Origin of the sequence: Nocardiopsis protaetiae (assembly GCF_045446735.1) — a bacterium.
Taxonomy (GTDB): domain Bacteria; phylum Actinomycetota; class Actinomycetes; order Streptosporangiales; family Streptosporangiaceae; genus Nocardiopsis; species Nocardiopsis protaetiae.
Genome location: NZ_JBJJBV010000028.1, coordinates 1 through 40,610, shown reverse-complemented (window position 1 = coordinate 40,610; position 40,610 = coordinate 1). Strand labels below are relative to the sequence as shown.

Annotated in this window: 32 protein-coding genes and 1 pseudogene; 19 read left to right on the top strand and 14 right to left on the bottom strand. The window is 75.3% G+C overall.

Annotated elements, in window-relative coordinates:
* The 6 genes and pseudogenes from ACJOT3_RS07135 to ACJOT3_RS07110 all read left to right on the top strand — a co-directional run.
* Positions 1-352, top strand: a pseudogene (locus ACJOT3_RS07135) (CDP-alcohol phosphatidyltransferase family protein); the annotation flags it as partial.
* A gap of 42 nt (positions 353-394) precedes the next feature.
* On the top strand, positions 395-1,378 hold the full coding sequence (locus tag ACJOT3_RS07130; RefSeq protein WP_406970065.1) for a zinc-dependent alcohol dehydrogenase: 984 nt from the start codon (positions 395-397) through the stop codon (positions 1,376-1,378).
* 10 nt (positions 1,379-1,388) lie between these two features.
* Positions 1,389-1,772, top strand: a complete 384-nt coding sequence (locus ACJOT3_RS07125; protein ID WP_406970063.1) for a 6-pyruvoyl trahydropterin synthase family protein — start codon at positions 1,389-1,391, stop codon at positions 1,770-1,772.
* On the top strand, positions 1,769-2,800 hold the full coding sequence (locus tag ACJOT3_RS07120; protein ID WP_406970061.1) for a glycosyltransferase family 4 protein: 1,032 nt from the start codon (positions 1,769-1,771) through the stop codon (positions 2,798-2,800). The genes ACJOT3_RS07125 and ACJOT3_RS07120 overlap by 4 nt, the downstream gene beginning before the upstream one ends.
* Positions 2,797-3,582, top strand: a complete 786-nt coding sequence (locus ACJOT3_RS07115) for a class I SAM-dependent methyltransferase (protein ID WP_406970059.1) — start codon at positions 2,797-2,799, stop codon at positions 3,580-3,582. The genes ACJOT3_RS07120 and ACJOT3_RS07115 overlap by 4 nt, the downstream gene beginning before the upstream one ends.
* Positions 3,579-4,796 (top strand): lysylphosphatidylglycerol synthase domain-containing protein, encoded by a 1,218-nt coding sequence (locus ACJOT3_RS07110; RefSeq protein WP_406970057.1) that lies wholly within the window; start codon positions 3,579-3,581, stop codon positions 4,794-4,796. The genes ACJOT3_RS07115 and ACJOT3_RS07110 overlap by 4 nt, the downstream gene beginning before the upstream one ends.
* On the opposite strand, the gene ACJOT3_RS07105 is transcribed toward ACJOT3_RS07110, so the two are convergent.
* Both ACJOT3_RS07105 and ACJOT3_RS07100 read right to left on the bottom strand, forming a co-directional pair.
* Positions 4,683-5,408, bottom strand: coding sequence for a creatininase family protein (locus tag ACJOT3_RS07105; RefSeq protein ID WP_406970055.1), 726 nt, complete (start codon positions 5,406-5,408; stop codon positions 4,683-4,685). The genes ACJOT3_RS07110 and ACJOT3_RS07105 overlap by 114 nt on opposite strands.
* An 11-nt stretch (positions 5,409-5,419) precedes the next feature.
* Positions 5,420-6,025 carry a TetR/AcrR family transcriptional regulator gene (locus ACJOT3_RS07100; protein WP_406970053.1) on the bottom strand — a complete coding sequence of 202 codons (606 nt, stop codon included), beginning with the start codon at positions 6,023-6,025 and terminating at the stop codon, positions 5,420-5,422.
* Positions 6,026-6,187: 162 nt separating this feature from the next.
* Here ACJOT3_RS07100 and ACJOT3_RS07095 point away from each other — a divergent pair, with 162 nt between their 5' ends.
* From ACJOT3_RS07095 to ACJOT3_RS07085, 3 genes are all read left to right on the top strand, one after another.
* Positions 6,188-7,774 carry an MDR family MFS transporter gene (locus tag ACJOT3_RS07095; protein WP_406970073.1) on the top strand — a complete coding sequence of 529 codons (1,587 nt, stop codon included), beginning with the start codon at positions 6,188-6,190 and terminating at the stop codon, positions 7,772-7,774.
* A 188-nt stretch (positions 7,775-7,962) separates the two neighbouring features.
* On the top strand, positions 7,963-8,055 hold the full coding sequence (locus ACJOT3_RS07090; RefSeq protein ID WP_406970051.1) for an SAM-dependent methyltransferase: 93 nt from the start codon (positions 7,963-7,965) through the stop codon (positions 8,053-8,055).
* Positions 8,051-8,239, top strand: a complete 189-nt coding sequence (locus ACJOT3_RS07085) for an SAM-dependent methyltransferase (protein WP_406970071.1) — start codon at positions 8,051-8,053, stop codon at positions 8,237-8,239. The genes ACJOT3_RS07090 and ACJOT3_RS07085 overlap by 5 nt, the downstream gene beginning before the upstream one ends.
* 43 nt (positions 8,240-8,282) lie before the next feature.
* On the opposite strand, the gene ACJOT3_RS07075 is transcribed toward ACJOT3_RS07085, so the two are convergent.
* Positions 8,283-9,569 (bottom strand): RNA-guided endonuclease InsQ/TnpB family protein, encoded by a 1,287-nt coding sequence (locus ACJOT3_RS07075; RefSeq protein WP_421536134.1) that lies wholly within the window; start codon positions 9,567-9,569, stop codon positions 8,283-8,285.
* Positions 9,570-9,612: 43 nt separating this feature from the next.
* On the opposite strand from ACJOT3_RS07075, the gene ACJOT3_RS07070 reads away from it, so the two are divergent.
* The 3 genes from ACJOT3_RS07070 (at position 9,613) to ACJOT3_RS07060 (ending at position 10,822) form a co-directional block, all read left to right on the top strand.
* Positions 9,613-9,771: an Arc family DNA-binding protein gene (locus tag ACJOT3_RS07070; protein WP_406970049.1), complete on the top strand. Its 159-nt coding sequence runs from the start codon at positions 9,613-9,615 to the stop codon at positions 9,769-9,771.
* A gap of 65 nt (positions 9,772-9,836) precedes the next feature.
* The gene (locus ACJOT3_RS07065) at positions 9,837-10,121 is read left to right on the top strand and encodes an SAM-dependent methyltransferase (protein ID WP_406970048.1); all 285 of its coding nucleotides are present in this window, start codon (positions 9,837-9,839) and stop codon (positions 10,119-10,121) included.
* A 149-nt stretch (positions 10,122-10,270) separates the two neighbouring features.
* Positions 10,271-10,822, top strand: coding sequence for a dihydrofolate reductase family protein (locus ACJOT3_RS07060; RefSeq protein WP_406970046.1), 552 nt, complete (start codon positions 10,271-10,273; stop codon positions 10,820-10,822).
* Here the strand turns inward: ACJOT3_RS07060 and ACJOT3_RS07055 are convergent.
* Together ACJOT3_RS07055 and ACJOT3_RS07050 are read right to left on the bottom strand one after the other, a co-directional pair.
* Positions 10,807-12,330 carry a DUF2207 domain-containing protein gene (locus ACJOT3_RS07055; protein WP_406970044.1) on the bottom strand — a complete coding sequence of 508 codons (1,524 nt, stop codon included), beginning with the start codon at positions 12,328-12,330 and terminating at the stop codon, positions 10,807-10,809. The two genes, ACJOT3_RS07060 and ACJOT3_RS07055, sit on opposite strands and share 16 nt — an antisense overlap.
* A gap of 110 nt (positions 12,331-12,440) precedes the next feature.
* Positions 12,441-13,070, bottom strand: coding sequence for a LysE/ArgO family amino acid transporter (locus ACJOT3_RS07050; RefSeq protein WP_406970042.1), 630 nt, complete (start codon positions 13,068-13,070; stop codon positions 12,441-12,443).
* A gap of 72 nt (positions 13,071-13,142) precedes the next feature.
* On the opposite strand from ACJOT3_RS07050, the gene ACJOT3_RS07045 reads away from it, so the two are divergent.
* A complete protein-coding gene (locus ACJOT3_RS07045; protein WP_406970041.1) occupies positions 13,143-14,030 on the top strand; it encodes a LysR family transcriptional regulator ArgP in 888 nt (295 codons plus the stop codon).
* Between the two features lie 6 nt (positions 14,031-14,036).
* Here the strand turns inward: ACJOT3_RS07045 and ACJOT3_RS07040 are convergent, their stop codons facing one another.
* Both ACJOT3_RS07040 and ACJOT3_RS07035 read right to left on the bottom strand, forming a co-directional pair.
* On the bottom strand, positions 14,037-14,948 hold the full coding sequence (locus ACJOT3_RS07040) for a serine hydrolase (RefSeq protein ID WP_406970039.1): 912 nt from the start codon (positions 14,946-14,948) through the stop codon (positions 14,037-14,039).
* Positions 14,945-15,868, bottom strand: coding sequence for a LysR family transcriptional regulator (locus ACJOT3_RS07035; protein WP_406970037.1), 924 nt, complete (start codon positions 15,866-15,868; stop codon positions 14,945-14,947). Before ACJOT3_RS07035 ends, ACJOT3_RS07040 begins: the two co-directional genes overlap by 4 nt.
* A 148-nt stretch (positions 15,869-16,016) precedes the next feature.
* On the opposite strand from ACJOT3_RS07035, the gene bla (ACJOT3_RS07030) reads away from it, so the two are divergent.
* The 6 genes from bla (ACJOT3_RS07030) (at position 16,017) to ACJOT3_RS07005 (ending at position 23,192) form a co-directional block, all read left to right on the top strand.
* Complete coding sequence (bla, locus tag ACJOT3_RS07030) at positions 16,017-16,916, top strand: class A beta-lactamase (RefSeq protein ID WP_406970035.1); 900 nt, start codon at positions 16,017-16,019, stop codon at positions 16,914-16,916.
* Between the two features lie 85 nt (positions 16,917-17,001).
* Positions 17,002-17,916 (top strand): class A beta-lactamase, encoded by a 915-nt coding sequence (gene bla, locus ACJOT3_RS07025; protein ID WP_406970033.1) that lies wholly within the window; start codon positions 17,002-17,004, stop codon positions 17,914-17,916.
* 402 nt (positions 17,917-18,318) lie between these two features.
* Entirely contained in the window at positions 18,319-18,759 is a 441-nt protein-coding gene (locus ACJOT3_RS07020) for an SRPBCC family protein (RefSeq protein ID WP_406970031.1), read from the top strand.
* A 118-nt stretch (positions 18,760-18,877) separates the two neighbouring features.
* Complete coding sequence (locus ACJOT3_RS07015) at positions 18,878-19,480, top strand: PadR family transcriptional regulator (RefSeq protein WP_406970029.1); 603 nt, start codon at positions 18,878-18,880, stop codon at positions 19,478-19,480.
* Complete coding sequence (locus ACJOT3_RS07010) at positions 19,477-20,247, top strand: ABC transporter ATP-binding protein (protein WP_406970027.1); 771 nt, start codon at positions 19,477-19,479, stop codon at positions 20,245-20,247. Before ACJOT3_RS07015 ends, ACJOT3_RS07010 begins: the two co-directional genes overlap by 4 nt.
* Positions 20,244-23,192: an FtsX-like permease family protein gene (locus ACJOT3_RS07005; RefSeq protein ID WP_406970026.1), complete on the top strand. Its 2,949-nt coding sequence runs from the start codon at positions 20,244-20,246 to the stop codon at positions 23,190-23,192. Before ACJOT3_RS07010 ends, ACJOT3_RS07005 begins: the two co-directional genes overlap by 4 nt.
* 70 nt (positions 23,193-23,262) lie before the next feature.
* Here ACJOT3_RS07005 and ACJOT3_RS07000 read toward each other — a convergent pair whose 3' ends face one another.
* The 7 genes from ACJOT3_RS07000 to ACJOT3_RS06970 form a co-directional block, all read right to left on the bottom strand.
* The gene (locus ACJOT3_RS07000) at positions 23,263-24,075 is read right to left on the bottom strand and encodes a siderophore-interacting protein (RefSeq protein ID WP_406970024.1); all 813 of its coding nucleotides are present in this window, start codon (positions 24,073-24,075) and stop codon (positions 23,263-23,265) included.
* Positions 24,076-24,105: 30 nt separating this feature from the next.
* Positions 24,106-25,374, bottom strand: coding sequence for an enterobactin transporter EntS (entS, locus tag ACJOT3_RS06995; RefSeq protein ID WP_406970067.1), 1,269 nt, complete (start codon positions 25,372-25,374; stop codon positions 24,106-24,108).
* 142 nt (positions 25,375-25,516) lie between these two features.
* Positions 25,517-25,723 carry an MbtH family protein gene (locus tag ACJOT3_RS06990; protein WP_406970022.1) on the bottom strand — a complete coding sequence of 69 codons (207 nt, stop codon included), beginning with the start codon at positions 25,721-25,723 and terminating at the stop codon, positions 25,517-25,519.
* A gap of 32 nt (positions 25,724-25,755) precedes the next feature.
* On the bottom strand, positions 25,756-26,748 hold the full coding sequence (locus tag ACJOT3_RS06985) for an ABC transporter substrate-binding protein (protein ID WP_406970021.1): 993 nt from the start codon (positions 26,746-26,748) through the stop codon (positions 25,756-25,758).
* Positions 26,749-26,902: 154 nt separating this feature from the next.
* A complete protein-coding gene (locus ACJOT3_RS06980) occupies positions 26,903-30,874 on the bottom strand; it encodes a non-ribosomal peptide synthetase (RefSeq protein WP_406970019.1) in 3,972 nt (1,323 codons plus the stop codon).
* A 44-nt stretch (positions 30,875-30,918) separates the two neighbouring features.
* Entirely contained in the window at positions 30,919-34,107 is a 3,189-nt protein-coding gene (locus ACJOT3_RS06975; protein ID WP_406970017.1) for a non-ribosomal peptide synthetase, read from the bottom strand.
* On the bottom strand, positions 34,104-40,610 hold a 6,507-nt coding region (locus tag ACJOT3_RS06970; RefSeq protein WP_406970015.1), incomplete at its 5' end, for a non-ribosomal peptide synthetase. The genes ACJOT3_RS06970 and ACJOT3_RS06975, both read right to left, overlap by 4 nt.

Sequence of the window (40,610 nt, the reverse complement as noted above, 5' to 3'; positions counted from 1 at the left end):
CACCGCCACCGGGTTCGGGGCGCGCTTCGACATGGAGTCCGACGCGTTCCTGCTACTGGTCCTCAGCCTGGCCGCCGCCCCGCTGCTGGGCCCCTGGACCCTGGGCATCGGCGCCATGCGGTACGTGTTCGCCGCGGCCGCCCGGTGGGCGCCCTGGCTGTCGGCGCCGCTGCCGCCCGGCCGGGCCCGCAAGGCGGTGGCCGCCGTCCAGGGGGTGGCGCTGGTGGCCGCCCTGGCACCGGCGGTCCCGCCGCCGGCCGGTGCCCTGGTGGTCGCCGCCGCCCTGGCCCTGCTGGTGTGGTCCTTCGGCCGGGACGTCCGGTGGCTGCACCGCCACCGGCCCGCGGGCTGAAAGGCTGGGGGCCCGATGTCCACAAACACGACGAGGAGGACCATGGCGCGGACCGCGCGGGCGTTCTGGACCCGATCCCCCGGCCACGGGGAGATCCGCGAGGAGCCCCTGGCCGACCCCGGGCCCGGCGAGGTGCTGGTGCGCACCCGCTACTCCGGGATCAGCCGGGGCACCGAGACCCTGGTGTTCGGCGGCGGGGTCCCGCCCGGCCAGTACCGGGTCATGCGCGCCCCCTTCCAGGAGGGCGACTTCCCCGGCCCCCTCAAGTACGGGTACCTCAACGTGGGCACCGTCGAGGAGGGCCCCGCCGACCTGGTGGGGCGGACGGTGTTCACCCTCCACCCCCACCAGGACCTGTTCACCGTCCCCGCCGCGGCGGTCTCCCCCGTTCCCGACGGGGTGCCCGCCGAGCGCGCGGTCCTGGCCGGGACCGTCGAGACGGCCGTCAACGCCCTGTGGGACGCCTCCCCCCTCATCGGCGACCGCATCGCCGTGGTGGGCGCCGGCATGGTGGGCTGCTGCGTGGCCCGCCTGGCCGCGCGGATCCCCGGGGTACGGGTGCAGCTGGTGGACGTCGACCCCGGACGCGCCCGCACCGCCGCCGCGCTGGGGGTGGGGTTCGCCGCGCCCGACGACGCCGACGCCGACTGCGACCTGGTCTTCCACGCCAGCGCCACCGAGGCCGGGCTGACCCGCTCGCTCGAACTGCTCGCCGCCGAGGGCGAGGTCGTGGAGCTGAGCTGGTACGGGGACCGACGGGTCATCCTGCCGCTGGGCGGGGAGTTCCACTCCCAGCGGCTGGCCGTGCGCGCCAGCCAGGTCGGGATGATCTCCCCCGCCCGGCGCTCCCGCTACGACCACGCCGAACGCCTGGGGCTGGCGCTGCGGCTGCTCGCCGACCCGGCCTTCGACGCCCTGCTGACCGGCCAGAGCCGTTTCGAGGAGCTGCCCTCGGTGCTGCCCCGGCTGGCCGACGGATCCCTGCCCGCCCTGTGCCACCGCATCGTCTACCCGGTCGTCGACTAAAGGAGTCCCGGTGTTCAGTGTGACGGTCCGCGACCACATGATGGTCGCCCACAGCTTCCGCGGCGAGGTGTTCGGGCCCGCCCGGGCCCTGCACGGCGCGACGTTCGTCGTGGACGCCACCGTGCACCGCGAGGAGCTGGACGCCGACGGCATCGTGGTGGACATCGGCGAGTTCTCCCGGGTCCTGGCCGGGGTCGTCGGTGAGCTGAACCACCGCAACCTGGACGACGTGCCCGAGTTCGCCGGGGTCAACACCACCACAGAGTTCCTGGCCCGGGTGGTGGCCGACCGGCTGGTGGAGCGGCTGGACGCACCGGCCCGGGGACTGGCGAAGGTCACGGTGACCCTGCACGAATCCCACGTGGCGTGGGCCTCCTACGAGCGTGGGCTGTGAACGTGTTCGTGGTGCCCGAGCCCGCCGCGCCCAGCGGCGGCCACACCTACGACCTGCGCCTGGCCAAGGCCCTGGGCCTGGACCGGGTGGAGGTGCCCGGGGCGTGGCCGCGGCCGGGCCCGCGGGACCTGGCGGGTCTGGAGGGCCTGCTGGCGGGCCTGCCCGACGGGTCGGCGGTGCTGCTGGACGGGCTGGTCGCCTGCGGTGCGCCGGAGGCGGTGCTGCCCCAGGCCGGGCGGCTGCGGGTCGTGGTGCTGGTCCACCTGCCGCTGGCCGACGAGACCGGTCTGGGCCCCGCCGCGGCCGCCGAACTGGAGCTGCGGGAGCGGGCGGTGCTGCGCGGGGCGGCGGCCGTCATCGCCACCGGGGAGGCGGCCGCCCGGGACCTGGCCGCCCGCCACGGCCTGGACCGGGTGGACGTCGCCCCGCCCGGGGTGGACCCGGCCCCCGAGGCCGGGCCCGGCGACGGGACGCGGCTGCTGTGCGTGGCCTCCCCCACCCCCCGCAAGGGCCACGACCTGCTCTTCACCGCCCTGGACCGGGTGCGCGACCTGCCCTGGACCTGCGTCTGTCCCGGCCCGCCCGCCCGCGGCGGCGACGCGTGGGAGACCCTCGTCCAGCGCGGGGCCCGCATCCTGGGCGAGCGCGTGGAACTGCCCGGCCCGCTCACCGGCGCCGCCCTGGACACCGCCTACGCCACCGCGGACCTGCTGGTGCTGCCCACCCGTGCCGAGACCTACGGCATGGTCGTCACCGAGGCGCTGGCCCGCGCCGTCCCCGTCCTGGCCACCGACGTGGGCGGGGTGCCCGAGGCCCTGGGCCTGGACCCGGAGGGCGGGCGGCCCGGCCTGCTCGTTCCACCCAACGATCCGGGCGCTCTGGCCCGCGCACTGCGCCGTTGGCTCACCGACCCGCCGCTGCGGGAACGGCTTCGGCGTTCGGCCCGCCGACGGCGCACCACCTTGACAGGATGGGAGGAGACGGCCCACTCGGTGAGTGCCGTCCTCGACCGGGAGGGGACCCCGTGAGCACCGCAGACACCCAGGAGTTCACACCGCACTGGCTGGCCGCCCGCGAGGACGCCGACACCCGCGCCCGCTCGCGCGGCCCGCTGGCCGCCCTGGCCGCGCACGGCGGCGCCGTCGCCGACCTGGGCTGCGGCACCGGGGCCCTGGCCCGCTGGACCGCCCCGCGCCTGCCCGGGGTGCGCAACTGGATGCTGTTCGACCGCGACCCGCGCCTGCTGGCCCTGGCCGGCGGACAGGTCCCGGTGCCCCGGGTGGAGACGCACCTGCTGGACCTGGGCCGGCTGCGCGCCGAGGACCTGGCGGGGGCCACCCTGGTGGCCGGTTCGGCCCTGCTGGACGTCCTCACCGAGGCGCAGGTGCTCACCGTCGCCGACGCGGTCGCGGGCACCGGCCTGCCCGCCTGGTTCACGCTGTCGGTGGCGGGCCGGGTGGTGCTCACCCCGGAGGATCCGCTGGACGCGGAGGTGGCCGCGGCGTTCAACGCCCACCAGCGCCGGGACGGGCGGCTGGGCCCCGACGCCGTGGAGGCCGCGATCGACGCGTTCGCCCGCCGCGGTTACCGGGCGACGACCTTCCCCAGCCCCTGGCGGCTGGGCCCGGACCCGGAGCCGGTCACCCGGATGTGGCTGGAGGGCTGGGTGGGCGCCGCCGCCGAACAGGATCCGCGGCCGCCGCTGGAGGGCTACCTCACCCGCCGCCTGGAGCAGCTGGACGCGGGCCTGCTGGCCGTCGTCGTCCACCACGACGACCTGCTGCTGATGCCTCCGGAGGACCGCCCATGACCCTGCGCGAACCCCCGCCAGCCCCGGCCGTTCCGACCACTGCGGCCGTACCGCCCGCCCCGACCGCGCACGGCGGCACCACCGCCGCGGGCGCCACCGCTACGGGCGCCACTATCGCGGGCGCGACCGCCGTGAGGGTCACCGCCGCGGACACCACTGCCACGGGTGTGACCGTCAGCGGTGCCGCCGACGGCCTCCGCGCAGCGGCCCCGGACCCCGGTGTGCGGGAGTGGTGGCGGCGCCGCCGGGGCGCGGTGCTGCGGGCGGTGGCGGGCGCCCTCATCCTGGCCGGGGTGCTGTGGTGGTACCCGCTGGAGGCGTTCACCGCCGCGCTGGCCGTGGTGGACGCCGGCGCGGTCGCCGCGGCCCTGGCCCTGGGCGCGGTCACCACGGTGCTGTGCGCGGCCCGGTGGCGGGTGGTGGCGCGGGCGGTGGGCCTGCGCCTGTCCCCGGCCCGGGCGGTGGCCGACTACTACCTGGCGCTGCTGCTGAACGCGCTGCTGCCCGCCGGGATCCTGGGCGACGCCCACCGCGCGATCGGCCACGGCCGCGCCAACGGCGACCTGGGCCGCGGGGTGCGGGCGGTGGTGCTGGAGCGCCTGGCCGGGCAGGCCGTGCTGTCGCTGGCCGTGGCGGTGCTGGTGCTCACCCTGCCCTCGACCCTGTGGGGCCCGGGCTGGGGCACCGCGGTGCCCTCCCTGCTGCTCCTGGCGACGGCCGCCGCGCTGCTCGCCGCCCTGGCCCGCGTGCCCCGGCTGCGCGCCTCCCGCGCGGGCCGGTTCCTGGCGGCGACGGTCCGCGACGTGCGTACCGGGCTGCTGGGGCGCGCCCCGGCGGTGCTGGCGCTGTCGGCGGCGGCGCTGGCCGGGCACGTGTCCCTGTTCCTGGTGGCCGCCCACCTGGTGGGCGTGGACGCCCCGCCGCTGCGGCTGGTGCCGCTCGCGCTGCTGGCGCTGGCGGCGATGAGCCTGCCGGTGAACGTGGGCGGGTGGGGCCCGCGCGAGGCCGCCACCGCGGCGGCGTTCGGCGCCGCCGGGCTGGGCGCCGAGCAGGGGGTGACGGTGTCGGTGGTCTACGGGCTGCTGGCGCTGGTGGCGGCGCTACCGGGCCTGGCCGTGCTGGTCGCGCGCCTGTTCCAGGGCTGCCAGATGCCCGGCGGCCCGCTGCGTGAGGAAGGCCAGCGCGGCCTCCCCCTTGGCGGCGCTCGCCCGTGAGGGCAGGCCCACCACGCCGTTGACGGTGTAGGCGGCCAGGCCCAGGGTGCCCATGTGGTCGCGCTCGTCGGCGCGGTGGTCGGCCTGGGCGTGGTCGGGGCTCACCAGGCCGGGGTGGGTGTGCAGCAGCACGGAGGTCTCCAGCTCCCCGGCGTGCATGTCCTGGTCGTTGGTGGTGGTGACGCCCGCGGCGGTGCGGGCGGCCTCCCACTCGCCGGGGCCGGGGAACAGGGCCATGCGCCCGCCCGACTGCTGGACGGTGTTGGCGAGCACGTGGTTGCCGCCGTGGCCGTTGACGAGCAGCAGGGGGAGCCCGCCCAGGGAGTCGGCGATGTCGGTGACCAGGGCGTGCAGGGTGGTCGCCGAGACGCTGACGGTGCCGGGCCAGGCGGCGTGCTCGTGGGAGCAGCCGAACGCCAGCGGGGGCAGCAGCCGCAGGTCGTGGGCCTCGGCGACGCGTTCGGCCAGGGCGCAGGCGATCAGGGTGTCGGTGGTGAGCGGCAAGTGGGGGCCGTGCTGTTCCAGGCTCCCCACGGGCAGGACGGCGGCGGCGGGGGTGCGCGCGCCCTCCTGCGGTGCGGTGGTGGCGGGCGGCGGCGGGAGTTCGTGCATGCCCCCAGTATTCAGGGGGACGGGGCAGGGTCTGCGAAGGCGGCGCCCACCTCGTCCAGGACGGCGTCCACCACCTCGTCCAGGGGGCCGGTGCCCTCCTGGGTCCACTCGTGCAGGCCGTGCAGCAGCGCGGACACGAACACCGACGCCAGCAGCCCGGGGCGGCTCATCCCGGCGGGCAGGGCGCGGTCCCCCAGCAGCCCGGTCATCTCGTGCAGGAACCCGCGCTGCCCGGCCAGGCGCCGCCCCAGCAGGGCGGGGTGCTTGAGGGCCAGGCGGGTGCTCTGCGCCCACTCCCGGTCCGGCGACAGGTCGCGGGCGGCGTAGACGGCGCGGACGGTGGCGCGCAGCGCGGTCCAGGCCGACTCGTGCGCGGGGCGGGCGCGCAGGGTGGTGAGGAACTCCTCCATGTGGGCGGTGTCGCCGTACAGGCAGGCGTCCTCCTTGCCCGCGAAGTAGTTGGAGAAGGTGCGCCGGGAGACCTCGGCGCCGGCGGCGATCTCCTCCACGGTGACCGCGTCCAGGCCGTGTTCGACGACCAGGCGCAGGGCGGCCTCGTGGATGCGCAGCCGCGTCCGCTCCTTCTTGCGTTCGCGCAGTCCCGGGGAGTCGTCCATGGTGACATGTTACACGGACTGAAAAATTGCCTAGAAGGCATCTTTGCGCACCATGCATGTATGCTGATGCGCGCAGGTCAACTCCGTTTACTTTTCTTCGCAGGAGTGCATGTGAGCGCGTCACGTCCGTTATCCGACACCGCCGGGACCCGGCCGCCCGTCATGCGGTCCCTCTCCGGGCTGCTCCTGGTCCTGGGTGTCACGATGCTCAGCGGCACGATCGTCTCGGTGGCGCTCCCCCAGATCGTCGGCTCGCTGAACGGCACCCAGTCGCAGTACACCTGGGTCGTCACCGCCGCGCTGCTGGCCTCCACCGCCTCCACGCCCGTCTGGGGCAAGCTCGCCGACCTCTTCGACAAGAAGCGGCTGCTCCAGATCTCCATCGTCATCTTCATCGTCGCCTCGCTGCTGTGCGGCCTGGCGCAGACCACCGGCCAGCTCATCGCCTTCCGCGCCCTCCAGGGCCTGGGCATGGGCGCCTCCCAGGTCCTGGTCCAGGTCGTCATCGGCAGCCTGGTCAGTCCCAAGGAACGCGGTAAGTTCAACGGCTACATCGGCGCCATCATGGCCGTGGCCACCGTCGGCGGCCCCCTCATCGGCGGCGCCATCACCGACATCTCCTGGCTGGGCTGGCGCTGGTGCTTCCTCATCGGCGTGCCGTTCATGCTCGTCGCCCTGGTCGTCCTGGCCCGCACCCTGCACCTGGAGGACGTGCGCCGCCCCGACACCAGGGTCGACTACGCGGGGGCCACCCTCATCGCCGCCGGGGTCAGCGTCCTGCTGCTGTGGATCACCTTCGTCGGCGGGGACTTCGCCTGGATCTCCTGGCCCAGCGCCGCCATGGTCGGCGGGGCCGCGGCCCTGCTCGGCCTGGCCGTGTGGGTCGAGTCCCGGGTGGCGGAGCCGGTCATCCCGCTGCACCTGGTCGTGCGCCGCGAGACCGCCGTCGCCATCCTGGCCAGCGTCGCCGTGGGCATGGCCATGTTCGGCGGCGCCGTGTTCCTGGGCCAGTACTTCCAGCTGGCCCGCGGCTACTCGCCCACCGAGGCCGGGCTGCTGACCATCCCGCTGATGCTGGGCGTCCTGGTCTCCTCCACCGTCTCCGGGCGCATGGTCTCCCGCTCCGGCCGGGTCAAGTCCTACGTCATGACCGGGTTGGTCACCCTCACCGCCGGGTTCCTCCTGCTGTCCACCATCGACGCCCACAGCTCCCTGGTGTACGTGGGCGCGGGCATGGCGCTGGTCGGCACCGGTGTGGGCCTGTCCATGCAGAACCTGGTGCTGGTGGTGCAGAACTCGGTGCCCCTGAGCGAGCTGGGCGCCGCCAGCGGCGCCATCACGTTCTTCCGCTCCCTGGGCGGCACCATCGGCGTGTCCGTCCTGGGCGCCGTCCTGGCCAACCGGGTCGCCACGAACATCACCGAGGGCCTGACCGCTGCCGGGGTGGACGCCTCCGGGGCCGCCGCATCCGGCAGCGGCACCCTCAACCTGGAGGCCATGCCGCCGTTCCTGCGCGACATCGTCGCCGACGCCTACGGCTCCGCCACCGGCGACATCTTCCTCGTCGCCACCGGCATCGCCGTGGTGGGCGTGCTCGTGGGCATCCTGCTGCCGCGGGTGCGCCTGCGCGACAGCCTGGACCTGCCCGAGCCGGTCGGGCAGGTCATCGCCGAGGCGGAGGAGGCCGGCACCTCGGACACCGGCACCGCGGGAACCGGCACCGCCGGGACCCGCCCGGCCACCGGCTGAGACCACCGGCCGAAACCACCGTGAAGCGCCCCGCCCCGGACCCCGGAGCGGGGCGCTTCACCGTTCGCAAAGCCCGACGGGGCAAGGGATTGCGCATTCGCATAACGGGTAATCTCGTGACGCGTCCTCCCCGGAGGAAAAAGGCCCCTCATCGGCACCGACCTGCCCACCGCCAGCAACACCATAAAGTGGCGCAGCGACTCGCACCCGACGCCCGCGTCGTCTACGTCGACAACGACGCGCTCGTCCTCGCCCACACCCTGCTGAAGGACACCGATTGAGGGCGCCACCCGGTTCATCGGCGCGGACCTGCGCGAGATCGACACCATGTCGGCCGCCGCCCGCGAGACCCTCGACTTCAACCGGCACATCGGCCTCACCCTCATGGGCACCATGGGCCACTTCGGCGACGTGGAGGAGACCCTCGGCATCGTCCGCACCTACTTGACATCCTCCCCCGCCTGAAGACGGGGGATTCCGGCTGACTCCGACTCAGGTCGAGTTGGAGTCACCGAGGTTCACGGACGCTCGACCGCTGGTGCGGTGTCGTCCCTCCGGCACAGGCCTCAGGGCCCGAGGTGGGGAGGCCCGCCCTGTCCTGCCGCGACGTTGCGTGAGGCGTTGGTGTCGGCGTTGCAGGTGAAACCGCAGCGGGAACAGACGAACTCGGCTTGGCTCTTGCGCGAGTTCTTGTCGATCCACTGGCAGTCGCTGCACCGCAGACTCGTGTACTGGGGTGGGATATCCTCCACCCGACCAGGGGCTTGTGCCCGGTCCGCGCCCGGAGCAGCCCCCACCCCTGGGCGAAGACCACCCGGTTCAACCCCGCCTTCTGCGCGACCCGCCTGCCCGGCTCCTCAACGGTGCCGCGCGCGGAACGGGTCATGTTCTTGATCTTCAGGTCTTCGAACCGGATCGTGTCGAACGAGCGCGCGAGCGTGGTGCTCGTCTTCTCGCACCAGTCCTTACGCCGGTTGGCCTCACTCTCCCGCAGTCGAGCGACCTCGGCATGCGCGGCCCTGCGCTGCGGGCTGCCCTTGGGCGCGCGGGCCGCGCGCCGCTGGTATTTGCGCACCTGTGCACGCTCCCTGGCGGTGAGCTGCGGGCAGTTCAAGGTGCGACCGTCCGACAGGGCTGCGGTAATGACCACGCCCCGGTCGATCCCGACCAAGCTGCCGTCACCGGGGGCGTCGACCGGGTCCGGCACGACGGCGAAGGACACATACCACCGCCCGGCCCGGTGGGTGACCCGGAACGTCTTGGCGTCAGGGAGGGCCCGGCGGGTGTTGCGGAATTTGACCCACCCGCATCCAGGGACCTGGATCTGTGCCCACTTCTTGTTGAGCTTCTCGACCCGTACCTGCCGGGACACGACCTGTTTGCCCTTGGCATTGAGCACCGCTTCACCGTCGGCGGTCCAGGCGGGGGCCCGGCCGGTGCCGATGACCCGGAACCCCTCGTGCCGGTACTTTTTGCGCCTGCCGGGATAGCCGTGGCTGCCGTTGAAGAAGTTGGCCAGAGCCTGGTCGAAGTCGCGCAGCGCCTGCTGCTGCACCTCGGCGTTACCCGAGGCCACCCACACGAAATAGTCGGCCTCCTCCGTGGTGAGGTCACCGGTGGGGGTACGGCGGACATCGGCGAGCATCGCCGCCATCCCCACATAGCGGACCGGCTTGGTGGTGCGGGCACCGCCCTTGCGGTAGGTGGAGTTGACCTCCCACGCCAGGTTCCAGGCATGCCGCGCCTGCGCGCAGTGGCCGAACATCACGGCCTCCTGCGCGCGGGTGGGATACAACCGGAACCTGGAAATGGTCTCATTGTAGTCCGATAATGGGACCATGAAGCATGTGAACCTCAGACTTCCCGACGACCTGAACGACAAGCTCAAGGAAGCCGCCGCCCGTGACGACCGGTCCGTGAACTCCTACCTTGTCGCCCTCATACGACGAACCGTCGAACAGCAGGGTGCGCCGGATTCCCGGAGGGAATCCAACTGACCTTGTCCTGTTTCACAGGAGACCGTATTCACCCCCGACTCGAAGGCGCCCTGCGAAAAACCCAGATGGACGCGCTGCCCCCGGGCAGCTTCCTGGCCGTCTGCGACGGGGTCGAGGCCCACCTCGAACCCGTCCAGGAGGAGAACCTCGCCGAGGCCATGGAGCTGTGGCAGCAGGGGGTGGCGCAGAACTACCACATGTGCTCGGTGGAGGACTTCACCCGCTACTTCGACGGTTTCGAGCTCCTGGACCCGGGCGTGGTCACGGTGATGCGCTGGCGCCCCGAGCCCGCCGAGATCGGCGACATCCGCGACCTGCCCCAGTACTGCGGCCTGGCCCGCAAGCCCTAGGGATCCCCGGGGACGGGCCGCCGCCGACCGGGCGGCGGCCCGTCACACGCCCGCCGCGCCGGGGAGCCCGCCGAACGTCGCAGGCGCGGGTTACGGTGGGCCCGCGCCCGGCGTCCGGGACCGGGCGCCCGAACAGCGGGAGCCCCCCCATGGCCGAGCTCGTCCACTTCGTCCACCAGTCCCTCGACGGCTACATCGAAGGCCCCGACGGGGAGTTCGACTGGCCCCTCATGGGGCCGGAGCTGTCCGAGGACTCCCGCGCCCTGAGCGAGCGCGCCGACGCCTACCTCTACGGCCGCGTCGTCTGGGAGATGATGTCGTCCTTCTGGCCCCACGCCGAGGACTTCTCCGACGACCCCCACGACCTGGCCTACGCCCCGCTCTGGCGGGCCAAACCCAAGGTCGTGGTGTCGCGCACCCTGGACAAGGCCGACTGGGACGCCCGCGTCGTCGACGGCGTCGAGAAGGTCGCCGACCTCAAGGCCGCGGGTGAGGACCTCGTCCTGTTCGGCGGCTCGTCCCTGGCCGCCGACCTCACCCGCCACCACCTCATCGACGAGTACCGGGTCTTCGTGCACCCGGTCGTCCTGGGCGGCGGCAAGCCCACGTTCCCCGACTCCGTCGGGCGCCTGGGCCTGACCCTGGTGGAGTCCCGGGTGTTCGACTCCCAGGTCGTCCTGCTGCGCTACCGCCGCGCCTGACCGCGGCGCGGTGCCTGACCTCGGCGGGGCGACGGAGCCACCCGGGGACCCACCGCCGCGTTCCACCGCGCCAGGAAGCCCGCCTCCCGCAGCGGCGGCGCCACCGGGGCGGCCGCCTCGCCGTAGGGGCCCTGCTCCAGCAGCCGCTTGACGTGCTCCCCGTACCGGGTGCGCCCCGACGGCAGGCACATCCCCCAGGCGGCGACGCCGACCACGACGATGCCCGCGACGGCGAGCGGCTCCAGGTCCCAGCCCAGGCGTCCGGCCACGGGGAACGCCACCAGCAGCGCCGCGGCCAGGGGGAGCAGGGCGAGCACCGACCGCGCCCACCAGAGCGCGGCGGAGGTGTACACCCCCGCGTTCCGGCCCTCGTGCTCGAACGCCTCCCGCAGGCCCCGCACCCGCTCCTCGGTCAGGAACGCCGCGAGGGCGTCCACGCCCACCGGCCCCGGACCGGCGCCGAACACCGCCTCCAGGAGGCCCGCCTGGACGGGCGAGGCCGGCGGGACCCGCGGGTCGCGCTGGAAGACCGGGGCGCCCTCGCCGGGTCGGCCCCCGTGCGCGGTGACGGCCCCGGAGCGGAGCAGGTCGTCCAGGACGGCCAGGAGTTGCCCCGCCGAGAGCGACCCCTCCACGAGGTGCCCGGCCAGCGCCCGGGACAGGCCCGGCGGCGGGCCCTCGCCGGCGTGCGCGGCCAGGCGGCGCCGCTCCCAGCGGTCGTGGACCGACAGCAGCAGGAAGGCCGCCACCAGGGCGGCGGCCAGCGCCCCGGCCCCGCTCCAGGTGATCCAGCCCGGCAGCGGCACCCACCGCGTGTCCGTCCGTGCGGGTGCCACCCGGTCGGCGGGCACCACCGCCTGCACCCGCAGGAACCGGCCCGCGCCCAGGTCGGCGTGGGAGAACGTGTGCGTCCCGGCGTCCACGCGCTCGCCGGCGTCGCACGCGCTCGGGAACCTGGCGCTGCCGTCGTGGAAGCAGTGGGCCCGCACCGTCTCGGGGGCGGTCAGCGAGACCCGCACCGACTCGACCGGATACCCATGGGAGCCCTGGACGAAGTCCCAGGTCAGCGTGGTGCCCTCGGGACCCTCCTCGGGCAGCCCCTCCAGGGTGTAGGACAGCACGTAGGTGCGCTCCCCGGTGGCCGGGGCCCCGGGTTCGCCCGCCAGCAGGGAGTGGCGGCCGCGGTGCTCTCCCTGTTCGATGATCCGCACCGGCGCCCCGGAGGGGTCCGACACCTCGACGTCGCGGATCCGCGCCACGTCGTAGCGCAGGTTGTGCTCGTTGACCGCCAGCGGGATCTCCCGGTACAGGCCCGGGGCCGCCTCGGCGCCGAAGTCCTGCACGACGGTCTCGGTGACGTGCAGGGCGCCCTCGCCGTCCAGGACGGCGTCCACGGTGAGCGAGCGCACCACCGGCCCGCCGTCCTCCGGCGCCGCGCACGCGGTCGGCGGTAGGGCCAGGGCGGCGGCCGCCAGGAGCGCGCGCGTCCGCTTGAGGCGCAGGGGCATGGGGGTCCTTCACGACGGGGGACGGGGAGAGGGGATCACGAAACACTAGCGACCCCTCGCCCCCGGCCGGGACCGCCCCTGCCCTCGGCCGCCCGTCCCGGCCACTCGCCTCAGCCGCCCAGGGCCATCCGCACGCCCAGCGCCAGCATGACCACCGCGATCACCCCGTCCAGCACCCGCCAGGCGCCCGGCCGGGAGAACACCGGCCGCAGCAGCCGGGCGCCGAACCCCAGGGAGAAGAACCACAGGAAGCTGGCGGTGACCGCGCCGGCCGCCCACCACCAGCGGGCGCCGTCGTACTGGTTGGCCAGGGAGCCCAGGAACAGCACGGTGTCCAGGTACACGTGCGGGTTGAGCCAGGTCAGCACCACCGCGGTGGCGATGGCCGCGCCGCGCCCCACCGCCTCGCCCGCGCTCGCGCCCGCCTCCAGCGCCCCGCCGCCCGGGCGCAGCGCCCGCCGGGCCGCCAGCACCCCGTACACGAGCAGGAACCCGGCGCCGAGCACCCGGACCACCGCCACCAATCCCGGCAGGGCCGTGACCACCGCGCCGATGCCCAGCACGCCCAGCGTGATCAGCAGGGCGTCGGACAGGGAGCAGACCAGGACCACCGGCAGGACCGTGGCGGTGCGCCCGGCGATGCCCAGGCGCAGGACGAAGGCGTTCTGGGCGCCGATGGCGATGATGAGGGCGAGCCCGGTACCCAGGCCGAGCACCGCGGGGAGAAGAGTCGCGTTCACAGGGGGAACGCTAGGACCGCGCCCGTGTGCAGTAAAGCTAAACTTTCTTAGAACCCCTAAGAGAGGCTTAATATGCCTTTTCAGTTCGAGCACCTGCGCACCCTCACCGCCCTGGTGGACGAGGGCACCTTCGAGGCCGCCGCCCGGGCCCTGCACGTGACGCCCTCGGCGGTGTCGCAGCGGGTCCGGGCCATGGAGCAGGCCGTGGGCAAGGTGCTGGTCCGGCGCACCACGCCGGTCACCACCACCCCCGCCGGGGACGTGGTCCTGCGCCACGCCCGGCAGGTCCTGGTGCTGGACGAGGACGTGCTGGGCGAGCTCGGGGCCGACGACGGCGACCGGCTGCTGCCGGTGGCGGTCAACGCCGACAGCCTGTCCACCTGGTTCCTGGAGGCGCTGGCCGTCGTCACCGAGGAGTTCGCGGTGGCGTTCGAGGTCCACCGCGAGGACGAGGAGCACACCACGTCCCTGCTGCGCTCGGGAACGGTGATGGCCGCGGTCACCTCCACCCCCGAGGCGGTCCAGGGCTGCACGGTGGAGGGGCTGGGCACCATGCGCTACCTGGTGGTGTGCACCCCCGAGTTCAACGACCGGTACCTGGACGGCCGCGGCGACCACGGGCTCCTGGCGCGCTCGCCCATGCTGAACTTCGACCGGCGCGACGACCTCCAGGACCGGTTCCTGCGCGAGGTGCTCGGCCACGAGCCGCGGGGGCCGCGCCACTACATCCCCGCCTCGCAGGACTTCGCCCGCGCCGTCCACCTGGGCATGGGCTGGGGCGCCGTACCCGAGGGGCAGTGCCGGGAGGCGCTGGCGGCCGGGGAGCTGGTCCCGCTCGCCCCCGACCACCCGGTCGACGTCCGCCTGTACTGGCAGCGCTGGAACCTGCGCTCCCCCGCCCTGGACCGCCTCACCGAGGTGGTCCGCCGCCACGCGGCCGCCCGCCTGCACCCCCTCTGACGCGGGTCAGGCGGAGCGGAGGCGGTCGCGGAGGGTGCGCGCCACGCGCGCCATCAGCGCCTCCGCCCCGGGCTGGTAGACCGCCGGGACCCGCGACTCGGTCAGGGCCGCGACGGCGAACACCGCGCCGTCGGCGTGCTCCACCACCCCCACCTCGTGGCGCAGGTTGAGCAGGCTCCCCGTCTTGGACGACCAGGTCGTCGCGTCCGACACGAAGTCCGGGGCCAGCCGGTGCCGCAGCACGTTGTTCCCCATCAGCCCGCGCACCCGCGCCGCCACCTCCGGGTGGATCTTGGACGGCGTCCACAGCGCCTGCAACAGGTCGGTGAAGGCCCGCGCGGTCCCCGTGCTCGCCCGCGCCACGTCCAGCTGCGGGATCCGGTGCCCCCGCCCCGCCGTGCCCGCGTCGATCGCCAGGCTGTGCGCCAGGTGCCCCTCGTCCGGGTCGAGCCGGTCCACCACCGTGTGGTGCAGCTCCCCCATCGCGTGCCGGACCGTGATGCCCGCGATCCCCGCCGCCCGCAGCGAGGCGGCCACCCGCTCCGGCGGGGTCAGCGCCAGCAGGGCGTCGGCGGCGGAGCCGTCGCTCAGGCAGGTGCTCAGGTACACCAGGTCCTCCAGCGCCACCCGGGCCGGGTGGCGGAACCGGGAGATGCCGATGGGCCCGGACGTGGTCACCCGCCCCGGGTCCACGAGGACCTGCTCGGCCCCGTCCAGCTCCCCGGCCTGCACCCGCTCCAGCACCGCGATGGCCAGCGGCACCTTGACCAGGGACGCCGAGGGGAACTCCACCTCGGGGTCGATCCCGATCTCGTCCCCCGTCCGCAGGTCCCGCACCAGGAACGACCCGCGCAGGCCGCCCTCTTCCAGCTCACGGCGCAGCCCGCGCAGCAGGGCGGTGGTGGTGGCGACGTTCACGGGGTCCTCCCGGGGTCGGGGACGGCGGCGGTGCCGGGGGCGGGATCGGGGTCGGCGTCCAGGCAGTGGGCCAGGGCCGCGGCCAGCGGGGCCAGCAACCGCTCCGCCTCCTCCGGTCCCTCGGCCACCAGATCGTAGCCGCGCTCCACCACCGGCTCCCCCAGCGCGCACCAGTACAGTCCCAGCGCCTCCGCCTGTCCCGCCGGGCACAGCAGCAGGTCGTCGCGGGCCAGCACCTCCGTCGCCGCGTCCGCCAGGGACGACGCCACCAGCACCTGCCCGGGTCCCAGCCCCAGGGCGTCGCGCGCACGCAGCAGGGGGTCGCGCACGTGCGGCACGTCGTCCTCGGGCTGGATCCACAGCCGGCGGCCGCCGCCCGCGCGCTCCCCGCGCCCCACCCGCAGCGTCTCCAGGTACAGGGTCCGCACCTGCGGCGCCGCCGCCGAGCCCACCCCCAGCGGGACCCGCCACGCGGCGCCCGCCGCGGGCACCGCGGCCACCGCCGCCCGCACCTCCCGGTCGCGCAGCGCCGCCGCCCGCACCGCGGGCGGTCCGGGCCGGAAGTCCAGCCGCAGCCCGGCGTCGCGCCCGGCCGCGCCCAGCGCCGCCAGGTCCCGGGTCGCGCACGTCTCGGGCACCGCCAGCCGCAGCGGGCTGTGCCGGGCGCGTTCGGCGTCGTACTCCAGCTCCTCCGCCAGCCGCACCAGGCGCCGCGCCGCGGGCAGCACCTCCCGCCCGAACGGCGTCAGCACCGCCCGGCGCGTCGACCGGTCGAACAGCAGGCCGCCCAGGTGGCGTTCCAGCGCCGCCACCCGGCGGCTGGCCACCGGCTGCGGAATGCGTGCGGCGGCCGCACCGGGGGTGAAACCTCCCCGGTCACTCACGTACACGAAGGCCCGACAGGCACCGACCAGATCCATGAACCGAGATTATGCCCGGAACGCATGGAAACGGCGGTTTCCGTCTTGGACGGCATGAGGTCCCGCGGGACAGACTGCCGATGAGGCCGCACCGGCCCGGCGTCCCCGGACCCGGCACGTCCCCATCCGCAGATGAAAGGCACCACTGATGCTCACCCGCACCGGCCTGCGACCGGCCGCCGCCACCCTGGCGCTGCTGGCCCTGACCGCCTGCACCACCCCGGCGGCCGAACCCCAGAGCGCGGCCGCGCCCTCGGCGGCGCCCTCCGCCGACGCCGGGTTCGCCGCCCTGGAGACCGAGTACGAGGCCCGCCTGGGCGTCTACGCCATCGACACCGGCACCGGCGAGGAGATCGCCTACCGGGCCGACGAGCGCTTCGCCTACGTCTCCACCCACAAGGCCCTGTCCGCGGGGGCGCTGCTCGCCGAACTCGACCTGGAGCAGATGGAGGAGGTCGTCACCTTCACCGAGGACGACCTGGTGGAGTACTCGCCCATCACCGAGCAGCACGTGGACACGGGGATGACCCTGATGGAGGTCATCGACGCCTCCGTGCGCTACAGCGACAACACCGCGGGCAACCTCACCCTGGACGCCCTCGGGGGCATCGACGGGTTCACCGAGGACCTGCGCGCCATCGGCGACGAGGTCACCGAGCCCGCCCGCTACGAGACCGAGCTCAACGAGGCCACCCCGGGCGACATCCGCGACACGAGCACCCCGCGGGCCATGGCCACCAGCCTGCGGGCGTACACCCTGGGCGACGTCCTGCCCGAGGACCGCCGCGAGGTGCTCATCGACCTGCTGGTCCGCAACACCACCGGCGACGCGACCATCCGCGCGGGCGTCCCCGAGGGGTGGATCGTCGGCGACAAGACCGGCTCGGGCGGCTACGGCACCCGAGCCGACATCGGGCTGGTGTGGCCGGAGGAGGGCGCCGACCCGATCGTGATCGCCGTGTACAGCTCCCAGGACGCCCAGGACGCGGAGCCGATCAACGAGATCCTGGCCGACGCCACCGAGATCGTGGTCGACGAGCTGGGCTGATCCCCCCGGGGGGTGCGGGGCGTCCCAACGGCCGCCCCGCACCCCCTTTCCGCCACCCTCCGAGCACGAAGGGATACCTCACGTGATGGAACTCTCCGTCCGCCACCTGGCCCCGGCGGCCCTGGCGGTCCTGCTGCCCCTGGCCGGCTGCGGGGGCGCCGACCCGGAACCGGCGGCGGCGCCGTCCTCGCCGCCGTCCGCCTCCGTGGCCGCCGTCGACGTCTCGGCGGAGCTGGCCGCCCTGGAGGAGGAGTTCGACGCCCACCTGGGGGTGTACGCGATCGACACCGGCACCGGGGCGGAGATCGCCCACCACGCCGACGACCGGTTCGCATACGCATCCACCCACAAGGCCCTGTCCGCGGGCGCCGTCCTGGAGCGCAACACCCTGGAGGAGATGGAGCGGGTCGTCACCTTCACCGAGGACGACCTGCTGCCGTGGACGCCCGTCACCGAGCGGCACGTGGACTCGGGCATGACGCTCCTGGAGGTCGCCGACGCCGCGGTCCGGTACAGCGACAACACCGCGGCCAACCTGCTGCTGGAGGAGCTGGGCGGGCCGCAGGGGTTCGAGGACGCGCTGCGCGGGATCGGCGACGAGGTCATCGAGGCCGAGCGCTGGGAGCCGGACCTGAGCGAGCACACCCCGGGCGAGGTCCGCGACACCAGCACCCCGCGGGCGATGGCCGCCAGCCTGCGGGCGTACACGCTGGGCGGCGTCCTGCCCGAGGACCGCCGCGAGGTGCTGGTGGACATGCTGCTGCGCAACACCACCGGCGACGCGACCATCCGCGCGGGCGTGCCCGAGGGCTGGATCGTCGGCGACAAGACCGGCGCGGCGAACCACGGGACCCGCAACGACATCGGCCTGCTGTGGCCGTCGGAGGGGGACGACCCGATCGTGCTGGCGATCATGTCCAGCCGCGAGGCCCCGGACGCCGAACGCCGCGACGAGCTCATCGCGGCGGCCGCGGGGGTCGTGGCGGAGGCCCTGGGCTGAGGTGTGCGACCGGGAGCGGCACGGCCTTGGCATCGGTCAGATTCTCTGCCTGATTTGGCCAGAGAGACTGAATACCAGGATGCCTCCCGATCGGAGCACCGCCACTCTTTTCCATCCCTTCATACGCCGCCGGAAAACCCGCGGCCGATGAAACCGGGGCCGTGGAGGGCACCCGGCGCCACCGCCGCCCGGCGCTCTCCCGCGGTCCGACCGGCGGTCCCGGGTCCGCGGCCCTCCCCGGCCCCCGGGGAGGGCCCGCAATCCACTTGACGGTGCGGCGGGGGTTCGTGTGTATTGGGGCGTCGGTTCCCGTTCGCACCCTCGGGGCGCCGCACTCCCGGATGCACGTCCACCGTCATCGCCGGGCGCCGCCGCGCGCCCGCTCCTCGGAAGAGGCCCCCTGTGAACGGCATCGACCTCGACGCCCCCGTCATCTCCCGCCGCGGCCTGACCATCGCCGCGCCGCTGCGCACCGTGTGGGGCCTGCACGCCGCCCACACCTCCTGGCCGGACTGGCACCCCGGCATCGACGAGGTGCTGGGCGCCGAGCCCGAGCTGACCCCGGGGATGACCCTGCACTGGCTCGTCGGCGACTCCGACATCGTCTCCACGGTCCACGAGGTGGTGCCCGAGCGGCGGACCCTGTGGAGCGGGACGAGCTTCGGCACCACCGGGGTCCACGCCTGGATCTTCACCCCCGTCGACGGCGGGGTGCGGGCCGAGAGCCAGGAGTCCTGGAGCGGTGAGCGGGTGCTCGCCGACGTGGCGGCGGCGCAGCGGGATCTGGACGCCGCCCTGGACGCCTGGCTAGGCCACCTCAAGGCGGCCGCCGAGGCCGCCTGACCCTCCGCAGGCACCCCGCAGGACCGCCCTCGTGAGTTGAAGGGCGGTCCTTTTTGCGCTTAAGGTTACCGAGTAACCCGGTTACCGGGTAACTCCTCGAACGAACCCGGAGGTCCACGTGCCGGTCAAGTACGGGCTGCTGGCGCTGCTCTCCCGCGCCCCCGCCACCACCTACCAGCTCAAGAAGGACTTCGACCTCACCACCGGCCGCACCTGGCCGCTCAACATCGGCCAGGTCTCCACCACCCTGCGCCGCCTGGAGCGCGACGGCCTGCTCGAACGCGACGGCGGCACCGCGGACGGCACTACGGGCGACGCCGCGGCCGAGCCCTGGCGCCTCACCGACGCCGGCCGCGACGAGCTCGCCCGCTGGTGGCTCAGCCCGGTGTCCCGCAAGCACCAGGGCCGCGACGAGCTGATGGTCAAGCTCACCATGGCCGTCGTCGTCCCGGGCGTGGACGTCACCGCCCTGGTGCAGCGGCAGCGGTCGGCGATGCAGCGGCTGCTGCACGACGTCACCCGCGCCCGGCGCGCGGTCGAGCCGGGCGACCTGACCGCCCGGCTGGTGCTGGACCACCACATCTTCGCGACCGAGGCCGAACTGCGCTGGCTGGACGCGGTCGAGGGCGAGGTGGCCCGCGCGGGCCTCGACCTGCCCGCCGCCCCCGCCCCCGCCGACGCCCCCACCGGTACCGACGCGCCCTCCGAGGTGAACCGATGAGCCGACCCTCCCCCGCCCCCTCCCCGGCCGACGCCGGCACCCCCGACCCGCCCGCCCCCGTCCTCGCCCTGTCCGGGGTGACCCGGGTCCACGGCGAGGACGCCCGGCGCGTGAGCGCCCTCGTCGACGCCGACCTGGTCCTGCACCCCGGCGAGTTCGTCGCCGTCATGGGCCCCTCCGGCTCGGGCAAGTCGACCCTGCTCCACCTGGCCGGCGGCCTGGACGCCCCGACCTCGGGCCGGGTCCTGGTCCAGGGCACCGACCTGGGCACCCTCTCCGCCGCAGACCGGGCCGTGGTGCGCCGCCGCTCGGTCGGCTACGTGTTCCAGGACTTCAACCTGCTGCCCGCCCTCACCGCCGCCGAGAACGTCGCGTTCCCCCTGGAGCTGGACGGCCTGGCCGCGCGCAGAGCCCGCCGCGCCGCCCTGGACGCCCTGGCGGAGGTGGGCGTGGCCGAGCTGGCCGACCGCCGCCCCGAGGACATGTCCGGCGGGCAGGCCCAGCGCGTGGCGATCGCCCGGGCCCTGGTGGGCCCGCGCCGCCTGCTGCTGGCCGACGAACCCACGGGGGCGCTGGACTCGGCGACCGGGACCGCCGTGCTGCGGCTGCTGCGCGACCGCGCCGACGCGGGCGCGGCGGTGCTGATGGTCACCCACGAGGCGCGGTTCGCCGCCTGGGCGGACCGGACGGTGTTCCTGCGCGACGGCCGGATCATCGACGAGACCGGCCCCTCCGACGCCGACGAGCTGCTGGGCGGTGCCCGGTGACGCTGGAGTCCCCCCGCGGGCCGGCGGCCCGCTGGAACCGGTGGCGCCCCCTGCTGCGGCTGGCCGCCCGCGACGCGGCCCGCCACCGCGCGCGCACCGCGCTGGCCTCGCTCCTGGTCTCCCTGCCGGTGGCCGCGCTGATCGCGGGCACCTCCCTGACGGAGTCGGGGCCGCCCGCCCGGGAGACCGCGCTGGCGGGCGTCCCGGACGGGGCGCAGGCGGTGGTGACCGCCACCGCCGTGCACCGCACCGGCGAGCCGTTCCCGCAGCTGCCCGAGGGCGCGCCGGGCCCGTGGGCCGACGACACCGAGCAGATGCCCGCCACCCCGGAGGAGGTGGCCGCGCACCTGCCCGCCGAGAACCGGCTGCTGCCCTACTGGAACTCGCCGGAGCTGCTGGCCACCACCGGCATCGACCTGGAGCCGGGTGAGGAGGCCCTCGCGGGCGCCCACGTGGTGGAGGGCATCGACCTCGCCGGGGTGGCCACCGTGCGGATGACCGAGGCGGGCGGCGAGGCGCTGGACCTGCTGCTGCCCGAACCCGCCGAGGGGGCCGCCCCGGCGGACGCGGCCGAGGTCGTGGTCACCTCCGCCCTCGCCGACCGCCTGGACCTGGGGGTGGGGGACGCGGTCACCTTCGTCGCCCCGCCGTTCAACGGCTGGTTCGGCGTGGACGGGCGGATCGGCGACGCCGTGCAGGACTCCCAGCGCGCCTTCCGGGTGTCGGGCGTCGTGACCGACGCCGAGCCGCGGGCCTGGGCGCACGACACCTGGGTGTCCCGCCTGGCCGAGGCGGACCCGCGGGGGATCGACCGGCGCTGGCTGGTGGTCGGCCCGGCCCCGGTGACCTGGGAGCAGGCGCGGGCGCTCAACCCGCTCCAGGCGTTCGCGGTGTCCCGGCACGTGCTCACCGACGGCTACCCGGACCGGGCGGACCTGTACCCGGTGCCGGTCGACCCGCGGCAGGTGCTGCTGGGGGCCGTCTCGGTGGCCCTCACCGCGGCGCTGGGCGCGATGCTGGTGCTGTTCCTGGTCACCCCGGCGTTCGCGGTGTCCACCGACCAGGCCCGCCGCACCCTGGGCCTGGCGGCGGCGACCGGCGCCGCCCCGGCGGACCTGCGGCGCACCATCACGGCGCAGGGGCTCCTGGTGGGCCTGGCGGGCGGTGTGCCGGGCGCGGCCCTGGGGGCGGGCCTGGCGTTCGCCGCCGACCTGGTGCTGGCGCGGATGCGACGGGCGGACCCGGGGGTGATCGACCCGGGCGTCCACTTCTCCTGGTGGGTGTTCCCGGCGGCGATCGGGGTGGCCGTGCTGCTGGGGGTGCTCGCCACCCTGGTCCCGGCCCGCACCGCGGCGCGCCTGCAACCGGTGGAGGCGCTCAAGGACCGGCCGGCCCGGCGCCGCCGCCGCGGGGCGGACCGGCCCGCGTTCCGCCTGCTGTCCGCCGCCGCGGGTCCGCTCCTGCTGGCGGCGGCGGTCGCGGCGGGGGCGGCGAGCCTGGCGCTCCCGGTGCCCGAGCGCCCGCAGCACCTGCCGCCGATGGGGATGCCCCCGGGCTCGGGTCCGATCCTGGGCCTGCTGGTGCTCACCCTCGGGTGCGCGGTGGCGGGGCTGATGCTGTGCGTGCGGTCGATCACCATCTCGGGGGCCCGGTTCGCGGGCCGGCTCCCCCTGGCTCCGCGGCTGGCCCTGCGCGACGCCGCCGACCACCGGTCCCGGTTCCTGCCGGCCGCCCTCGCGGTGCTGGTCACGGTGTGCGCCGCGTCCTACCTGGCGGTCATGGCCGGTTCCACCACGGCCAACGAGAAGAACCGGACCGGTGAGGCGGTCGCGGGCGGGCGACTGGTGCTGGGCGCCGAGGTCCCCGTCGGCGAGGAGTTCGACCGCCTGGTCCTCACCGACACCATCGACGCGCTCGCCGGGGAGCTGCCCGTGGTCGGCCACGAGCCGATCCACTCACCCAGGTCCTCCGGGGAGGTCGAGGCCGTGTACTTCGGCCCGCTGCCGCCCGAGGGCCGCGCCTGCCCCGCGGACCGGTACCCCGACACCGCCGCGTCGATCGAGGTCGGCGCGCCCCTGGATTGCACCGGCTGGGAGCGGGCCTACGCGCCGGGGATGTCCACCGCCTGGTGGGGCGGCTCCAGCGGCTTCGTCCTGACGGGGGACGCGCTGCGCGCCTCCGGGCTGCCCGGGGCGGAGGAGGCCGCGCGGGTGCTGGACTCCGGGGGTGTGGTGGTCAACAGCGCGGCCGTGCTGTCCGCGGACGGCACGGTGCGGGTCGCCCTCTCCTCGGAGGCGCTGCCCACCGAGGACACCGCCGAACGCGTGGTGGAGCTGCCCGGCGCGTTCCTGCGCGGGTTCGCCGCGGAGTCGTCCCTGTCCCCGGAGACGGCGCGGGAGCTGGGGATCACCGGCCTGGAGTACATCGCCGAGTACCCGGTCCTGTCCCGGGAGCTCACCCACGCCGAGCTGGACCGGGCCCGGGAGATCGTCCAGGGGCACACGACGCTGGTGAGGATGGCCGAGCCCCGGCACCGGTACCCGTGGGGGTACACGCAGTCGCTGGTCCCCATCGCCCTGCTGGCCGTCCTGGCCGTGGCGGCGGCCGCGATCTCGCTGCTGCTGGCCCGCACCCAGTCCCGGCGGGACTTCGCCACCATGAACGCGGTCGGGGCGGCCCCGCGGTTCCTGCGCCGGTTCGCGTTCACCCAGGCGGCGCTGGTCCTGGCCGCGGGCCTGCCGCTGGGCCTGGTGTCCGGCATCGCCCTGGGCGCCTACCGGATCTCCTGGAACCGTTCGGTGCAGGTGGACGGCGCCTGGCTGGACACCGTCCCGCTGTGGGGCGTGCAGGCGGTGCTGGCGCTGGCGGTGACCACCGTGGGGCTGGCGGCCGCGACCCTGGCCGGGCGCCCGCCGCGGCGGATCACCCGCCGCGCCATCGACTGACCCCCGGCACACGACCGCGCCCCGGACGGGTTCCCGTCCGGGGCGCGGCGCGCACACGCAGAGGTCCGGGCTACTCGTCGTCCTCGGCCTCGTGGTGGTCGAGGTTGGAGGTCCCGCGCCGCCAGTACCCGTCCACCTCGCAGGTGACGTTGCGGACGAACCCGCGCTCCTTGAGCAGGCGGCGGATCGGCTTGAGGGTGGTCGCCTCCCCGGCCGCGTACACCATCCCGTCGCCCTCGGGCAGCTCCAGGTCCCGGAACGCCTCGAACAGCAGCTCGGTGGTGCCGGGCTCGGCGTCGCCCCGGTGCAGCCAGGTGATCCGCGCGTTCTCGGGCGCGTTGAGCTTCTGCTCCTCGGCGGCGTCCACCACCTCGAAGAACGCGAACACCCGGGCGTCGGCGGGCAGCTCCTCCACGTAGCGGGCGGCGGCGGGCAGCGCCGTCTCGTCCACCAGCAGCACGTGGTAGTCGAACTCCCCGGTGATCCACGCGGTGCCGCGCGGGCCCAGCACCCCCAGCCTGTCGCCGGGCCGGGCGGCCTGCGCCCAGCGCCCGGCGGGGCCGTGGTCGTGGGACACGAAGTCGACGGTGAGGCGCTCGCCGTCCAGGGCGCGCACCGTGTAGTCGCGGAAGATCACGCCGGGGGCGCGGAAGTTGAGGCAGCGGTCGTCCTCCACCCGCGGCAGGACGTGCTCCCCGTCCTGGCCGGGGAACCACAGCTTGACGTGGTCGGCGAAGTTGTCGCTGCGCATCCCCTCCAGGTCGGGGCCGGACAGGTGGACGCGGATCATGCGCGGGGTGACGCGCTCGACCTCGGCGACCTCCAGCACACGCGGCCGCAGCGGGTACATCTCGACGCGGCGCTCGTGGGTCGGGGTGGTCATTGTCGATAACTCCTAGCGGTTGGGACTCCGTTACGGGACGGAGGGGTCGGAGGGGCTGCCGGAGGGGCTCTCGGGCCGGGCGGTGAGCACCCGGCCGGTGCGCAGGCCGGCGAAGCCCAGGGCGATGAGGGCGGTCGAGGCGAGGGTGAGGACACCGCCCGCCATGAGGGCGCCCGCCGCGCCGATGAGCGGGGCCAGGGCGCCCAGGGTGAGGGCGCCGGTGGAGTCGCCGACGGTGGCCTGGGCGGTCCACACGGCGTTGACGCGTCCGCGCAGCCGGTCGGGGGTGTGCGACTGGAGCAGGGCGTAGCGCAGGATCTCCTCCACGACCTGTCCGAATCCGAGCAGGACCAGGAACGCGAACGCGAGCGGCGCCCAGGGGGACGCCCCCAGGGCCAGCACGGCCGCCCCGCACAGGGCGACGGCGGCGAGCAGCAGCCCGCCGGTGCGGTGGGCGCGCCCGGCCCAGCCGCTGGTGAGCGAGCCGATGAGCGCGCCCAGGGCGGGCGCGGTGTAGAGCAGGCCGACCAGGGCCTCTCCCCCGCCCAGCACCTTGTCGGTGAACTCGGGGATGAGCACGGCGGGTGCGGCGAAGAGCATCTGCACCAGGCCGAGCAGCAGCAGCGGGCCCACCACGCGGTGGCGGACCGCGAACACCGCGCCCTCGCGCAGGTCGGCCGCCACCGAGGGGCGCCCGCCCTCGGCGGGGGGCGCGTCCAGCCGGGGCAGCCGCCACACCAGGGCGGTGGTGACCAGGGACAGCGCGGCGGTGACGACGTAGTTGGTGCCGATCCCCCAGGCGGCGATGACGACGCCGCCCAGGGCCGGGGCCAGCACGGAGCCGAGTTCGGCGTTGAGGGCGAGCAGGGCCCCGGCGGCGGGCAGCCGCTCGGGGGGCACGAACCCGGGGGCGGCGGCCTGGAGGGCGACGGCGCTGAAGGAGCCGAACATCCCGTTGACGACGGCGGCCGCGTAGATCACCCACAGCCAGGGGGTGTCGGGGAGCAGGGTGTTGGCGGCCAGGGCGCCGAACCCGATGACGGCGGAGGCGCGGCCGATGACGATGAGCCGCCGCCGGTCGCCACGGTCGGCGAGCAGGCCGCCGACGAGCGTCCCGGCCAGGACGCTGACGGCGGTGGTGGTGTGCACGGTGGCCACCATCAGGGAGGACCCGGTGAGCTGGTACACCTGTAGCGGCAGGGCGACGGCGGCGAAGCCCAGGCCGAACACGGAGATGAGCCGGGCGGTGAAGACGATCCTGAATTCACGGCTCAGGCGCAGGGGGCTGGTGTCGACCATCAGCCGGGAGAGCTTCACGGGTTCCTTCACGGGAGTGTCGGGGGCGGTGGGCGGCGGGGACGGCGGTGTCCCGGGCCGTCCTCGGGGAACGGGGGGCGGTGGGGGCCGGGGCGACGCCGGCCCCCATCGCGTCGGGGGCGGGTCAGGCCATGGCCTCCCGCAGGCTGCGGGGACGCAGGTCGGTCCAGTGCGTGTCGACGTACTCCAGGGCCTCGTCCCGGGTGACCGGTCCGTACACGGTGGTCCACCCGGCGGGGACCGGGGCGAACTCCGGCCACAGCGAGTGCTGGTCCTCGTCGTTGACGACGACGAGGTAGCTGCCGTCGGGGTCGTCGAACGGGTTGGTCATGGCCTTCTCCTTTGCGGGGGTCGGGGTCGGGGTCACAGGTCCTTCAGGACCGTCTCCACCTGGTCGAGGGCGTCGTTGGCCTGCCCGTAGGTGCGCGAGAAGCTGTAGCGCAGCGGAAACACCCTGTCGTTCTCGGCGGCGGGCAGGGAGGCCCACAGCTCGTTGCCGATGAGCTCCTCGGTGATGGGGTCGGCCTCCAGGGTCACGTCGGTCTCGTAGAAGATGACGTCGGCGTCGTTGAGGACGTCGATCTCCTCCAGGGAGTACCAGGCGGCGAAGTCGTCGCCGGCGGGCTCGATGGCGCCGGTGAGGTTCGCGCCGAGGCTGTCCAGGGTGTAGGCGCCCCAGGCGTTGGAGTTGACGACCGCGAACTGGCCCTCGACGGCGAAGATCACCGCGAAGGTGGTGTCCTCCAGCTCCTCGGCGTAGGTCTCGGCGATCTCCGCCGAGCGCGCCTCGAAGTCGGTCTTGGCCTGGGTGGCGCGCTCGCCGTCGCCGACGACCTCGGCCAGCTTGAGCGACATCTCGCGCAGTTCGTCACCGGCGCCGTCGAAGTCGAAGAAGACCGTCGGGGCGATCTCCTCCAGGTCGGCCTTGTGCGCTTCGAAGTCGGCGTGGCTCTGCTCGCGGACGCCGCCGATGATCAGGTCGGGGGCGGCGGTGGCGACGGCCTCGATGTTGATGGTGAGGTCGGTGGCCTGGACGACGGGGACCTGCTCCAGGATGCCGAGCTGCTCCTCGGTGTAGAGGGCGGGGCCGGGCTCGATGGCGCCCGCCGGGGTGATCCCGGCCTCCAGCAGGACCTCGTTGCCGAACTCCAGGGCGACGATGGCCTGGGGGTCGGCGGGGATCTCGACCGGCCCGTAGTCGGTCTCGACGGTGACGGTCTCGCCCGCGGCGCCGTCGGTCGCGCCGTCGGTGTCCCCGTCGGCCGTGTCGCTCCCGCAGGCGGTGAGGGCCAGCAGGAGGGAGAGACCGGCGGCGGTCAGGGCGCCGCCGCGCAGGTGGGTCGTCCGGTGTGTCACGGTGGTTGCTTCCTGTGTGTCGTGATGGGGGAAGGGTCGGGGGGTCGGGCCGGCGAGCGAGCGACCCGTCTCACCCCGAGCACCCAGGCCGGATAAGGATAGCCTCACCTAATAGCCTGTGGGTGCCGGGGGTCGCTTTTCCGTTAGGAGAGCCTCACCCGCGCGTTCCCGGACGGGCCGCGCGCAGTGCCGCGTCCAGGACCGGGCCGACCACGGCGAGCGCCGCCGGGCCGGTGAGGTCGTTGTGGTGGTGGTCCACGGCGGTCTCGACGATCCGGCCGTCCACGTGCTCCTTCCACAGCTCCGCGGTGATCCCCGAGGACGGGTCGCGCCCGGCGGTGGCGGTGAAGAAGTGCAGGTCGCCGCGGAAGACCCGGTAGCGGGGGTCGTGCATGACCTCGGTGGTGTACATGCGGGCGCGCACGACGCGGTCGATGGTGGCCGCGTCGAAGTCGGCCCACACGCCGTCGCTGTCGCGCAGGAACTCCACCACGTCCTCGCGCCGGTAGGGCGGGACCAGGCGTTCGGGCAGGTCGCGCTGGCCGCTGGCGAGCAGGAACTCCAGCGCCTCCTGCTCGGCCTCGGCCTCGCTCATCGGCCCCCCGGCGGCGCGGACGGGCTCGGAGTCCATGGGGTAGGTGTCCAGCAGCGCCAGGAACGCCACCTCCTCGCCGTCGGCCTGGAGCCGGGTGGCCAGGGCGTGGGCGATCTGCCCGCCGAAGGACCAGCCCAGCAGGTGGTAGGGGCCGTCGGGCTGCACCGAGCGGACGTGCCGCAGGTAGATCTCGACCAGGTCGTCCAGGGCGGGCGGCACCTCCTCGCCGCGCAGGCCCGGGAACTGGAGGCCGACGATGGGCCGCTCCCGGTCCAGGTGCGGGGCGAGCCCGGCGTACCCCCAGGAGAAGCCGCTGGCGGGGTGCAGGCAGAACAGGGGCCGCCCGCGGCCGCCCTCGCGCAGCCGCAGCACGGTGGCCAGCAGGTCCTCACGGCGCGGCGAGTCCAGGTAGTCGCGCAGGCGGGCGACGGTGGGTGCGGCGATCAGGTCCCCGGCGCGCAGCCGCTGCCCGGTGCGCTTGCGGACGCGGCCGACCAGCCGCATGGCGAGCAGGGAGTGGCCGCCCAGGTCGAAGAAGTCGTCGTCCACGCCCACCTCGGGCACGCCCAGGACGGCGGCGAAGTCGGCGCACAGGGCGCGGTCGACGTCGTCGCGCGGCGGGCGCCCCGCCGGGCCGCGGTCGGCCGGGGCGGGCAGGGCGGCGCGGTCGAGCTTGCCGTTGACGGTGAGCGGCAGCCGGTCCAGGGCGACCAGGACGGAGGGCACCATGGCGTCGGGCAGCACGCCGCGCAGGTCGCGGCGGACGGCCTCGGCGTCGAAGGCGTCCCCGGCGGGGACGAGGTAGCCGACCAGGCGCTTGAGCCCGGGGGTGTCCTCGCGGACCACGACGGCGGCCTGCACCACCGCGGGGTGGTCCTCCAGGGCGGCCACCACCTCGGCGGGTTCGATGCGCACGCCGCGGATCTTGACCTGGTCGTCGGCCCGGCCCAGGTAGTCGATGAGGCCGTCCTCGGTCCAGCGCACCAGGTCGCCGGTGCGGTACATGCGCGACCCGGGCGGGCCGTAGGGGTCGGCGACGAAGCGCTCGGCGGTCAGGTCGGGGCGCCCGGCGTAGCCGCGGGCCAGGCCCACGCCCGTCACGTACAGCTCGCCGGGGACGCCGGCCTCGACGGGGCGCAGCGAGGTGTCCAGGACGTGCACGTCGGTGCCGGAGATGGGCCGCCCGACGGTGGGGGTGTCGCTGTCGGCGGTGCCGCCGCCCAGGGTGTTGATGGTGTACTCGGTCGGCCCGTACAGGTTGTAGCCGAGCACCCCGGGGGTGTCGCGCAGGGTGTCCCACACCGTGGTGCCCACGGCCTCCCCGCCCAGCAGCACCAGCGGGGGCCGGTGGTGCCCGGCGTCGAGCAGCCCGTCCTCCAGCAGCTGGCCGCAGTAGGAGGGGGTGACGTTGACGACGTCGATGGCGTGCCGGGCGCAGTAGGAGACCAGGCCCGCGGAGTCGCGGCGCAGTTCCTCGTCCATGAGGTGGACCTCGTGGCCGTCGATCAGCCACAGCAGCTCCTCCCACGACATGTCGAAGGAGAACGACACGGTGTGGGCCACCTTCAGCACCCGGCCGCCCTGCTCGGCGACCACCGGGCCGAAGATCTCGGCGCGGTGGTTGACCAGCATGTTCACCAGCCCCAGGTAGGGGATCTGCACGCCCTTGGGGCGGCCGGTGGAGCCGGAGGTGTAGATGACGTACGCCAGGTGGTCGGGCCGGTGCGCGAAACGCGGCGCGGGCTCGTCGGAGGCGGCCAGGGCGGCGGCGACCCCGGGGTCGTCCAGCAGCAGCCGGTGCCCGCCGGGGCCGTCGGGGAGGCCGGTGGCGGCGGCCGCGGTGGTGACGGTGACGCCGGGGCCGGCGTCGTCGAGCATATGGCCCAGGCGCTCGGCGGGGTGCTCCAGGTCCAGGGGGACGTAGGCGGCGCCCAGCTTGAGCACGGCGAAGAGGGTGGCGACCCAGTCGGCGGAGCGGGGCAGGGCGATGGCGACCCTCGTCTCGGGGCGCACCCCGTGCCCGGCCAGCAGGCGGGCGATGCGCTCGGCGCGCCCGTCCAGGTCGGCGAAGGTGAGGGACTCGTCCCGGGTGACCAGGGCGGTGCGGTCCGGCCACCGCAGGGCGGACTCCTCGAACAGCTCGGCCAGGGTGGACCCGGGCAGCTCCCGGTCGCGGCCGCGGCCCGGGGCCAGGGCGGCCCGCTCCCGGGCGTCGGTGAGCGGGCGCAGGGCGCCCAGCGGCGCGCCGGGTTCGGCGGTGACCTGCTCCAGCAGCCGCACCACCCGGTCGAAGAGGTCCTGGGCGGTGTCGGCGGTGACGACGTCGGTGCGGTAGGCCAGGCTGAGCCGGAACTCCTCGCCGGGCTGGGCGACGAACGTCAGCGGGTAGTGGGTGGCGTCGGCGCCGGTCACCGACTCCAGGCCGGTGGCCGCGCGCACCTTTTGGTACCCCTCGTCGTCGCGGGGGATGTTGCGCTGCACGTACAGGGTGTCGAACAGGCGGCGGCCGCCCACCGCGCCCTGGATGTCGGCCAGGCCGACGTGGTGGTGGGGCAGCAACTCGGCCTGCTCGCCCTGGACGCGCACGAGCAGGTCGCGGACGGTCTCGGCGGGGTTCAGCCGGACCCGGACCGGGATGGTGTTGAAGAAGACGCCGATGATGGCGTCCACCCCGTCGATCTCGGGCGGGCGCCCGGCGACGGTGCTGCCGAACACGACGTCGTCGCGGCCGGTGTGCGAGCGCAGGGCCAGGCCCCAGGCGGTGAGCAGCACGGTGTTGACGGTGACGCCCAGGGTGCGGGCCAGCCCGGACACCCGGTCCACCAGGGCGGGCTCCAGCACACCGTCGACGGTGCGGGGCATGAGGGTGGCGTCGCCGCCCTCGCCGGGGCTGACCAGGGTGCCCTCGTCCACCCCGTCCAGGGCGGTGCGCCAGGCGGTCAGGGAGCGGGCGCGGTCCTGGCGGGAGAGCCACACCAGGTAGTCGCGGTAGGGGCGGGGCTCGGGCAGCCCGGCGGGGTCGCCGCCGCGCAGGTACAGCTCCATGAGCTCGGCGTTGTAGAGCTCGCCCGACCAGCCGTCCATGACGATGTGGTGGAAGGTGAGGATGAGGGCGTCGCGGTCCGGGCCCAGGCGCACCAGGACGTGCCGGATCAGGGGCGGGCGGGCCAAGTCGAAGCGGCGTTCGCGCTGGGCGACGCGGAGCAGGTCGAACCGGCGGCGGGCCTCGGTCTCGGGCAGGTCGGACAGGTCGACCTCCTGCCAGGCGACGGGGAGCGACCGGGGGATGAACTGGACGGGCCGCTCCACGCCCTCGTGCATGAACCCGGCGCGCAGCGCGGGGTGGCGGTCCAGGACGGCCTGGGCGGCCGCCCTGAGGGCGGTGGCGTCCACGCGGCGGGTGAACTCGAAGACGTTCTGGACGGTGTAGACGTCCAGGGGCTGCTCGTCCTTGACGGAGTGGAACAGCAGCCCCTCCTGGAGGGTGGCCAGGGGGAGCACGTCCTGGATCTCGCCGGGGTTGGTGGACATGGTGCCCTTTCCTTGCTGGGTGGGAGTGCTGCCGGGTCGGTCGCTCATGCGTCCCCGCCCCACAGCCGGTGGAGTTCGTCCACGCCGTCGGCGTCGAGCAGGTCGGCGAAGGGGTCGCCCGCGTCCTGCGCGGGGGCGGGTTCGGGGGCGGCGGGGGCCGCGTGGGCGGCCAGGCGCTCGGGGGTGCGGTGGTCGAACACGTCGCGGACGGTGAGCTCCAACCCGGCGCCGCGGGCCCGGCCCACCAGGCGGATGGCGGTGATGCTGTCGCCGCCCAGGGCGAAGAAGTCGGCGTCGGCGTCGGCCCCGGGCAGCCCCAGGACCTCGGCGATCGCGGCGCACAGGGCCTTCTCGGCGTCGGTGCGCGCGGGTCGGCCCGCCGCCCCGGCGGCGGCCGGGTCGGGCTCGGGCAGTGCGCGGCGGTCGAGCTTGCCGTTGACGCTCAGCGGCAGCGCGTCCAGGAGCAGGACCGCGGCGGGGACCATGGCGGCGGGCAGGTCCCGGGCCAGTGCCGCCCGCAGGACGGCGGGGTCGGGGGCCGCGCCCGGGGCGGGGACGGCGTAGCCGGTGATCCGGGGGGTACCGCCGGGCCCGGGGCGGACGGCGACGGCGGCCGCGGCCACCCCGTCCAGGCCGGCCAGGGCGGCCTCGATCTCGCCGGGCTCGACGCGCACCCCGTTGACCTTGACCTGGTCGTCGGTGCGGCCCAGGTGGACGACGGTGCCGTCCTCCCGGCGCAGCACGAGGTCGCCGGTGCGGTAGAGGCGGCCGCCGTCGCCGAAGGGGTCGGCGACGAAGCGCTCCGCCGTCAGGTCGGGGCGGCCGGCGTAGCCGCGGGCCAGCTGGACGCCGCCCAGGTACAGCTCGCCGGGGACGCCGGGGGGCACGGGGCGCAGCCAGGGGTCCAGGACGTGCAGGACCGTGTTGTGCACGGGGGCGCCGATGGGCACGGTGACGCCGTCCACGGGGCCCGCGGTGTGCGAGGTGACGTCGATGGCGGCCTCGGTGGGGCCGTAGAGGTTCTCCAGTACCGCCGCCGGGAGCACCCGGCCGAAGTCCCGGGCCAGATCCGCGGGCAGGCCCTCGCCGCTGGCGATGACCAGCCGCAGCCCCCGAAGCCGGGCGGCCGCGGGCTCGTCCAGGAAGGGCCGCAGCATGGACGGGACGAAGTGGCAGACCGTGACGCCTCGGGCCGCGAACAGGTCGGTGAGCAGCGCGGGGTCGCGGTGGCCGCCGGGCGGCACGGTGACGATCGCGGCGCCCGCCGCCAGCGGCCAGAAGAACTCCCACACCGCCACGTCGAACCCGACGGGGGTCTTCTGGGCGACCCGGTCGCCGGGGGTCAGCCGGTAGCGGTCCTGGGTCCACTCCAGCCGGTTGGCCAGCGCCCGATGGCCGACACCGACGCCCTTGGGCCGCCCGGTGGAGCCGGAGGTGAAGATGGTGTACGCGAGCGTGTCCGGGTGCGGCTCCACCCAGGGGAGGGGGTCGGCCGCCGCCAGTCGCTCCCGCGTCCCCGCCGCGTCGATTTCCAGTACCGGGATCTCTCCGGCGAGGTCGGGGGCGGTCGCGGTGTCGGTGACCAGGGCGACGGCACCGGCGCGGGCGGCCATGTCGGCCAGGCGGGCGGGCGGGTGGTCCAGGTCCAGCGGCAGGTAGGCCGCGCCGGTGCGGACCACGGCGAGCAGGGCCACGACCAGGTCGGCGCCGCGCGGCAGGGCGACAGCGACGACCTTCTCGGGTCCGGCGCCGTGGCCGGTGAGCAGGGCGGCCAGCCGGCCGGCGGCGTCGTGCAGCTCCGTGTACGTCAGCTCGCGGTCGCCGTCGACGACGGCGGTGCGGTCGGCGTGCACGACGGCCGCCGGGGCGAGCAGCGCGGTGAGCGTGGTGCGCGCGCCCAGGGCGGCGGTGTCGTTGTGGCGGCGCAGCACCGCGTGCTGGTCGGCGGTGAGCGGGTCCAGCGTGCGCAGCGGCGCGTCCGGCGCCTCCAGCACGCGTTCCAGCAGGTGGGCGAAGAGCGCGAAGATCCCGCGGGCGTCCTCCCCGGGCACGCCCCGGTGGTCCAGGTACAGCACCCCCTCCTCGGGCAGGGCCGTGAGGACGACGGGGTAGTGGGTGGCGTCGCGCACCCGCACCCGGCCGGGCCGCACCTCGGCGGCGGTCTCGGGTTCGAGCGGGTAGTTCTCGACCACGAGGAGGGTGTCGAACAGGGTCCCGTGCCCGGCGGCCCGCTGGATCTCGGCGAGCCCCGCCCACTGGTGGTCGAGCAGGTCGGCCTGCTCCAGGTGCAGGCGCCCCAGCAGGTCGAGGGCGCTCTCGGCCGGGCGCGGGCGCACCCGCACCGGCAGGGTGTTGGTGAACAGGCCGATCATGTCCTGCACGCCGGGCAGGTCGGCGGGCCGCCCCGAGAAGGGCTGGCCGAAGACCGTGTCGGTGCGGCCGGTGGCGGCGCCCAGGGTGAGCCCCCACACCGCCTGGAGGACGGTGTTGACGCCGGTCCCGGCCCGCGCGGCCAGGGCGCGCAGCCGCTCGCCCGTCCCCGCGTCCAGGGTGCGTTCGATCCGGTGGACCGCCCCCGCGGGGTCGGCGGCCGGGGCGAGCAGGGTGGGCCCGTCCAGGCCGTCCAGGGCGTCGCCCCAGGCGGCCAGGTCGGCGGCGCGGTCGCGGCGCACCAGCCGGGCCAGGTGGTCCCGGTAGCGGGGCGCGGGCTCCAACTCGGCGCCGTCGGCGGTGTGGAGCCGCAGCAGGTCGCGGACCAGCAGCGGCAGCGACCACCCGTCCAGCAGGATGTGGTGCGCGGTGACCAGCAGGACCGTGCGTTCGGGCCCGCCGGTGAGCGCGTGGAAGCGCAGCAGCGGCGGGGCCGCCAGGTCGAAGCGGTGGCCGAACTCGGTGTCGGCGATCCGGTCCTCGGCCGCGTCCGCCCTCTCGGCGGGCAGCGCGGTCAGGTGCCAGTCCACGTCCACGTCGGCGGGCACGAACTGTACGGGCTCGTCCAGCTCCTCGTGCCAGAACCCGGCCCGCAGGTGCGGGTGGCGCTCCAGCAGCGCCCCCGCCGCCCGGCGCAGCCGGTCGGGGTCGGCCGGGCCCAGCAGCTCCAGGCGGACCTGGATGTTGTAGACGTCGCCGGTGCCGTCGCCGTCGGCCAGCACGTGGTGGAAGAGCAGCCCCTCCTGGAGCGGCCCCAGCGGCAGGACGTCGGCGATCGCCCCGGTGTTCTCCTGCGCCGTCATCGCCGCTTCCTCCACATCGATGCGAGTCGGTCCATCTGGTCGGGGGCCAGGGAGATCAGGGGTTCCTCCGGTGCGGCGGGTTCGGGCGGGGTGTCGGCGGCGGGTGCGGCGACGGCGGCCAGGTCGGCGGCCACGGGGTGGCGGAAGACCTGGCGGCCGGTGACCTCCCAGCCCGCCTTGCGGGCGGCGCCGACCAGGCGCAGGGTCAGGACGCTGTCGCCGCCCAGGACGAAGAAGTCCTCGTCGGCGCCGACCCGGTCCAGGCCCAGGACCTCGGCGTAGACCGCGCACAGGGCGCGTTCGGCGTCGGTGGCGGGCTCGCGGCCGACGGTGCGGCCGGTGTCGGGCGCCGGGTCGGGCAGGGACTTGCGGTCGATCTTGCCGTTGGCGGTCAGCGGGAACGCGTCCACGGACACGAACGCCGAGGGGATCATGTAGTCGGGCAGGGTGGCCGCCAGCGCGGCGCGCAGCCCGGTGTCGGTGACGGCGGCGTCGGCCAGCACGTGGGCGATGAGCCGGTGGTGCCCGGCGGCGTCCTCGCGGGCGGAGACGACGGCCTGGGTGACGCCGTCGACCTTGCCCAGGGCGGTCTCGATCTCGCCCAGTTCGATCCGGAAGCCGCGCACCTTGACCTGGAAGTCGGCGCGGCCCAGGAAGTCCAGGGTGCCGTCCGGGTTCCAGCGCGCCAGGTCGCCGGTGCGGTACATCCGGGTCCCGGGCGGACCGAAGGGGTCGGGCACGAACCGCTCGGCGGTCAGCGCGAACCGGCCGTGGTAGCCGAGCGCCACCCCCTCACCGGCGATGTACAGGTCGCCGGGCACCCCGATCGGGACCGGGGCCAGGTCGGCGTCCAGGACGTGGACCTGCGTGTTGGCCATGGGGCGGCCGATGGTGACGGGGCTCTCGGGGCGCACGGGCGCGGTGGTGGACCAGATGGTGGTCTCGGTGGGCCCGTACACGTTGGTGACCGCGGCGGCGCGCGAGGCCAGCACCTCGCCCAGGTCCTGGGGCAGCGCCTCGCCGCCGACCAGGACGCGCAGGCCGGTCAGGGCCCCGGGCCCGGTCTCCAGGAGCATCCGCCACAGGGTGGGCGTGGCCTGCATGATGCCGATGCGGCCGGCGGCGAGCATCCCGCCCAGGGCGGCGCCGTCGCGGACGGTGTCCTTGTCGGCCAGGACCACGGTGGCGCCGAAGAGCAGCGGCAGGTACAGCTCCAGGGCGGAGATGTCGAAGCTGACCGTGGTCACCGCCAGCCAGCGTTCGCCGGGCTCCAGCGGGAACCGCTCCCCCATGTCGGTGAGGAAGTTCGCCAGGTTGCGGTGCGAGACCACCACGCCCTTGGGGCGGCCGGTGGACCCGGAGGTGTAGAGGATGTACGCGGTCCGGTCGGGGTCGGCCTGCGCGTCCCACACCTCGACGGCCTCCCCGGCGTCCGGAACCGGCTCGGCGGTGTCCAGGTCCAGGACCGGGGTCGCGGCCCCCTCGGGCGCGCTCGTCCCGCCGCCGGTCACCAGCAGCACGGCCCCCGAATCCTGGAGCATGTACGCGAGCCGGTCGGCCGGGAACTCCGGGTCCAGCGGCAGGTACACGCCGCCGACCCGCTGCACGGCCAGCAGCGACGCCACCAGGTCGGCGGTGCGCGGCAGCGCCACCGCCACCACCTCGCCGGGCCGCACCCCGCGGGCGCGCAGCAGCGCGGCGACCTCCCCCGTCCGGGCGTCCACCTCGGCGTAGGTGTGCTCCCCGGCGGCGTCCTGCACGGCGGCCCCGCCGGGGGTGCGCCCGGCCCAGGCGGCCAGCGCGTCGCAGGGGCGGGCGGCCGTGATCTCGCGGCCGGTGGTGTTGAACCCGGCCAGCCGCTCCCGCTCCTCGTCCTCCAGCACCTCGATGCCCGAGACCGGCAGCCCCGGGTCGGCGGCGGCCGCGGCGAGCACCCGCACCAGCCGGCGGGCGATCCGCTCGGCGCTGTCGGGGTCGAACAGGTCCGCCGAGTGGTTGAGCGCCAGCCTGCTCCCCTGCCCCGGGTCCTCGATGTAGGCGAACTCCAGGTCGAACTTGGCGGTGTCCAGCGGGGTCTCCACCAGCCGCGTGGACGACCCGAACAACTCACCCACCCCGGCCGGGCGCCGCTGGTGGGACACCATCGTCTGGAACAGCGGGTGGCGGCTGACCGACCGCTCGGGGGCCAGCGCCTCCACCACCGCGTCGAAGGGGGCGTCGGCGTGGGCGAACCCGGCCAGGTCCACGGCCCGCACCCGCTCCAGGAGTTCGGCGAAGGTGGGCCGCCCGCTCAGGTCCAGGCGCAGGACCAGGGTGTTGAGGAAGAACCCGACGGCGTCCTGGGTGCCCTCGTCGGCCCGGTCGGCCACGGGGCTGCCCAGCGGGATGTCCTCCCCGGCGCCGAGCCGGTGCAGCAGCACCGCCACGGCGGCCTGGACGACCATGAACACGGTGACGCCGTGCTCCACGGCCAGCTCACGCAGCGCGGCGTCCAGGCCGGGGTCGACCGGGACCTGGGCCAATCCGCCGCGGTGGGAGGCCAGGGCGGGGCGGGGCCGGTCGACGGGCAGGGACAGCTCGTCGGGCAGGCCCTCCAGGGTGCGCTTCCAGTGGTCCAGGTGGGCGGCGAGCGGGCTGCCGGGGTCGGTGGCCCCGCCCAGCCAGTCGGCGCGGGCGGCGGCGTAGTCGGAGTAGCGCACCGGCAGAGGCGCCCATTGCGGGGCGTGCCCGTCCAGGCGGGCCCGGTAGGCGGTGTCCAGGTCGGCGAGCAGCGGGCCGAAGGACCACTCGTCGGCGGCCAGGTGGTGCAGCACGATCAGCAGCACGCACCCCTCCCCCACCCCGGGGCCGGTGAGCAGGCGCACCCGCAGCGGCGGCCGGGCGGCCAGGTCGAAGGGGATCGCGGTGATCCGGGCCAGTTCGTCCTCCACCGAACCGTCCACGCGTTCGGCGCGCACGTCCCCGGCGACGGCGGCGGCCTCCAGCAGCACGGGTTCGGGCTCGTCCGCGACCGCGCGCACGACGGTGCGCAGCACCTCGTGGCGTTCCGCGAGGTCGACGACGGCGGCGCGCAGCGCGGCCTCGTCCAGTACGTCGGCGACGCGCACGGCCAGCGGGACGTTGTAGGCGCCGCCGGGTTCGTGGACCCGGTCGATCAGCCACAGCCGCCGCTGGGCGTGGGACAGGCGCGGGCGGCCGTCGGCGAGCGGCACCACCGGCGGGCGGCCCGCCCCGGACTGTTCGGTGCGCCGGGCCAGGGCGGCCGGGGTGGGCGCCTCGAAGAGGTCGCGCACGCCCACGTCGGAGCCGAGCAGGGTGCGGGCGCGGGCGGCCACGCGCGTGGCCAGCAGCGAGTGCCCGCCCAGGGCGAAGAAGTCGTCGTCGGGTCCGACCCCGTCGCGGCCCAGGACCTCGCCGAACAGGCGGCAGAGGATCTCCTCGCGGTCGGTGGCCGGGGCGCGGCCCGCGCCGCGGCCGTCCCCGGTGCCCTCCGCGGAGTCCGGGTCGGGCAGGGACTTGCGGTCGATCTTGCCGTTGGCGGTCAGCGGGAACGCGTCCACGGACACGAACGCCGAGGGGACCATGTAGTCGGGCAGGCTCCGCGCCAGGTGGGCGCGCAGGGCGGCCGGGGCGGGCGCGGGCCCGTCGGGGTCGGGGACGACGTGGGCGGCCAGCCGGGCGTTCCCGGCCGGGTCGGTGCGGGCGGTGACGACGGCCTGGGCGACGCCCTCGGCGGCGGCCAGCGCGGTCTCGATCTCGCCCAGTTCGATCCGGAAGCCGCGCACCTTGACCTGGAAGTCGGCGCGGCCGAGGAAGTCCAGGGTGCCGTCCGGGTTCCAGCGGGCCAGGTCTCCGGTGCGGTACATGCGGGCGCCCGGGGCGCCGAAGGGGTCGGGGACGAACCGTTCGGCGGTCAGCGCGAACCGGCCGTGGTAGCCCAGGGCCACGCCCTCACCGGCGATGTACAGGTCGCCGGGGACGCCGACGGGCGCCGGGCGCAGCGCCGCGTCCAGGACGTACACCTGCGTGTTGGCCATGGGGCGGCCGATGGTGACCGGGCCGTCCGCGGTGAGCGGCGCGGTGGTGGACCAGATGGTGGTCTCGGTGGGCCCGTACACGTTGTGGGCGGCCGCCGCGCCGGCGGCCAGCAGCGCGGCCAGGTCGGCGGGGACGGCCTCGCCGCCGACCAGCACGCGCAGGCCGGCCGGGACGGCGGGGTCGTGCTCGGTCAGGGAGCGCCACAGCGAGGGGGTGGCCTGGGCGATGGTGGCCCCGCTGCGTTCGAGCAGGTCCGCGAGGAGCCGGGGGTCGCGGACGGTGTCCTTGTCGGCGAGCACGACCGTGGCGCCGAACCGCAGCGGCAGGTACAGCTCCAGGGCGGAGATGTCGAAGCTGACCGTGGTCACCGCCAGCCAGCGCTCGCCCCGGGCCAGCGGGAACCGCTCCCCCATGTCGGTGAGGAAGTTCGCCAGGTTGCGGTGGGACACCACCACGCCCTTGGGGCGGCCGGTGGACCCGGAGGTGTAGAGGATGTAGGCGGTCGGGTCGTACCCGTCGGCGTCGGCGGGCACGGGGACCGGCCCGGAGGCGTCCAGGTCCAGGACCGAGACCGGGGACCCGGCGGGGGCCGCCGTACCGCCGCCGGTGACGAGCAGGGTCGCGCCGGAGTCGGCGAGCATGTACGCGATGCGGTCGGCCGGGAACTCCGGGTCCAGCGGCAGGTACACGCACCCGATGCGCTGCACGGCCAGCAGGGAGGCCACCAGGTCGGCGGTGCGCGGCAGCGCCACCGCCACCACCTCGCCGGAGCGGACCCCGTGGGCGCGCAGCAGGGCGATGACGCGTTCGACCCGGGTGGCGAGCTGGGCGTAGGTGTGCCCGCCCTCGGCGTCCACGACGGCGACCGCGTCGGGGGTGCGCCCGGCCCAGGCGGTGAGGGAGTCGCAGGGGCGGTCGGTGTCGATGGCGCGGTCGGTGGCGTTGAACCCGGCCAGCAGGTCGCGTTCGGCGCCGGTGGTGACCGGGGTGGCGGCCACGGTGCGGCCGGGGTCGGCGGCGATCGCGGCCAGGGTGTCGCGCAGCCGCTCCAGCAGGGTGCGGGCGGTGGCGGCGTCCACGGCGTCGGGGCGGTGGCACAGCCGCAGGCCCAGCCGCTCGCCCGGGAACACGTTGAGGGACACCGGGTAGTGGGTGGCGTCCTCCACCCGCACGTCGGTGAGCCGCACCCCGGCGTGGTCGCGGTCGGCCAGGGCGTCGCGGGCCGGGAAGTTCTCGAACACCAGCAGGGTGTCGAACAGGGGTGAGGCCCCGGCCAGCTCCTGGGTGCGGGTGAGCGCGGTGTGGTGGTGGTCGGCCAGGGCGACCTGGCGGTGCTGGAGGTCGCGGGCCAGGTCCGCGACCGTGGTGCCGGGGGCGGTGCGCACCCGGACCGGGACGGTGTTGATGAACAGGCCGAGGATGGACTCCACCCCGGGCAGGTCGGCGGGCCGCCCGGAGACGGTCGCGCCGAACACCACGTCGGTGCGGCCGGTGGCGCCGCCCAGAACCAGCGCCCAGGCGGCCTGGACCAGGGTGTTGACGGTGACGCCCAGGTCGCGGGCGGCGGCGGTGAGCGCCCCGGTGGCGTCCTCGGCCAGGGCGTCGGTGAGGACGTCCTGTCCGGCGCCGCCGTGGGCGGGGGCGCCGGGGGCGAGCAGGGTGGGGCCGTCCAGGCCGTCGAGTTCGGCCCGCCAGGCGGTGTCGGCGGCCTCGGCGTCGCGTGAGGCCAGCAGGGCCAGGTGGTCGCGGAAGCCCAGGGCGGGGGCGGGGGTGTCCGGGTCGGCGTAGCGGTCGAAGAGCGCCCGCAGGAACAGCGGGGTGGACCAGCCGTCGAGCAGGGTGTGGTGGTCGGTGGCGACCAGGGTGTGGTCGTCGTCGGCGCGGCGCACCAGGGTGAACCGGATCAGCGGCGGGTGGGCCAGGTCGAAGGGGGTGGCCAGCTCCCGGGCGCACAGCTCCTCCAGCTCGGCGTCGGGGTCGGCGGCGCCGGACAGGTCGGCCTCGGCCCAGCGGGCGGGCACGGCTGCGGGCACGAACTGCACCAGGTCCTCGCCGTCGGCGAGGAAGCCGACGCGCAGGCCCGGGTGGTCGCGCAGCAGGGCGTCGGCGGCGGCGCGCAGCCGGGCCGGGTCCAGCGGGCCCTGAACGCGGGTGACGGACTGGGCGGTGTAGGCGTCGTGGCCGTCGCCGTACAGGCCGTGGAAGACCAGCCCGGCCTGGAGGGGGGTGGGCGGCCACAGGTCGGCGAGGCGGGCGCCGGGGTCGCCGGAGCGGTCGGCCCAGGCGCGTTCGACGCGTTCGACGCGCTCCTGGTCCAGGTCGACCAGGGGGACGTCGGAGGGGGTGAGGGCGTGCGGGCCGGGGGCGCGGGCGGCCTCGGCCAGGGTGCGCAGGGCGTCGACGAGGTCGTCGACCAGGCCGGTGACCTCGTCGGCGCGCCAGACGCCGGGGGCCCAGCGGCAGGT

What these genes read in the sequence shown, in the direction of transcription:
- ACJOT3_RS07130 (WP_406970065.1), top strand. Translation starts at nt 395, where the DNA reads ATGGCGCGGACCGCGCGGGCGTTCTGGACCCGATCCCCCGGCCACGGG.
- ACJOT3_RS07110 (WP_406970057.1), top strand. Translation starts at nt 3,579, where the DNA reads ATGACCCTGCGCGAACCCCCGCCAGCCCCGGCCGTTCCGACCACTGCG.
- ACJOT3_RS07105 (WP_406970055.1), bottom strand. Translation starts at nt 5,408, where the DNA reads ATGCACGAACTCCCGCCGCCGCCCGCCACCACCGCACCGCAGGAGGGC.
- ACJOT3_RS07100 (WP_406970053.1), bottom strand. Translation starts at nt 6,025, where the DNA reads ATGGACGACTCCCCGGGACTGCGCGAACGCAAGAAGGAGCGGACGCGG.
- ACJOT3_RS07095 (WP_406970073.1), top strand. Translation starts at nt 6,188, where the DNA reads ATGCGGTCCCTCTCCGGGCTGCTCCTGGTCCTGGGTGTCACGATGCTC.
- ACJOT3_RS07070 (WP_406970049.1), top strand. Translation starts at nt 9,613, where the DNA reads ATGAAGCATGTGAACCTCAGACTTCCCGACGACCTGAACGACAAGCTC.
- ACJOT3_RS07065 (WP_406970048.1), top strand. Translation starts at nt 9,837, where the DNA reads ATGGACGCGCTGCCCCCGGGCAGCTTCCTGGCCGTCTGCGACGGGGTC.
- ACJOT3_RS07060 (WP_406970046.1), top strand. Translation starts at nt 10,271, where the DNA reads ATGGCCGAGCTCGTCCACTTCGTCCACCAGTCCCTCGACGGCTACATC.
- ACJOT3_RS07055 (WP_406970044.1), bottom strand. Translation starts at nt 12,330, where the DNA reads ATGCCCCTGCGCCTCAAGCGGACGCGCGCGCTCCTGGCGGCCGCCGCC.
- ACJOT3_RS07045 (WP_406970041.1), top strand. Translation starts at nt 13,143, where the DNA reads ATGCCTTTTCAGTTCGAGCACCTGCGCACCCTCACCGCCCTGGTGGAC.
- ACJOT3_RS07035 (WP_406970037.1), bottom strand. Translation starts at nt 15,868, where the DNA reads ATGGATCTGGTCGGTGCCTGTCGGGCCTTCGTGTACGTGAGTGACCGG.
- bla (WP_406970035.1), top strand. Translation starts at nt 16,017, where the DNA reads ATGCTCACCCGCACCGGCCTGCGACCGGCCGCCGCCACCCTGGCGCTG.
- bla (WP_406970033.1), top strand. Translation starts at nt 17,002, where the DNA reads ATGGAACTCTCCGTCCGCCACCTGGCCCCGGCGGCCCTGGCGGTCCTG.
- ACJOT3_RS07010 (WP_406970027.1), top strand. Translation starts at nt 19,477, where the DNA reads ATGAGCCGACCCTCCCCCGCCCCCTCCCCGGCCGACGCCGGCACCCCC.
- ACJOT3_RS07000 (WP_406970024.1), bottom strand. Translation starts at nt 24,075, where the DNA reads ATGACCACCCCGACCCACGAGCGCCGCGTCGAGATGTACCCGCTGCGG.
- entS (WP_406970067.1), bottom strand. Translation starts at nt 25,374, where the DNA reads ATGGTCGACACCAGCCCCCTGCGCCTGAGCCGTGAATTCAGGATCGTC.
- ACJOT3_RS06990 (WP_406970022.1), bottom strand. Translation starts at nt 25,723, where the DNA reads ATGACCAACCCGTTCGACGACCCCGACGGCAGCTACCTCGTCGTCGTC.
- ACJOT3_RS06980 (WP_406970019.1), bottom strand. Translation starts at nt 30,874, where the DNA reads ATGTCCACCAACCCCGGCGAGATCCAGGACGTGCTCCCCCTGGCCACC.
- ACJOT3_RS06975 (WP_406970017.1), bottom strand. Translation starts at nt 34,107, where the DNA reads ATGACGGCGCAGGAGAACACCGGGGCGATCGCCGACGTCCTGCCGCTG.